Source organism: Boudabousia marimammalium (assembly GCF_001936115.1).
GTDB classification, from domain to species: domain Bacteria; phylum Actinomycetota; class Actinomycetes; order Actinomycetales; family Actinomycetaceae; genus Boudabousia; species Boudabousia marimammalium.
Map to the genome: position 1 here is coordinate 288,357 of NZ_MPDM01000001.1, position 55,961 is coordinate 344,317.

The window sequence follows — 55,961 nt, forward strand, 5'->3', positions numbered from 1 at the left end:
ACCTTGCAGGAACACTTGGGTTCGATCGAAGGCTTTGAAGATTTCAGCTTCCCAGCGGGGACCGGTCTCCACCCACAGCTGGTGGGCGGCAGGCCAGAAAGTGCCGAGGGCGACCCCAACACCGCCAGCTAGCAGAAGCAAACCAACAACGAAGTTCAAGATTCGATTCCATGCGCGTGGGTAGTGTTTCAATTGACTTCACCCCCAACTACAATAACTTTGGTTCTGACTGCGGGAGCTAAATCAAGCCCTGCCACATGATGCGCCAAATGAGTGTTCAAAAGGATTTCATCCACAACGCGGCCCGGGCTGGCGGTAACTGTAACCTCAATGGTGGTACGGTCAATCGCGGTGGTGACTTGTCCTTCTACGAAGTTACCGAAAGAACGCATTTCTTTTGAAATCGCCGCGGCCAGAACCGAATCATCAACGATGATGGCGGCGCGGGGAGATTTCATCTGGTGCCGGTTCAAAGAGCCCGGCATGATGGCTTTCAAGATTAGCCCCAGACCGATTAGCGCGGCAATAATTCCGCCGACCCCCAGCCACGGGAAAATTACCCGGTCCGGCAGGATTGCCAGGTTATGAATCATCTGTTCCACACTGAGACCGGAGAGGCTTTTCCCGAAGAAAGTGTTGTAGCCCAGCTCTAGCAGCAGAAAAACAGTGCCGGCCAGCAGCAGTAACGAAAGGATCACCGTGGTGATGGCGCGAGAGGAATGGGTGGCACGGCGAGCCATATAGGCGACATGTGGCCCCACGGTCGGATTCGAAGCCGGCTCAGTAGCCGCATCGACAGCTGGTGCGAGGGTCATATCTGCCGGTTCAGGGGCGGGGATTTCATCGATCAGGTCGCTCATATTACTCTCCTCCCCGTTTTCTTTGGTGCGTTATCGGTGCGTCGCGGCGGCAACTTTTCATGAATTGATTTGACCGACAGATCAATGGCGCCAACTTCGCAACCCAGCAGCGTAGTCAGGAAACTACGCAACTGCTGCTGAACGCCCCCCAGGGAGTCAACCAGACTCCCTGAGGTGCGATCAAGCATACGGCTTGAGATGGGTGAGCTAATGCGGATAACCAGCGGCGGCTCACTCTCTTCAAGACTTGCTGAAACCATTGAAAACGGTACTTCAAGATACTGCGCGGCAGCCCCTCTTATCGCGGAAATATATGCTTTCTTGGCGACATGAGTGGAACCGGGCAGAAGAGTAGCGTTAACTTGTTCGGTCATCAAATCAATCCGACTTGGTCTTCGTGTTTCCGGTCAACGCTTTGAATGCGGCCTGAATGTCGAGACTACCTTCACGGTGCGCCCCCCACAGGTAGCCGACTACTGCAAACAGGGCAATCAATAGTGCACCCCATTTGAAAACCAGAATGGCTACTGCAAAGAGGGCTGCAACGATAGTGTATTGGATTGAAAGTTTCACTTAACTCGGGGCTCCTCGGGAACTGCTGCGGGTGCTACCGTGGAGGTTTCAGCTTCCTCAACGGCGTCTTCTTCGCCGGCAACATGCACGTCAGTGACGTCAATGTTGACTTCGACAACTTCAAGGCCGACTAGGTCCTCAATGTTGTTCAGGACAACATCGCGAACTTCCTCGGCAACCTTATGTATAGGGTGAGGGTATTCCACAATCAGGGTCAAGTCCACAGCAGCCTGCTTGGTGCCCACCTCAACGGAGACGCCACGGGCAATATCCTTGCCGCCGCCTAGGGCTTCCTTCGCTGCGCCAAAAGCGCGGGAGAAGCCGCCACCGACAGCGTAGACGCCCTCGACCTTGGCCATTGCGAGGCCAGCAATCTTGGCGACAACCTGATCTGCGATAGTGGTGGTGCCGCGCTCGGAAGCGAGGGGGCCTTCTGCGACCTTCGTGACTTCAGTGGACTTCGGCTTGTTTTCGTTGTTTGCCATTATGGCTCCTTTATCTTGGTGGGTGTTGGCGGGTTGTGATAGCTGCTATGCCATCTGGCGGATCTCCTATCGTAGGAAGTCCGCCTCATCCGGATGTGGTCCGTGCCGGCCTGCCTCCCCTTGGTCCAAGGAGTCGAGGGCTTTGCGGGTTTCCGAATCTAGAGTGAAATCAAACAAACCCATGTTTTCTTTCATGCGTTCAGGGTTGACAGATTTAGGGAAGATAACGTCTCCCCGTTCAATCGCCCAGCGCAAAACAATCTGCGCTGCTGTCCGGCCTAGGCGGTTAGCCGCTGCGGTAACGGCCGGGTCGGATAAGACTTTGCCCCGGCTAATGGGGGACCATGCTTCCACCACAATCCCTAGGGATTTGCAGTATTCGCGCAGCTCATTGCTGGCCAGGTAGGGGTGGATTTGAATCTGGTTGGCGTGCGGGACGAAACCGGTCGCGTCAATAATCTTGTCCAAATGGTTTCGCTCAAAGTTGGAGACGCCAATCGCCTTGGCCTGCCCTGACTGGTAAATCTCAATCATGGCTTTCCAAGTTTCATCATATTTACCGTCGTAGAGTTTCGGCAGGGGCCAATGCACTAGGAACAGGTCGACGTAATCCAACTGCAGATCTGCAAGGGACTGCTTAAAGCTGCGGTGCACGTCCGCGGGCGCGTGGTTCTGATTATTCAGTTTCGTCGTGATAAACAGGTCTTCACGCGCCACGCCTTGCTCTTGCGTCTGGGTGAGAGCATGGCCGAGGGCGGCCTCATTCTGATACATTTGCGCCGTATCGAAATGGCGGTAGCCGAGGGAGATTGCCGCGGGAATCACCTGCGGAATCAGATCTTCGGTAACTTTATAGGTTCCAAAACCGAGCTGCGGAATGAGAGCTCCGGTACTGAGGGCAAGCCTCGGTATAGCATTGTCTGCGGCCGTCATCGGCTGGGGTGTTGTTTCCATCTGAACCCTCCCTCTGTTCACCAGAATACAGGAGATTACAGTTCGGTAAAGCCTGTTTGTCGGATAGTTTCGCCGGTGGCGTGAAGGCTTGGTTCTGTCGCGCCGGGCGTTGAGGGATTAAAATGGACGGCATGAAACAGCTATTTTCTCCTCTTACACTGCAGATTCCTGCCACTGTTGCACCCTCGTCCCCTCAGCCTGAGAAGCTAGACTTTTCCAGCCGCCTAATCATGCCACCCATGTGCATGTATCAGGCGGCGCCGACCGGAGTGGATCAAGGTAATCCGAACGATTTTCATCTTGCCCACTATGGGGCGCGGGCGCAGTCCGTCGCCGCAGTGATTGTGGAGGCGACCGGGGTCGTGCCGGAAGGTCGAATCTCGAACCAGTGCTTGAGCTTGGGCCGTGACGATCAGGTGCCGGCCTTCGCGCGACTGGCCCACGCCATTCATGCGGGCGGCGCGAAAGCTGGCATCCAGTTGAACCATTCGGGGCGAAAGGGTGCCGGGCGGCCAGGTGCTGAGCTGGTAGAGTCCGCGCGAGCATGGAATCCGAACTATCCGCAGCAGGTTAGTGAAGCGGAGCTGTCTTGGCCGCTGGTAGCGCCCTCGGCGGTGCGGTTTTCTGAAGATTATGCGGTGCCGCAGGAGCTGACCGAAGCGCAGATCGATGAGATTGTGGAGGCATTCGGCGCGGCAGCGCGGCGGGCGGCTGACGCTGGTTTCGATTTCGTCCAGGTGCATGGCGCTCACGGGTACCTGCTGTCGTCTTTCCTGTCGCCGGCCGCGAATCAGCGCACCGACCAGTACGGCGGCAGCTTGGAGAATCGAGCTCGGTTCCTGTTGCGCGTCGTGGAAAGAGTGGGTCAGTATCTGCCGGTAGCTGTTCGGATTTCTGCCGTGGATTGGCAGGCCGAGGGGCAGCCCGGATTTAATCTTGCCGACGCTCAAAAGGTGGCCGTGTGGCTGGCTGAGCATGGGGTTTTCATGGTCAACGTGTCTACCGGCGGGAATCTGGCGGATGCGCAGATTCCGGCGGGGCCGGGCTATCAGGTGTTCGCCGCGGCGGCGGTCCGGCAGGCTTTACAGGAGGCTGGTTTTGCGGGCGTGCCGGTGTCGGCTGTAGGAATTATTACCTCTGCCGCGCAGGCAGAAACTGTTTTGGTGTCAGGGCAGGCTGATCTGGTGGAGGTTGGTCGCCCGCTGCTGGTGGATCCGTTGCTGGGTGCGCGGTGGCGGCATGAGTTGGGGGCGCCGCCGGCTTTGCCGCCTAGTTACGTGCGGGCGCGGTTTTAGTCAGGGTGTAGTTCCTTGATTCGGCGAGTGTGCACTTTAGTGTTAATTGTGCACCTTGCACGGTGCACAATTGTTGTTTAGGTGCACACTCGGTGAAAGGCTGAAGGGGTGCCGAGGGGGTGCTGCGGCTTTAGCCGCGCAGCAGTACGCGGATACGCTTCTTAGTTATCAACGCCTGCGAAAATTTACCAAACTGACTAATAGACCAGATTATTTGGGACAGTTAAGGCTCACATTTTCTTGAAAACCAGAAGGGTCCCCCAACTTTGCACGCTTCAAGTAATCAGCAAAAAACCTGCGGGTTGCATCGTCTGAGTTTTGTGCACTCATGTGGTCCATTTCTGGCACCTTCTCCAGCTGTTCAATTGCTGTAGCTGCACGTGCCTTGTCGGTTGAGTAAGACTTCAGCCACTCTCTCTCCCAAGCGCATTCAAAATATCTTGAAGCTATCCCATCTCCATATCCAACTTGGAATGAATTGTCTTTGCCTTCCGTTTCCAAACTGGCGGGAGGAGTGTAGCCTGCAGGCCAGGAAAGCTTATTGACAGAATCTTGATACTCTTTGGTCATTTCATCGAAACTGACTAAAACAACTTTGGAGGTGTTGCTGGAGTTTCCCCCACCACACGCCGATAATCCAGTAATCAGGGCTGCTCCCAGCAGCAGAACAGCTACTTTTCTTTTAATAAACACTGTAGTAGGTCCTTTCTGTAGTTTTGATTGAGCTGGCATCATCTTAAAGCCAGGGCAGGCTCAAGCCTGGAAGCTTTAATGGCAGGGAGAATACTGCCTAAAATGGCTGTGATAGCGGCAGCAGATACCGCGTATGTGGTAGCAGAGTATGGGTAATGGGGCGGATCTACCGGCGATCCAACTGGTAAAAACAAGGGGACGCTGGCCACGATTGCAACTGAAATTATGATGGCAACAATAGAAACAAAAACAGCTAGAAGAATTGAAGATCCAAGTACCAGCCATGCAACTGAAGCTCTGCTTGCCCCGAGGGCACGCCGAATCAGCAACTCATGAGATCGTTGCTCCAGCGTCGATAAACCAATATTGATTAGACCCAAAACTGATACCAAAAGTAGCAAGATTGCGGTGGTTAAGAATGCGAGCTGTAGCGCGGATAATGCCCCTTCATATACTTCACTTGAATCTGCTCGACCAATATCTGTAACGGTGCCTCCTGTAGTGTCGGACAGCGAATCCGAAACGAAAGAGATTTTCTCTTGATCGCTGGTGAGGATTCCATTTTCATGCCAAAGCACACTGCCGCTCTGAGCGGATAGGAGGTGAGGGGCGAGGGCGCTGAGCCCAGCCACATTCAGATATAGGCTAGGTTCGCTGCGACCATCGTTCACAACACCTATTACCGGAATGGGGGTTAAATCTAAAGAGTTCCTAGTGCCTACATGAATATAGTGTCCCAGTGGGAAAGCTTCGGCTGCCTGTTGATTAACAACAGCTTCAAGTCGAGGATAATCAGTCTCCTCTTGCAACCACTGTCCCGAGAGTAAAGGAAGCCGAAACACGCGGTTATAGTTGGCGGTAGTGTAAACAACCTCGACACTTCTTAAGGAGCCGAGTAGTTGTCTTTTTTCCTCTGGGGTGAGTATAGGAGAGCTCGAAGTGCTGAAAGTCAAATCCGGGTCGTTAGGAACTAGCAAAGCTATATCTGCTTGATGAACTGTTAAACGCTTCAACAGTTTTTCGAACATCTGCGGGCTTGTGAAAGCAGCGGACTGGATACTGATTCTATAGGTAGGGGCCCTTCCTCCAAGCTGCTCGGTTGTTCCCACCATATAGGATTTCCCGATGGTGCCAACCAGAACAGATAAGATAATGGCGATGATGCCAATAGACATGGATAGTCCAGTCAAGAAGGTCCGCATGGGGGAGAGCTTCAAATCTTTAAGTAACATTTGTAGCATTGACAATCCTCCCTCGGCTCATCACAAACTTCTCGTCGCAAGTATCAGCAAGATCAGGGTCGTGCGTAACCAATAGCAGGGTGCTGCCATACTCGTTTACCAGTTGTTGCAAGATTGCCACAATCTGTTCACTGGTAACAGTGTCCAGTGCGCCAGTAGGTTCATCACAGATAATTAGTTGCGGCCTGGTTACTAGTGCGCGAGCGATAGCGACCCGTTGTTGTTCTCCTCCGGAAAGACGACCGGGGGATTCGTTCATTCTGTCTTCTAAACCGACCTGCGAAAGCGCATATTGGACTTGGCGTTTCCGAGCTTTACTGGAAGGTCGAGATGACATGTACATGAGGGCTAATTCCACATTTTCAAACACATTGAGATGTTTAATTAGCGAGTAGTTTTGAAACACGAAACCGATACTCTCGGCCCGCAAAGCAGATTTCCGGGAATCTCTCAAAGAGGCAACCTCAAGACCCTGATAAGTGAATTGTCCAGTGTAGGATGAATTGAGTAGCCCAATAATGGAAGCAAGACTGGTTTTCCCTGACCCGGATTTACCCACTAGTGAATAGGTGCGGCCAGCTTCCAAATTTAAACTCACATTATCTACGGTTCTAAGAGACTGCCCGTTTCCCAGTTTCACCTCTGCGGACACCTCATGTAATGACACTAGAGACATGGACTATTTCCCGCGAGGATCAAGATTTGGTGCCACAGAATTCACTTGATCGCCAGCCTTTAACCCAGAAGTAATCTCAATCAATGAGCCATCACTGATACCTAATCCAACTTCCACAGGCTGTGATTTGGTGTTTTGAACTAGTGTCACTTTCCCTTTGGCTTGGCGACCTGCAACTGCTGTGACAGGTAGGGCTAGCACTTGTGAACGTTTAATTCCATGCAGAACAATTGTGGCTTGTTGTCCTAACTGTACTGGGACGGATTTGTCAATCAGGCACAGTAGCCCGCCAGTGGTAAGACGCACCGAAGCTTCAGGGGTGAAAGCGTTAGTTTCACTATTTTCTGATAGTACTTGGTCAGGTGGGGAAGCTCCAGCTGCAGTTTCGTCGGCTACCAGGCTTTCAGTTCCTGACGCTATAGCGATTGCTTGACAGTCAGAGGGCCCTGGTCCTTTTTCAATTTGGAAAGCACCCTGCAGTTGCTCAACACTACCTAAACCTGATGGTGATTCGTCTTTCAGTTGTAGTGAAAAGCCTGAATATCTAAGAGCTATAACTGGATAGTTTTCAGGAAGATCAGGTTCTGATGCTTGAATGAACACAACTTTAGAATCAGCGGCAGCTACCAACTGTGCGTCACCACTCATTCCGAGGATGTCCCCCTTTTTAACCTGATCGCCAACTTTTACTTTCGGTTTGAAGGAGGCCCGAGCTGGCGTCAAAACTGCATAGGTGCCATCTTTTTGGACCACGGTATTGGTAGAATATGTTGCCACAATATCCCGTAGTTCAGCTGTTACGGTGCTCTCTTGTTGAGTGGCAGCTGGATTGCTGTGTTGTGGCTCCTTTGCTGAAGTGTCGGTGCTGCAGCCTGTTACTGCCAGCACCGACACCATCAGGACAGTCGCCAATGAGCTGTACCTAGTCTTTTTCACTTGTACTCTCGTTTGGTCAGTAGGTCAGATTTCCACCCCAAGTGGTGTAGCACCAGAACCAGCATGGTTTCATGTTTCCTTGGAACGCAATGCGAATAGTTTTCATTGTGTTACACCTCAAGGTATATGAGTTGATTATAGAGTGAGTTTCTACACTTACATTGTAGTTGAGCTCTCCCCAATCAAGGGTATTTTCACCCGTAGTTTCGCTGGCTTTGCCGCCTAGTTACGTGCGGGCGCGCTTTTAGTCAGGGTGTAGTTCCTTGATTCGGCGAGTGTGCACTTTAGTGTTAATTGTGCACCTTGCACGGTGCACAATTGTTGTTTAGGTGCACACTCGGTGAAAGGCTGAAGGGGTGCCGAGGGGGTGCTGCGGCTTTAGCCGCGCAGCAAGGCCCTAATGCGTTTTTCACTGACCCGCTCCGCCGTGCCGAGCTGCTGGGCGAATAGGGAGACGCGGTATTCTTCCAGCAGCCACAGCGCGTGAGCCGCCTGCGCAGCGGCAGTGGTTTTCGCCTCGCCCTCGGCCATTTCGGAAACCTGCGAGGCGAAAACCTGAACCTCATCAACCATGGACTGCAGCTGCCAAGCCAGCCGGTCATCACGGTGCAAATCGCGCGGCGCCGACTGTAAACGCAACAAATCAGCCTGCAGATAGCGGGCCAGATGCGGCAGCTGCGACCAGCCAGTACGCGAAATGAAACGCCCCTCCACCAGGCCGAGCGCGTGCGCCTTCACCTCAGAGGCGACCGCCGCCAGATTAATGGAACGAATCTGCCGCAGCTGCCGATCCACCTGCGAATACTGCTCCAAAGCGTCAGCAGCCGCCGCGGCGACCGCATAAACCCGATCCTCGAAACGCTCACGAACCATCTCCACTGCCCGGTCAAAAGCCTGCCGGTCACGGATTGCGGCCGCGCCACCCGGACGGCCAGCCGCCACCGAAGCGACCTCGGCCACCAAAGACCGTGCCGCCTCCCACTGGCAATCCGCAATCAGCGACTCCGTGGAACCATACTGAGAAACCGCCAAAGCCAAGGCCTGCCGCGCATTCCAGCGGGAAGAGATCCGCCCTTCCGCCAGCCGGACCGCCTGCAACACGAGGGCTGTCACCGCCGCCGCATGATCTTGATCGCGGAGCGTCGCGCTAGACGCAATCTGCACCTGCACCAGCGGGTAATCTGTCTGCGGATCAGTGGCCAGACCCGGATAGCCGGTCACTCTAATGCCCTGCGGCCCCGAGGTTTCCACCGTCGCCGGCAAGGCGTCATCCGCGGTCGCCAGTTGCGGCCAGGCGGTCAGATTCTCCAACTGCTGGCCCGCCCAATCCGACTGGCCACGGTTTGTAGCGGCGCCAGCGGTCGCGGCAGATTTCGCCAAGCGACTCTGCTTTCGGCTGCGCCGCTCCTGCTTTGTGGCCTCCGTCTTCGCGGCCAGCAGCGCCTCAGCGACCGCCCCCTTCACCGCGGTTTTCACGGCCGCCTGCCCGGCCTTCGCAAACTTCTTCTGCAAGAGCGCCAAATCATCACCCACGCCCAGCACGCGCCCGTCCGAGGCCATCACCTGATACCGCACCTTCACGTGCTCCGGCAGCCGCTGCGCACTGACTTTCCAGTCATCCGCTGTAATCTCCACGCCCGCCTCGCGCGCCGCCACATGCGTAAAAGCCTCACGGAAAGACACCGCCGGAATGCCCGCAGGCCGGTTTTCATCCGGTCGCACGCTCGGTTTCGTTCCAGTGGACTGCTGGGCAGGTGCTTGCTGAGTAGGGGGTTTAACCCGACTTTGCTTAGTGGGGGACGAGGGAGAGGTGTCGCCCGCCCCGCCAGCCGACGGTTTCCCCGGCGCCGCCACCCCAGCTCGCGTAGCCCACTGCGCCAAACGATCCAGGCTCTGCGCCAGCGCACTCTCCGCACTATCCTCCGCCGCGGACTCGGCTTGAACCGCAGACTCGGCGGGCGGCACACCCTCGTCCTCGGCCTCTAAACCATGCTCACGCAAGCCCTCCAACACGGGCACGAAACGCTTCGCCCACTGCGGGGCGGGAACCATCTGCCGGCGGATCGGCTTCGGCAGGGAACGGATCGTTTCCGCCACCAAATCCGGTAGCATCCCCGGCACCAGCCAATCAAACCCTTCCGAGCGTAGGCGCGCCAGCACCTCCACCGGGACCTTCACCGTCAAACCATCAGAAGGACGGCCCGGCCGGAACTGATATACAACCGGCAGCCGCAAATCACCCTGCACCCAAGTGTCCGGGAAACCGGCAGTATCCTGCCCGCCCGGCAGCAGCAACTCCCGCGTAAAATCCAGCAAAGTCGGTGTCTCCCGGCGGGCGTCCTTCCACCAGCGGTCAAAATGCGCGGCCGAAGTAATCCCCGCCGGCACGCGAGACTCATAGAAAGCGGCAATCACCGACTCATCCGCCACCAGGCCCGGCGTGCGGGTCCGCGCCTCAATCTCAGCAGCTTCAGCCAGCAAATCCTGATTATGCCGCCAGAACTTGTGGTGCGTGCGCCAATCACCCTCCACTAGGGCGTTCTGGATGAACATCTCCCGCGCCAGCTCCGCCGCCGTCACATCACCCAGCTTCACCTGATCTTTCAGCCGGCCCAAAGGCACTGAACGGTCCGCAATCAGCGTCATACCGTACAGCAGAACCTTCTCTTTAATCATGGCGGCCCCATGCCGGCGCGACCAGTACGGTTCAGAATAAACCCGCCGAATCAGATGCTTCGCCGCTGGCTCAATCCACTCCACCTTCACTGCCGCGACCGTGCGGGCAAACAGCCGGGAAGTCTCCACCAGCTCCGCCGCCATCACCCAATCCTGTCGGGTTTTCGCCAAACCAGAGCCCGGCCAGATCGTGAAATGCACGCCGCGCGCGCCCTCGTAATCCTTTGACTTCTCCGTCCAAGTGCCCAAATTTCCCAGCAAACCCACCAGCAGTGCCTGATGGATCGCGTCCGCATCAACCGTCGTCGCTGACTCCGTGAGCGCCACGCAGGCCCGCGCCGTCGCATTCGGAATCCCACCCTCCGCGGCCTCCTCCGCTACCTGCCGGGCGCTAGGTAGCTCCAGAGTGCCGAGGGTGATTCCCAAAGGCTTAGCCAACTGGCGCAACTGCGCGTAAACATCCTGCCACTCCCGGATCCGCAGGTAATGCAAAAACTCCGCCCGCACTGTGCGCCTAAACGCTGAACCGGACAAATCCCGCGAAAGCGTCCGCACATACCGCCACAGGTTCAAATAGGTGATGAAATCAGATTTCGGGTTCGTGAACCGATTATGCAGCTCATCCGCCGCCTGCTGATGGTCGAGGGGGCGCTCTCGAATATCTTGAATCGACAGGGCCGCCACAATCACGCCCACCTCAGTGACGCAACCCAGACGCTGCCCCTCCAGCAGGATGCGTCCCAGCCGTGGATCAATCGGTAGTGCCGCCAAAGTGCGGCCAATCTTCGTCAAAGCATGGGAGGCTGTGCCGCCTCTTTCGCTTTGTTTCGCGCCGGCCTTCAGTGCCCCAATCTCCACCAGCTGCTGCACGCCAGAGCGAATCGCCCGCGCATCCGGCGCCTCCACGAACGGGAAATCCTCCACCGCACCCAAACCCAGTGCCGCCATTTGCAAGATCACGCTGGCGAGGGAGGTCCGCACAATCTCCGGCTCCGTAAACTCCGGGCGGGACTCAAAATCAGCTTCAGAATATAGGCGGATGGCGATACCGTCCGCCACGCGGCCAGAACGGCCCGAACGCTGATTCGCGGAAGCCTGACTGATTGCTTCAATGGGAAGGCGCTGCACCTTAGTTTTCTGTGAATACCGTGAAATCCTAGCCAAACCCGGATCAATCACATAGCGAATCCCCGGCACCGTCAAAGAGGTTTCCGCCACGTTCGTAGCCAACACGATGCGGCGCATCTCATGCGGCTGGAAAACCCGCTGCTGCTCCGCACTGGAAAGCCGGGCGAACAACGGCAACACTTCCACACTGTCGGCGGGCCGGTTCTTCCGGGGCAGCTCATGCGCATTCACATAGCGGCGGCCCAAATGGTCACTAAGCGCCTGATTGGTGTCACGAATGTCCCGCTCACCGGGCAGGAACACCAAAATATCGCCCGGGCCTGCCTCCATCAGCTCATCGACCGCATCCAAAATGCCCTGCACCTGGTCGGCTTCCGCCTCCACTGAGACTTTCCCGTGGGAACGCTTCGCCTTACCGGCGGGTGGGGTAGAGGCGCCCTCGGCCCCCTCGTCCTCCCTGTCGGAGAGCTCAGGAACCAGCGGACGGTAGCGGATCTCAACTGGGTAGGTGCGGCCGGAGACCTCAATGATGGGGGCGGGCGTGCCGTCAGGGCGGGCGAAATGTTGCGCGAACCGCGCCGAATCAATGGTTGCGGAGGTGACAATGACTTTGAGTTCGGGGCGCATCGGCAGGAGCCGCGCCAAGTAGCCGAGGAGGAAATCAATGTTCAAAGAACGCTCGTGCGCCTCATCAATAATGATGGTGTCGTAGCGTTGCAGCAGGGGATCGCCCTGAATTTCAGCCAGCAAAATGCCGTCAGTCATCAGCTTGATGAGGGTTCTTTCACTGACCTCATCGGTGAAACGGACCTGGTAGCCGACCAGGTCGGAAACCTTCGTGCCCAGTTCGTAAGCGATCCGGTCCGCGACCGCCCGAGCCGCAATCCGGCGCGGCTGAGTGTGCCCAATCATGCCGGTGATGCCGCGCCCCAACTCCAAGCAAATTTTCGGCAGCTGAGTGGTTTTACCCGAACCGGTTTCACCGGACACAATCACAACCTGATGGTCACGAATCGCTGCCGCAATATCGTCGCGGCGGGCTGAAACGGGGAGCTCCTCCGGATAGTTGATGGCCGGTAAAGAAGCTTCCCGGGCGGCGATTTGCGCGGCAGTGAAACCTCGACCGGCAGACATAGCCCGAACTCCTAAGAGGTGTCAGCCTGCTAAGCCCGGCAGCAAAACCACCAGACCGGAAGCCATCATTTGTACGGAAATAGCGGCCAAAGTCATGCCCATCAGGCGGGTCATAATAGTGCGCAAAGTAAAAGACATCCGCTTGCCAATCACATTGCTCAAATACAAGACCACCGCTAAAGTCACCAGCACCAGCGCCAAAGCGCTCAAGGATCCCACATAGTCGGCCACAGATTTAGACTGCGCGCCAAACAAAATCAGGGCAGTAATCGTGCCCGGGCCCACCACAATCGGGAAAGTGAACGGGTAGAAAGCAATATCATCAACCTGCTCCTGCCGATTCTTCTCCGCCCGCGATCCCTCATGGCTGGAACTACCTTTACCGCCCAACATTCCCAGGGAAATAGTCAGCAACACAAGGCCGCCAGCAGTACGGAAATCAGCCATCGAAATACTGAAGAAAGACAGAATCGCCTGACCACTAAAGAACACAATCAGGCTCATAATTGAGGAAAACAAAATCACCCTAATGGCGGAATGTTTCCGCTCCTCAGGGCTCTGATGCCCAGTCAACGAAAGGAATACAGGCAGGTTCACGAACGGGTTCATAATGGCGAACAAGGTGCCCAAGGCTTTAATAAACAAGACTGTATTCACACACAGTATTCTGTCTTACTCTCAGGCTAAGAGCAATGTTAAGTGACTAGCGGCTCATGAGCGCTTGACGCGCTGCTTGGGAAGGGCCGGACTGACATGCCTCGTCGCCCATGCCAAAGACCTTTCCAGCAGAGACTGACATTCGTCAAGATTAGCGAAATGGCAGGCATGCTCCACATGAATAGTGGAACCATTAGGTAGCAGCGGGAAAGCCTCCTGCGCCTGACCGATACTATCCAAGCCCATATCGTCAGCGTCAAAAATGATGCTCACTGGTGCCTCCAAATCAGACAGCAGTTCACTGGTGTCATTCAAGGACAGGTCCTTAAGCGTGTCCCGAGTGATCACGAACCATTCACGTGGCCCTTCCGAATCGTCAGGAATCCGGGTAACGCGACGGCTTTCCAAATCATCCAACTGTTCGGGTGAGAAAATCTCATTCCAATCAAAGAAAATGGGGCCCACCACCGGGGAGGATAAAATCATGGTCCCCACCGGGGGCTTAGCTTTCAAAGCAATAACCGCGCCGAAAGAGTGGGCGTGAATAATCTGGTGCGCGTAGCCGCGGTCAGCTAACCATGAGCAGACGGAGCGTAAATCCTCCACCTGGTGTGCGGCGGTAATGGCGTCATCCTCGGACAAGCCGCAACCGGAAAAATCGAATAAAAGAGTGGCATACCCGGCACCCCGGTAGGCGGCAGCTAGCTTATCGAAATGCCCGCCACTATGCCGGTCACTCAAAAAAGAGTGCACAAAAACCACGACTGAGCCGCGCGCATCAACCGGTTCGGTCAACGTGGCGGATAGTCGGATTCCGCGGGGGGTCATGATATCGACTTCTGTCACGTCTCTACTTTACGGGCAAACAGGCGGAAACTCCAGACTGTGAATCACTTAAAGTTAGTTTTCGCTCATTGCTGAGGATTCCGTGCAGCAACACATCCTCGTCCCCCACTTTGTGACACAATAGTTAGGACCTTGGTACGCCCTTGCTGGGACGGTGCCAAGACTACCCCCAGAACCTATTTGCAGCGGAAAGGCCAAGAATGTACTTTGAGCATGAACCGATCCAGGCCATTAACTGGAACAAAATTATTGATGAAAAAGACGTCGAAGTTTGGGATCGTCTAACCGGTAACTTCTGGCTGCCTGAAAAAATTCCGTTGTCGAACGATATTCCTTCTTGGAAGACCCTCAATGAGGAAGAGAAACTGATGACCACCCGCGTGTTCACCGGTTTGACCCTGCTGGACACCCTGCAGGGCACGGTTGGCGCAATCAGTCTGATTCCTGATTCGCGTACCCCGCATGAGGAAGCCGTCTACACCAATATTGCGTTCATGGAGTCGGTGCACGCGAAGTCCTACTCCTCGATTTTCTCCACCCTGCTTTCCACTGAGGAAATCAATGAGGCCTTCCGCTGGTCTGAAGAGAATGAGGCACTGCAACGCAAGGCTGCTATCGTGCAGGGCTACTATGACGGCACTGATCCGTTGAAGCGTAAAGCAGCCTCCACCATGTTGGAGTCCTTCCTGTTCTACTCGGGCTTCTACGCTCCTATGTACTGGTCTTCGCATGCGAAGCTGACGAATACCGCTGATTTGATTCGTCTGATTATTCGTGACGAGGCCGTCCACGGCTACTACATTGGCTACAAGTATCAGCTGGCCTTGGCGGAGGAAACTCCGGAGCGTCAGGCTGAAATGAAAGAGTACGTTTTCAGCCTCATGTATGAGCTGTATGAGAATGAGGAGCAGTACACTGAGGATCTATACGATCCGCTAGGTTTGACTGAGGACGTCAAGAAGTTCCTGCGCTACAACGCTAATAAGGCCCTCATGAATCTGGGTTACGAGGCTTTGTTCCCGCCGGACGCTACCGACGTGTCTCCCGCCATTTTGGCTTCCCTGTCTCCGAACGCTGATGAGAATCACGACTTCTTCTCCGGTTCCGGCTCATCCTATGTGATGGGTGACGTGGAGGAGACTGAGGACGACGACTGGGATTTCTAGTCTGCTGACTTTGGTTTAGCTGGCTTGGCTTGGGTGGTTTGGGTTGCTTGAGTCAGGTTTGCTTTAGCTTGGGGCCGAGGGTGAGTGTGTGGCTTACCCTCGGCCCGCTTTATTTTTGCTGAGTTATCTGGGGTGGCGGCCGCCATGGTTGGTGTTGCGGTGGCTTGCGCGTGGGTTTGGTTGTCCACTTGCTATTGTAGTGTTTTGATACCGCATCCCCCTGAGTGTGAAGGTGCAATATGACTTTTCGGATTTTAACAGTGTGTACTGGCAATATTTGCCGTTCTGCGATGGCCAAAATGGTTTTCGAGCAGCGTTTTGCTGAAGATGGGCTGGATGTCCAAGTGGATTCTGCTGGGGTTTCTGCGGAGGAGCAGGGTAACCCGATCGATTATCGGGCTGCGCAGGTGTTGCGGGAAAATGGTTATGAAGTTACCGGCCATCGGGCCCGACAGGTTCAGCCGGGCGAGTTAGCAGATTATGATTTGGTGCTGGCGGCTACCGGTAATCATTTGGGGCGCTTGCGCGGGATGGCAGCAGCTGACGCTACTGCCGCCACTAATACTGGCGCTGCCTCCGCTGCCTCCGCTGCCTCCGCTTCTTCCGCCGATTTCGCTTCTGCGTCTACCACCGCTTCCTCCACTACTTCCGGCGCTGGTCCCGCGCAGAATCTCCACCTGATGCGAGATTTTGATACTGCCGGGGTGGGCGCGGACATGCCTGATCCTTGGTATGGCGATATGGATGACTTCGTGGAGACCTTAGCGACGATTGAGCGTATCTACCCGCAGATCGCTGCGGAAGTTCGCGCCGCTGGCGCCACTTCCTAGCGCAGCTGCGTGAATTTAGCGGAGTTGAGCAGAGTCTCCTGCCGCAAGAGGCAGGAATTGTGTGGAAGAATTCCACACAGTTTTGTTTGTGTGTGCGAAAAAGCCAAAAATTGGCCAAATTTGGGCTAAAAACGTGTTTTTTCCACACAATTTCGTTTGTGTGTGGGATTTTGCCACACAAAATAGGTAGAAACTGGTACTTCCCCACGCAGTTCCGGCGAGTGTGCACTTTAGTGTTAATTGTGCACCGTAGAAGGTGCACAATTGTTGGTAAGGGTCACAGTCGGTGAGGTGAGCCGCGCCGGCGGCGGGATGGGCCGCTGTTGGGATGGTTGTGGCCGCTGGGTTTAGGTAGGCCGGCGGCGGGCGGAACAGCTGGGCCGACCAACCCCACCGACGCAACAAACCGCCGGGTTGGTGGAAATCACTCCACACGGGCCCGGCGGTTTGCCCAAAAAGTGTTAGCTTAAATCCGCAGTGACTGCTTCAGACAGCTCAGAAATCTCACGCTCCAGCATCTCAAACACGCCAAGATAGCTGGCCAGCTGGGCGTCGGTGATTCCGGCGGACTGTCCCTCGGCCCCAGGCTGCCCAATGAACAGGCAAACGTCAGCGATTACCTGGTAGCCGTCATTATCTTGAATCGTGTAGAAAGTTGGGAAGTAGGTGGTGCGGTGACGCTGCGAAATATGCGAGTTCGCGATGGCCGCGTTCTGCTCCGAAAGGCTGGCATGCCACATGCCGCGGAACAGTACGAAAGCGCCGCCGGCCTCCAACTGGATCTGCATGGGGACGTCACCGAAGCCGGTCTGGATCTGGCCGTCAGTGACCTGATAGTTGAAACCCTGGCTGTCAAAAAGTTCTGTAATGCGCTCAATCGTTAAAGGACGGAGCTGAGTGTTGTCAGGAGTTGGATTGCTCATCAGTTCTGCTCCTTAGACTGTGCTGCCGGGCCGGACTTCTTTGCTTCATCAGCCCAGGTCACCAAATGCGGTAGGAGCTTTTCAATCTCGCTGACCACATGCAGTGAAGCGGTTAAACTAACCTGCAGGAACTGGACCAGCTGAACATCATTCAAACCGGCGGGCACCACAGTGTTCGACTCGGTGTGGAGTTTAACTTCTTCCTCATTGTCGGCCAAGTAAACTTTCGGTAGCAATGCGTTCGCGTTATGGGATTGCACAAAAGCAACCGCTTTGGCGCGGTCCGTCGGATCAGCCAAGTCGCCGCGCCAAACTCCCTGCACGGAAAAAGTTGAGCCAGCCAGCTGGCAGATAAAAATAATGTTCAAAAATGGGACCATTATGGCTTTGCCTGAAGGGTCAGCTTGGGTGCGTAGACCCTGCTCTTCCAGCAAACTACTAATGCGTTCCATTGTGACCTCTGTAGGTGCACTCATGAAGTTCCTTCCGGAGTCGAAAACTATGCCGGGCGGCCATCGCCCGCGTAGATATGTTCCTACCGGCTAGTCTACAAGCAGACCCTAAGGATAAAGCCGAATTTTGCCAATACCGAAACTGGACTCAGTTGCTGGTGTTTTCTGTAGTCACCGGCGGCAGCACTGACCAGGGGAAGTTAATCCACAGGTCGGTGTCTTTCCAAACGTAGTCGGGTTTAATGATGGAGCGCGACTTTTCGTAGATCACCATGGAGCGGGCGTCAACCTGCACGGAGGTTTCCCCGTCGAGGGAGAGGCCGCGTTCACGAATCAGTTGCATAACCATTTTCAAAGTTTTACCTGAGTCCGCTACGTCATCAACCACTAGGACGCGTTTGCCGTCGAGGGCGGAAACATCCATCAGCGGGGGTAGCAGCACCGGCTCCGGCAGGGTTTCTGCCACATCGGTGTAGAACTCAACATTCATGGTGCCCATCGCTTTCACCCCGAGGGCGTAGCTGACGGCGCCGGCCGGTAGCAGGCCACCACGGGCGACAGCCACAATCAGGTCGGGCATCCAGCCGGAATCACGGACCTGACGCGCCAATTCGCGCATTGCGTCGCCGAATCCTTGCCAGGACAGATTCTCACGGGGATCATTTTGTGTACTTGTTGCACCATCATCAAAAACCATAACTACACTTTACTAGGCTTGGTTAAGCTGTGCCACGTTGATTGTGTGTAAAAATACGTCTATGAGCGCGAATCGTCCAAATTGGCAGCCGGGTCAGCAACCACCGGCGGGTCGTCCGCGCCCGGCAGCTAGGCCGCAAAGTTCTGGCCCTACTGGGGGTGGGGACGAGGGAGTTGCCCGGCAGGCAAGACGCCCGCAAGGGCAGGGCCGACGGCAGCCGCAGCCTCGGTTTTCACCGGCGTCGCAAGCACAGCCGCGCCCTCGTCCTCGGCCCCAAAACGGGTCCCGCCCGGCGCACGGCCCGAAAGGAATCCGGAAAGTCCCTGTCATGATGATTGGAACCGTGCTGGTGGCCTTGCTGCTGTGGGGCATGATGAGCCTGATTTCCACAGTGGTGTCCGCATTTTCTGGGGATGAGCAGCAGTCCACGCAGATGTTGCCGGAACCGAAGACGCCGCCGCTCTCGCGGGAGGGTTTTGATCCGGGCCGCATCATTGATGACAAGCTGTTTTTCCGTCCGGGCGCGATGACTGAAGCGCAGATCAAGGAGTTTATTGAAACGGTCGGGAAGGGTTGCCGTCCCGGCCCGGAAGGTGTCCCTTGCCTGGCTGATTTCACGGAGGATTCCGGTAGTTTCCCGGCAGATGAGTTCTGTCCGGTCGGATTCCAGGGCGCGTCCGGTGACACTGCCGCCTCGATCGTTAAGAAAGCTGCAGATGCGTGCGGTCTTAACCCGGCGGTGCTGCTGGTGACTTTGCAGAAGGAGCAGGGCCTGTTGACGGCGTCTTCTGATAATCTGACGCCGCGCCGCTACCAGATTGCGATGGGTTACGCCTGCCCTGACGATCAGCCGTGCGATCCGCAGTTTGAGGGCTTCACTAATCAGGTTTACCATGCGGCCCGACAGCTGGCCCGGTACAGCATTGAGGAAGGCAAGTATCAGTTCTATGCGGGGAAGCGCTCTGAAGTGCCGTACAACGCTAACCCTTCCTGCGGTTCAGGGAAGGTGCGGATTAAGAATCGGGCTACCGCAGCGCTTTACAATTACACGCCGCATCAGCCGAACGCGGTGACTTTGGCGGGCGGTGAGGATGAGTGTACTTCTTGGGGTAATCTCAACTTTTACTCTTACTATTTGGCTTGGTTTGGGGACCCCACCCCGTAGTTTTCCACAGGGAAAGATATCCACAACCTGGGTGCTTGGGGCATGAAATCCGTCCCGGCAAGCTGCTAAGTTGAGCCTTCCAGAAGGGAGGAACAATGACTGCTGGGGAGTTGGAAAGCGCGGCCTGCCGTTTGGGTGCGCAAACTGAAATGCTGCAAGATGCCCTGCTTGCGTGGAATCTGCTTGGCGCCTGGGAGGGGCCTACCGCTGCGGGTTTTCAAGCAGAATGGACGAGGGTGTGCGCGCAGGCTAAACAGCTGTCGGCTGCCGCCGAAAAGTTGCAGTGGCTTCAGTTTTTGCAGGCGCAGGCCGCTGAGGTGGAGGCTCGGCACCGTCGCTTGGTCTGGGAAGAGGCGCAGTGGCGGGCTTTGGCGGCGGCCACCCCAACGCTCGGGGGTGCCTGGTGAAACTGTCAGATGAAGTAGTTTCCGGTGAGCAGCATGATGTGCTGGTGGTGGGTGGTCATAATCCGTGGCGGGCTGACCCTGAACTGATTGGGCAGCGGGCCCTGCAACTGCGGGCGGTGACGGGAAGGCAGCAGCAACTGGTGGTGGATGCTGATCAGCTGGTCCAGCAGTGCCGCAGTGAGGCCAGTGAGTTGCGTTGGCGGGCCAGTGTTTCCCCAGAGAGCTACCCCAGCTATGGCCGCCAGTTTGCGGCCCCACCCGCGGAGTTGACCCCAGCGATGGTGGCTTTGGCGCAGGCTCGGCGCGATCATGCCCGGGCCTTAGAGGTGTTGGCCGCTACGACGGAGGATTTTCAATGGCAGGCGGCGGCGCTGCTACAACAAGTGGAGGACCTAACTGACCGGTTGTTGCAAATCTCTAGCGTATTCGATGGGGCGGAGTTGCGGGCTCGCGGGCTGGGGGAGGTGCAGTGGCTTGAGCAGATTCCCTCCGCGGCCTGGTATTTCATGCCGTCAGCTCGGAGGCAGTGGATGTCTGGGCTATTTATCGGTAAGAGTGTCGCTACCGTGCTGGAGGGCTTTCAGACGGGCCGGCCTGAGGAAGTCTCAAAAGGTACTGATGACCTGGCGGGGTTCTTGCTTAACCACAGCTTGATTGGGGTGGCCGCCCTCGGGATTGGGCTGGTGAATGATGCGGGTGAGACTTTGGGCTGGCAGTTGGGGCGCACTAGCGCCCGGAAACTTATCAGTCAGCAGGCTCCCAGCATCTTCGGCGGTGAAGCCGCCCAGTCTAATACGCAAACTTTCGCTGTGCTGCTCAGTGATCTGCGGGGGATGTTGCCGCTGCTGTTGCCGCCTTTAGGGGAGGTGGCAGTTACTGAGGGGCGGTTCCGCGGCAGTAATGGGCAGCGGGTGAAGACGGATTATCAGCTTTCGCAGCTGATTACCCGGCTTGATGATCTGCCTCGGCCAGTTGGCGTGGACGCTTACACGGAGGGGCGTATCCATATTGTGAAACATGAGGGAGCGCAGGGGAATTCGTGGACAGTGATTGTGCAGGGCACGCAGAACTGGTCGCCGGTCAGTTTGAGCCCGCAGGGTTTCGACTCTGATTTGGAGAGCGTCGCTGGGGAAGCCACCACCCATACGGCGGCGGTGTTGTCCGCGATGAATCAGGCGGGCATCAGCCCGGATGACCCGGTTGAGCTGGTGGGTCATTCTTTGGGTGGGGCGACCGTCCAATTATTGGCCGCAGATTCGACCGTGCAGGAGAGGTTCAATATTGGCGTAGTCACCACTTTGGGGGCGCCGGCCTTGAGTGCCCCGTTACCTGGCCGGATCAAGGCTTTGAGTTTGCGCCATAGTACTGACCCGGTGACCGCCCTCGGCACGAAGCATCTGGCGCCCTCGGAAAGCCACGCCGTGGTGGTGAAGGGGCGTGATTCGAGGCTTACGGCCACGCAATCTCATGCCGCGAAAGAGTACGCGAAAACGATGCGGGAAGTGGAGGCTACGGGTTATCCCGTGGTGGAGGAGTTCGCGGACTATCGTAAGGATTTCCTCGGGCTGGGGGACGAGGGCGTGGCGGGCACGCGCAGCCGACTGTTCAGCTATGAGGCGACGCGGGACCTGGGCATACGGCAGCGTGAACTGCCGCCACAGGTACAAAAGTACGCGCCGCTAGAGGCTACGAAGGATTAGTTCTTCGGGTCGAAGGTGCGCAAAACAGTGATCACAAGGCTGCTGATAATGGCGGTAATTAGGCCGGCACCAACCGCAGGCCAGAAGCCGCTCACTGTCATGCCCCATTCCAGATGGGAGGTCACCCAGCCGGTCAAACCGATAATCATGGCGTTCACAACTAGGGAGAATAAGCCTAGTGTGAGCAGGTAGAGAGGCAGGGACACCAGCTTAATGACGGGGCGGACCAGCTTATTGAGCAGTGTAAAGATTGCCCCTAACAGCAGGAAGATCATCACCGTGGAGAGGGTGGAAGTGCCCTGCGTGACGTCAATGCCGGGAATTAGCCAGGCTGAAACCCATAGCCCAACAGCGCCACCGATAGTACTAATAACGAAACCCATGATGTTTCCTTCCTGAAGCGGTCTTTTACTGATTTCAGCCTATCAGGAGGGCTCAAGCGAGGACTGAAAATAACACTAGTAGCGAAGTTACTGTTTCGGTTGCCCCAATAATGGCGGGTTTGACGGGCTTGCCGGTGCGCCGCATCCAAAGCGGAAAGCCTGCAGCCCGGGCTAGCAGTAGCACCCACATGCCGGCGGCCAGCCAAGAAACCAACTGCTGGCTGGCAAGCACTGCCACGACAGCGGCCACTAGAGCATGATAGGTCAAGGAGCCTAGTAGCCACGTATTGGAGCGGCGCTGCCGGATCATAGTTTTCACGAAGGGGACGGTCCCAATAAAGTACAGGGCCAGCAGCAGCGTGCAGTACCAGACCCAGGGCCAGCCGCTGGGCTGATGGAGTGCGCCACTTGGCCACCACGACACGGGGTCACTTACCGCGGGGCGGGCAAAGCCGGTCCCCAAATCGTAGGCGATGGGGGTCAGTAGGCTGGCAACCAAAATAATGGAGACTCGCGCCAGCAAGGATCGCTCATCCCGCTGGTAGGCCCGCCAGATTGCAAGCAACCCCAACGGAGTCGCCACAAACCACCACAGGATTTGCGGCTGCCAAAACACTAGGGCCAGGGCAGAGAGTGTGAATAAACCAAGGTAGGTGAGCGAGGGTGTGCGAAAGCGCGGTTTTAATCTGGTTTTCCACCAGAGGCTGACCGCATGGAAAGCCAGAAAACCCAGCAGGGCAGTCAGTAGTAACAGTGGATGCGCTGGGCTGAGCCCGCTCAAATAAACGCCAACGATCAGGGGGATCAGTAGCATCCCCCAGGCGCCATGCTGGTCAGGGACCCAGGCTTTATTTCTCATCCAGGCCGGCCGAGGGTTACGTTTGGGCCGGTCGGCGGTGGCCTTAACGGAGTTGAGGCTGGTTCTGTCAGTGTTCATCATTGCTGAGTATATCCTAAGCGTCGCCGCTGACAATCCCCCTTGTCCCCCATGGACGCGGTGAAATCTGAGGAATCACGCGGACAAAGACGTACAACATCAAATCCCACAAGCGGACAAATGACGCGAAACATAAACCCCAAAAACAAAGAAAATCCCCCGACATATGCGGACATATGTCGGGAGACATCACATGGTCGGGGTAGCGGGATTTGAACCCACGGCCTCTTCGTCCCGAACGAAGCGCGCTACCAAGCTGCGCCATACCCCGTTGCTGACTTTTACAAGCAGACTGGATAAGTATAGCGAATCTGAAGCAATGAGCCAACTTAATCGTTGGTGGTAGCTGGCACAGTCTGGAAATAGCGCGCCAGGCCGCCAGAAACCACTGTGGTGTTGCGCGTAAACAAAGCACTGCCGCGGGGAAACCAGTGCGCCACTGGGCGGGAACTAAGCGTCGCCCACCTTGAGTGCGCTCAGCCGCGGGGGCCGGGATCCAGCTCCAGCAAGGTGGCGGTGGGCCGGCAAGCAAACCGGAAAGGTGCCTGATAGGTGGTGCCCAGGCCCGCACTGACATGCAGCCAAGACTGGCGCGAACCCGCCGGATCAGTGTCCTCCAGCTGCTCGCGCCCAGACTTTTTGGGAGGCCAGATTCCCAGCCCGGAAGCATAGCTACGCGGCAGATCGCAGTTCGTCACCAATGCCCCGTAGAAGGGCACGCACAGTTGCCCGCCATGCGTATGTCCCGCCACAATCAGGTCAGCTTCCGCCTGCGTGAAGGCGTTCAGCACCCGCTGGTAGGGGGCGTGTGTCAAAGCTAGTTTCAGCGTTCCCGCTGTCTGGGAGAGGGACGAGGGTGTGTCTGTGCCAGAGTCTTCAGCGGTCAGTGGCGGGTCAGGCCAAAGGCCAATATGTTCTAAGCTGTCCGCATTCTCATGTGCGTCACCGGTTCCAACTAGGCAGATTCCGGCTTTGCCTGCGGCTGTTTCCACCCAGACGCCCTCGGCCCGATTTTGGGCGTTCACCCAGCCGTTAGAGGTGAGCAGCTGCGTGAACTGTTCGGTTGGTAGATCCGGTATCCGGTGTCGTTTCCGGTCCCCAATTTTGCGAGAATCTTTCCGCAGGTATTTCGACCAAGAGGATGAGTACGGTGAATAAAAGTCGTGCGATCCCAGTACGAAAGCCCCGGGGAACTCAAGGAGTGGCTCGTAGGCGCGGGTGACTTGCTCCAGAGCGTCCCGAGAGTTGAAGTTGTCTCCGGTAGACACCACAAAGTCGGGCTTTAAGTCCGCTAGAGAGCGCACGAAATCCACAATCCAGTCCGTGCGGGTAGTTAAATGTAGATCCGAGATGTGCAGGATTTTCAATTCTGGCGCATCCGGATGCGCCGGCACGGTGATTCGGCTCAGCCGCATCCAATGGCGTTCGAAGGCTGCCCAGCCGAAACCCATTGCCGCGCCGGTAGCCAGCACGCTAGTGCCGGCAACCAGTTTGGGTGAAACAGACATTGGCTAGCTATTCGATTGGTGCTGTAGGGGCGACGGGGCCGTGTGTTGCTTCTGATTCTTCCGCTTCTGGTGCCTTCGGACGCTGACCGATGGAAACACTGTTGAAGCCCTGTACCGGGACGCCTTCCATTGCGCCACGCATGTATTGCGTCCAGGCGCGCCCGGAAATGTCGGAGCCGTAAACGCGCCGCCAGTAGCGGCCGTTAATGGTGACTCTTTCCATCGGGATTAGACCAGTGGAGTGTCCCATCCAAACGGCGGTGGATAGTTGCGGGGTGTAGCCGACCAGCCAACCGTTCCAGTGGTTCTGGGTGGTGCCGGTCTTGCTGGCGGCGGGACGTCCCAGCCCAGCAAATCCTTGTCCCTGGTAGAAGCGGTTGGTTTGTTCGAGGACGAGGGTGACCTGGTCCGCGACCTTCGGGTCAATGGTCTGCTCACACTTCGGCTGCGGGGAGTCAATAATGTCTCCGTTGCGGTCCAGGATTTGGACGATTGCTGACGGCTGGCAACGCTTGCCGTGTGCGGCGAAGGTCGCGTAGGCGTTAGCCATGTGTAGCGGTGGTACGGATCCGGTACCGAGGATGGAGGAGGGGCTGAAAGAGTCAATTCTTCCGTTGCCATCGACTGCGCCGGCACGGATAGCGAAGTCACGAATCTTGCACAGGTCTTTTATCTTCGAGGCCATATCGGCGTAGGAGGTGTTCAGTGAACGCTGGGTTGACCCAATCACGTCGCGGGGGGCCGGTGACATGCCAGCGGAGTTCCTGACCTTCCACTGGGTGCTGAGGGGATGACCTTCAGGGCAGGAGGCACTGAAGTCTTTCGGTCCGTACGAGGTGCGTCCGCCCACTACTTCATAGCCGCTGTGCTGGTCTGTGAACCAGGCGCCCAGGGTCATCGGTTTGAAAGATGAACCGGTCTGCTGGCCTTCCCCGCCGCGGTGGGCGGTGTCGGCATTGTAGGAGACGAAGTCGCGGGTCTTGTCTTTCTCTGTCGGCACACCGTAGTTGGTGTTTTGTGCCATTGCACGGATCCAGCCGGTGCCGGGTTCTACGGAGCTGAGTGCCATCTTGATATTGGAGGGGTCGCCGATAGGCACGTGATCGATGACGGCCTGGTGGGCGAGGTTTTGCATCCTCGGGTCGAGGGAGGTCTTGATGGTCAAACCGCCACGCATCAGCGCGGAACGACGGGCTCCCTTGGTTTTGCCCAGTGACTCATTCTGTAGCAGCTCCGCCATCACATATTCACAGTAGTAGGCGGCGTTGCCGGCGGTGGCACAGCCCGCTGCCCGAGTGGAGGGTTTCAACAGCTCCTCAATTGGGGTGGCCACAATCTCGTCGTGTTGCTTCTGGTCAATGTAGCCTTCGCTCAGCAGTAGTGAAGCTACTGTGTCGCGACGGTTCTTAGCGTTTTCGGGTTTCTTCAATGGATCGTAGGCGACCGGGGACTTCGTGATGCCAGCCAAAAGTGCCGCCTGCGCGAAGTTCAGGTCTTTTGCGTGGACGGAGAAGTAGCGTAGCGAAGCGGATTCGACACCGTAAATATTGGGTCCGAAGGGGGCGATGTTTAGGTAGCGGGTCAGGATCTGGTCTTTGGACCAGCGTTGTTCGAGGGCGAGCGCGTAGTTCATTTCCCTGACCTTGCGGCCGAGGGTGGGAACTTTAGCGCTCGCAATCGCTGACTGGTCGCCCTGCTGGATGCCAGCTTCAATTAGGGTGTTTTTAACCAGCTGCTGGGTGAGAGTGGAGGCACCTTGGCGGTCGTTAGAAAGCACTGTGGAGACGAAAGCGCGCAGGACACCTTGCCCGTCAACGCCATGGTGTTGGAAGAAACGGCGGTCTTCGGTGGCGACGATAGCTTTCTTCATGGCTTCAGAGATCTGGTCTTCGGCAACAATAATGCGGTCTTCCGCGTAGAAACGGGCCAGCAGGGATCCGTCTGCCGCTAAAATCACGGATTGTTCGGAAGGCTCAGTAATGGTGAACTCGTCAGGAAGTTCATCAAAAGTATTTAATCCTGCCTTTGCGACACTACCGAAAGCAGCGGTGGCTGGGAGTAGAAGACCAGCCCCAACTAAACCTAGTAGTAGTGAAAGCAGGATGAATGCAAAGAGGTATCCCGCCATGGAGGTGGGACTATTGGTGCCTGTTTGTCGACTCATAGCCTATACATTACTTTGCCGGTGGGTAATTGCGCTATCACACTGCCCAAAATTGGACATTTTGCTAGAATGTGGGTACGGTCACAGTAGTTAATATTTCAATTTGTGAACAAAATCGGGTGGTGGCGATGTGAGCATGACTGACAGAAGCTGGGTGGATAAGGCTTTGTGTGCTAACGGGGCCCCTGACTTATTGTTCGTTCAAGGGTCTGCGCAAAGAGATGTGCGCACTCGATGCTTTCAGTGCGAGGTTCGCATGCAATGTCTGGCGGAGGCTTTAGATACCGAAAATAATTTTTGGGGTTTGGGGTGGCCTAACTGAGCGTGAGCGTCGGGCATTACTGCGTTTTATGCCTGAGGTTGACGACTGGGCAGAGTGGCTGGAATCGTCTGATGAGCCGTTGGCGGAAGAGATTCGTCAGCCACGCGATCCACATCTGATGAGTTGGTTACGAAAATCAAAACAGCGTTTAGCCTAGCTGACAGATGGGGTAGAATCGTCACATGACTAAATGGGAATACATCACTGTGCCGCTACTGATTCACGCAACTAAGCAAATTCTAGATCAATGGGGCAAGCAAGGCTGGGAACTGGTGCAGGTGGTTCCTGGACCGCAGGGTACCGAAAACTTGGTTGCCTACATGAAACGTCCCCTAGTGGACTGATAAAACCGCCACCACATTCTGGATATTAAAACTTTGGTCCCTCACCGGCAGGTGAGGGACCAAAACTATGTTTGCGGCTGGATCAGCGGGCGCGGCGTTTGAGGCGCTCCACGTCCAGCAAGGTGACGGCGCGGCCTTCCAAGCGGATCCAGTTACGGGAAACAAACTCCGCTAAAGACTTGTTGACGGTTTCACGGGAAGCGCCAACCAGCTTGGCTAGTTCTTCCTGGGTGAGGTCGTGCGGCACGTGAATGCCGTCATCTACGCGTGAACCGAAACGCTCCGCCAAGTCCAGCAGTGCCTTGGCGACACGGCCGGGAACGTCAGAGAAGACCAGGTCGGCCAAAGTTTCATTGGTGCGACGTAAACGGATCGCAAGGGCGCGCAGCATATGCATTGCCATGCTGGGACGGTTCTCCAAGAAACGCACCATGTCGGCGTGCTCCAAGTACAGCAACTTGGAGGGGGAGATTGCGGTCGCGGTGGTGGAGCGGGCGCCCAGATCGAAGAGGGAAAGCTCGCCCAGAACTTCACCGGGGCCAATGATGGCGAGGAGGTTTTCGCGGCCGTCGCTGGCGGAGTGTCCCAGCTTCAGCTTGCCTTCCACCAGAATGTAGAAGCGTTTGCCTTCATCACCTTCGTGGAAGAGTACTTCTCCACGTCGCAGCGCAATAGTACCCATCATAGAGCGCAGGGTGACCTGTTCATCCTCGCTCAATCCCGCAAACAGCGGAACTTGTGAAATCACATTGTTTTCCACGTTATTCCTTCCTCGAAAAGCTCATTTCATACGTAACAATACACTTATATTATCCACAATTGTGACGGGATACACCAGAATACCTCACAAATCTCTATTTTTAAGCGCAGATTGGGGGTTTTGTGAATATTCGCAGGTACCCTAAAGGGATGGTGGATTCACAGAATGCGGAGCAGATTTTGCAGACCTTGGCGGAGCTTTACCCGCAGGCGTCCTGCGCCCTCGACTTTAGTAATCCCTTTGAGCTGGTGGTGGCCACGGTCCTGTCCGCGCAAACCACGGATGTGCGGGTCAACCAAATCACCCCGGAACTGTTCGGCACCTACCCGGATGCGCAGGCTCTAGCTGAGGCGGACCCGGAAATGGTGGAGCAGATTGTGCGACCTTTGGGCTTCCAACGTCGTCGCGCCGGCCAGCTGGTTTCCTTGGCGCAGAATTTGGTTTCTGAGTACGAGGGTGAGGTCCCCGCAACCCGCAGTGAACTGATGAGTCTGGCCGGGGTTGGCCGGAAAACAGCGAATGTGGTGTTGGGTAACGCTTTCGATCATCCGGCCATCACAGTGGATACGCATGTGGGGCGGCTGGCTCGGCGTTGGCGCTGGACGGAGGAGACTTCGCCTTTAGCGGCGGAGCGCGATATTGCGAAAGTGATTCCGCAGCCGGAGTGGACGATTGCCTGCCACCGGATTATTCTGCATGGCCGCCAGTTTTGCCATTCGCGCCGGCCCGATTGTGAAAACTGTGCGATGAAGACGTTTTGTCCTTCATCTTTGGCCTAATTACGGTTAAAAATTGAGGAATCCTCGGCGCGTAAGGGCGAAATATCCCGCCGGTAAGTTATGTTTGTGATTAAGTACGACTTTATAACTTTAGAAACCACGGAGGCATCATGAGCGAGCGTAACGAAGATTTCACGCCCGACGTTGAGTGGGAGAACGCGAACCACGAGGCGGAAGATGACGGGGCTGATGTTTACGGCGACGTTGAGGTAGAACTGCCTCCGGTGGAGGATACCCCCTATGTGCCTGAGGCCGAGGGTGAAGCGGCACCTGAGTCTGCGGAAGTAGCTGAACCTGGGGCGCCAGCTAATCCGGATCCGGCACCCGACGCTGTCGTAGAGCCCACGTCAGAGCCGCAGATTGTTGAGGAAGCACCCTCGGCACCCGAAACTGTTCATGAGCCTGCCCCAACTACTGCGGCTGCGGGCATCCCGCGCCGGCACGCGGAGGAGGCCGGCACCGGTGATGAAACCGCTTCGGATGTGATTCCGGAAGTCGAAACGACAGTGGTGACGCGCCGTTCTTTGCTAGGCGGTGCACAGTCGTCAATCCCGACGGCAACCCAGTCAGTTGAGGAAATCCCCGCGCCAGTGGATGCACCCGCCACCTCTGAGGTCCCAGCGCCTCCGGTTCCTGCGGCTGAAGAAACCGTGGCGCAGCCCGTGGTTCGTCGTTCCATCGGTTTGAGCCATTCAGCTGCACAAACTGAAGCTATGCCGGCCGCCGATCCGAATGCTGCCGTTGCCGCTGCTGCTGGCGCTGGTGCCGCGGTTGCCGCTGCGGAAACCCGCGTGCAACCCCATATTCCAACCCGTGAATCTGTCCGAGAGCAGCAAGTACCTTCCGTCCCGGTAGAGAATGTTGAGGAGCTTTTCGCTGATTCAACTCCCGCTAGCTTGCCCAGCCGCTTCGCTGCGCACGCCTGGACTTTCCTCCTTGCCCTGCTGGTGTTGCCATCGGCCTGGTACCTGATGTCGGATGGTATCGCCCATATTGCTCTTTCTGGAACCAACCCTTGGGAGAGCGGAACTCTGTCGTGGGTGGGGCTCAGCGAACTGCTGGGTGGAGCCCTGCTGGCTGGAGTGCTGATCTGGAGTGCCCGCTGGTCAACGGTTGGTGTCTTCGTTTCCTCGCTGGTGCTTTTGATTGTCGGCCTCCCCTTCCTGGTGGCTCCCGCTTGGACATATGATCTAGTTGAGCCCGCCACCTCCGCCCTCGCACAGTGGAATATCTTCGGTAAAGCCGTCGCCCACCACTTCCTGTGGACCGGATTCCACGGCCTGCTGGCAGTCGCCGGCATCATCGGCATTTTCGTCTGGCTGGCTGCGCATGGCGCCCGCAAACACGGGGCCAAACGTGAAGCCCTGTCGGTAGCGATTGCGGAACGTAATCTGCGCACTCAGTCCGCTTCAACCAAATAACAGTCGCGCCGGCACTGCTTTTTGATGCCATCCAATAGTTCCGCCAGCCCGGAAAACTCCCCGATTTCGGCGTCTCTCCAGGCTCTGGCCCGGGCAGAGCAACTGAGTGAACTCTGGCCGCAGGTAGTTGACGCAAACCGTGAGCTCCGGTTCTCCACCGGTCTGCGTCGGCATTGGGAACCAGCCCGCGCCGAAGCCGCAGTTTTAAGTGCCGTGCAGGTCGCCCGGGCGCAGGGCGCAATCGTCCCCGCGATGCGACTGCGCCACTTGCTGGCAGATGACGTCCAGCCGGAAACTGTGGCTGAGCGGGTCGCCCTCGGCGCTTGGCGGATGCAAGCCCAACTCCTCGAACTCATGACGCCACTGAACCCCGGACGGATGGCGCGCGCAGACGCCGGATCCTTGCTAGGGCCAGGCGCGGGCGGTTCTTTGAGCGGGCTTTCCCGGAAACGTAAAGCCGTCACTGCTCCCACCAATTTTGCGCAGCTACTGTCCGGTTTCAGCCGTGACTGGGTTGCGACGCACGGCGACCAGAGCGCCTTTGAATTCCGTCAAGATGTGGTGCCCGGCCTGGAACTGTCGGGGGATAATGCGCAACTGGCGGTCGATATTTGTGAAGCGAAAGCCCCCGCCTGGGTGCGGGCCGGGATTGTGCACGCGCACCTAGCGGTAACCGCCGGAAATAGTGGGGCGGGGCGGGCTGCCGGCTCAGCGCTTTCCCGGGCGGTCCTGATTTCCAGCCGGGTGGAGCAGACCGGTGTTTCTCTACCGGATTGGGCGGCCGCCTTAGATCCGGTCCGTTACCGTTCCGCCCTGGAAGCCTACGAAACCGGGACAGCGCGGGGCGTGCAGGCCTGGCTGGTCTGGTATTTGCGTTCCCTTTTGCAAGGGGCCGAGGGAGGGCAAAAAATCGCTCGCTCCCTGCTGGCCTCCGTCCCCTGGGATGGCCTCAGCTAAGCTACCTGGCTGGCTCCCAGGCCTTTTCCACAGCCGCTAAGGACTTTCTTCCAGCCGCACTTTGGTGGATAACTTTCCCCACTTTGCTTTAAGCGGCAAGGTTTTGGTTAATAATCAGAGCCATGATTAGGCAAGGAACCATTGGCAGCGCAGTGGACCTGTTGCGCCCAGAAGTGGTTTCAGAGGGGGACGAGGGTGAGCTCGGCTTCCTCAATGAGCTGTTAGCAGATAGCACTGTCACCGATGTTTTGATAAACCCGGACGGCCTGTGGGTGGATAACCGGCAGGGACTACACCGGGTAAAGCTACAGTTCTTGACTGAGGCGGGCCGGATTCGGCTAGCTAGGCGCCTAGCCATGGAAGCGAAAGTCAGGTTAGATGCGGCATCCCCCATCACTGACGGAGTTTTAGGCTACGCCGGAAAACAGCTACGCCTACAGGCTGTCATCCCTCCTGTCGCAGCCCGAGGGACACTGATTAGTTTGCGAGTCATGTCCGCCCGCCAACTGGAATGGAAGGACCTGTGCGCTCAAGGGATGATTCCCCCACCCGCGCAAGCAGTCCTGTTAGAAGCAGTCGAGTCCCGGCAAAACCTGCTGATCAGTGGCGGCACGGGCACCGGGAAAACCACCCTGCTGTCCGCCCTGCTGACTTTAGTGCCGACCAGTCAAAGAATCATCTGCGTGGAGCAGGTCAGTGAAATCACTTCCCCGCATCCGCATCTGGTTCGCTTGCAGGAACGGGCCGCGAATGTGTCAGGGAAGGGGCAGATTCCCCTCTCTGAACTGGTTACCGCCGCTATGCGGATGCGACCAGACCGGATTGTGTTAGGTGAATGTCGGGGTCAAGAGATTCAGGCAGTGTTGGCCGCACTCAACACCGGGCATGAAGGCTCCGCCGCTACGATTCATGCGAATCATCCTGACAGTGTGCCAGCCCGGTTGATCGCCCTCGGCGCCCTCGCCGGAATGACCCCAGAAGCGCTTGTTAGTCAAGCCGCTGCCGCCATTGATCTGATAGTGCATTTGGAAAGAAACCCGCACCGGCAGGTTGCCCAGATTGCGCGGCTGCGGCAGCGGGGCGGGCAACTGGCTGTGGAGCCGCAATGGTCACGCTGAAACAGCTTCGGGAACGGGTAGCGGTGACAGATCCGGCGAAAGAGCTGGAGGATTGTGCAAGGCACCTACGGGAAGTGAGCGCGGAAATCGCGGCGGGGGCCAGTCCCTTGGCGGCCTGGCAACAGCAGTACCGGCTCAGCCCAGGGCCAGGAATCTGTTGGCAACAGCAGGTAGCACGGCAGCTGGAAAACCAATATTCACTACTGCCCGCCGGCATGGTCAGCGGCATCAAGGCGGCTTTGCAACTGATTGAACATTACGGGATTGAAGCAGTTAGTGTCCATGATTTGCTGGCGGAAAACCTAGAGTCGCAAGCTGGCATGATGACGCAGCGCAGCAGCCTGATTGCCGGGCCGCAAGCCTCCGCTCGGCTGCTCGCCTGGCTGCCGGTCGCGGCGATTGCCGCTGGCGAGCTTGCCGGTCTGGGGGTAGTGCGGATACTGTTTGCCACCGTGATCGGGTGGATTTGCCTACTGCTGTCAGCCGGGCTGATTGCTTTTGGGCGCTGGTGGTCGGGCGCGCTGGTTAGGGAAGCGGAACGGGCCGGCCAAAACACCGGCCCGTTACCTGCACAGCTGGTTGCGGTGTTGCTGGCGGAGCTGGTCAGCTCTGGGCAGTCACCGGTGGCGGGGCTGGACGCCCTCGGCCAGTTTGGGGCGGACCGAAACTTGAGCCGGATAGCCGCCCAAATGAGAAGCAGAATGGAAGTGCCACCAGCGCAGCTTTTCGGGGCAGAGGTGGGACCGTTATTGGAGGCTTTGCGGAAGGTCTTTGAATCTGGGGCTGACCCGCAGGCTCTCCTTACCCATGCGGGGGAAGTGTCTCGGCGGGCGGCCCGGCAGCAGATTGTGGTGGCGGCTGGGCGGCTGAGTTCCCTGATTGTGCTGCCGCTGGCCCTCTGTTTCCTGCCGGCTTTCATGCTGGCGGGGGTGGTGCCAGCAGTGCTTTCCCTAGTGGGTGGTTTCGGGTGAAAATCCGGGCAAAACGAAACCTGGCGAGTCTTCAACAAAAGAAAACTCGCCAGGTGGAAAAACTTAAATCAGCCCCATGCGGCTGCAACTATTTGGGCCGGTATAAATCGCGGTTAAGCCGGATCTTGATCGTAGTTCAAAGCTGACTGCATGGGAGAGCCGACATGGCTGCTGCTGGACACATTCTGCGTGGTGGGGACAGTGTACTCATCCTCGCCCGTCGAATGCGTGTGCGTCTTATGACCGGTGCTTGAAACCGTGTGGCCACCATGAGCTCCCGGGCCGGTCGGCGGGGTATGCCCCACATGGTAGTTCGGGGCGGGATGGTCGGTGTAGTGCGCACTGGAGTCGCCGGCACCTGACCGGAAGCTTCCCAGCTTGTGGCTGAAGCTGTCGCGGAAAACGTAGGCGGCAACCGCGGCTCCCAAAACTACGAAGGACAAAGCGGCAGTCAGAGCATGGCCCTTGTGATGCGGGCACTTCGATTTTTTAAACAATAGAGTATCTCCAGTCGGTCAAAGGAATTCAAAGTCTTGAACCGGTTTGGATTCGTCGCTGGATTCCCGTGATTTCTTCCCATTCTAGCTTAGCTGTTCCCTTGCGCGGGCAGATTCTGTGTAAGCGACACGAAATTTTCGTCTGATTCCGCAGAGTTATCCCCAACCTGGGCTTTCCGGATTTGCCTTCCCGGTCGCTTTCTTCAAGGATAGTTTTTGGGGTCGGGGAGTACAGCATGAAGAAAGGGTTTTTGAGTACGTCACGTCCTGCCCGTATGGTGGGTGACGAGGGCGGCATGGTGAGCGTCGAAACGGCTGTCACCATGCCGGTCATTGTGCTGGTTTTGGCCCTCATTTTGGTGGCGTCACGCTATGGCGTGAATCAGGTGCAGGCCTGTAATCAAGCGCGAAATGAGGCCCGGCAGGTAGCTGCAGTCCAGTTCCCGGCAGGCTCCGCTGTGAGGTCGGGAGCTAGTTCCGGTGACGGCCGGGGTTTCATCGTCCGAAGGGACGGCCAGGTTTTCGTTACAGTCCAGCCGGAGCCGGTTAGTTTCCTGGGGATGGCTTTGCCGCAGACTGGTTGCACAGTCAGTTTCTGGGACGAGGGGGATTGGTGAGCGGGCCGCCGCTTTGATTATGCTCAACGGTGAACCGGTGTTTTATCCACAGAAAATCACACTTTTCTCTATCCAGAGCTGGCAGCTAAGCCGCTGGTTTCTGGGCTGCGTCACAGGCCAAAATAAGGGCGTGGGGTCAGAATGGAAAGAAAAATGAAACAGTGGAAGAACGCTTTAGATAACCAGATCTTGCAGACGCAGATGATGGCGCAGAGCCGGATGGAAACCTGGGTGAACGGGCTGTCTGCTGCCGGTCAGCAGGTCGGTGAATCAGACAGTGAGGACGGCATGACAACTACGGAGTACGCGGTAGGTACCCTGGCGGCCGCCGCTATTGCCGGAACTTTGCTGGCCATCGCTAAATCTGGGGCTTTCAAAACCATGCTGCTGGGAATTTTTAAAGACGCCTTGAATGTGTAGGGACGGGCTTTGAGCGGCACTATCAGAATGGCGGCTGTTGCCGGCTTGGGCTTGATTTTAACTGGTGGCGTACTGTCCGCAGGGCAGTACGCCGCAGCTACCAGCCAAGCCCAAGCCGCGGCCGACCTGGCCGCACTTTCCGCTGTGAAAGCGCAGGCGATGCGGTCTTTCGACGCGGCCGGGCAGTCCGGGCTGTTACAGGCTCAGCCGGCGGGGATTCAGGCAGGCCAGCAGCGCCAACCGCAGGCGGGCTACCGTTTAGAGCCCTGCCAGTTGGCGGACAAAATCATCTCCGGGCAGGGCGCTATCTTGACGCACTGTGAGAGCTACGGGTCGCTCAGCAGTCAAAGGCTCAACAGTCAGGGGAATGCGCCGAATAGTGCGGGCTCTCGGGTCGGAGTGAAACTGCACGTGGCGTGGCCACTACAGTTAGCTGGCTTTGCGGAGTTGAAGGTGCCTGCCCGTGCTCATGCTGTTATTGATTGAAGCCTTCCCTCATGTACGGGTTCCTTATCCCAATAGTGGATTAAGGGTGCTCGTTCCCCCAATCATTGACTCGGGTCAAACCGGTCCGGTCCGGGTGTGCGCGGCAGCAGGAAGCGCAACACCTTAATGGCCCCTTCCTTATTCAAGGGGTCATTATTGTTCCCGCATTTAGGTGATTGAATGCAGGCGGGGCACCCCATCTCGCAGGGGCATTCCTCCACGGTCCGTAAGGTTTTCTCCACCCAGCTGCGGGCCTGCTGGAGACCGCTGCGGCTAAAACCGGCGCCGCCGGCCACTGCGTCATGCACGAAAACGGTCGGCACTGCGGTTTGCGTGTGGCTCACGGTGGAAAGGCCACCCAGGTCGGCTCGGTCACAGATAGCCAGCAAGGGTAGCATCCCAATCATGGCGTGCTCCGCGGCATGCAAAGCACCGGGCAGGGAGGCCGCATCCAAACCTAAAGCCTCAGGCACTGACGGATCCAAAGTGAACCAGGTGGAGGCAGTATCCAGTGTGCGGGCCGGCAAATCCAGTTTTCGGTTCACCACGAACTGCAGCCGGGGAGTGCGCAGCACATCATAGTCAGTAACCTGGGTGAGCACATACGTGGCGCCCCAATGCCAGGTGACTAGGTCATCCTCGGACCTCCAAGTGGAAACCTCATCAGTGATCTCCACTGAGGTGCGCTCCGTGGGACGGGTCGTGAGGGCCTGCTTGAAGGGCCTCACCAGTGCCACGGAATCTGTCAGCGCCCGCACCTCAAAGGCTTTCGCCTGATGCGTGTAGATTGCGCCCGGATGCAGAAGCCGGTGAGCGGAAGCCTCATCCACGGAGCCAATCACCGTGCCGCTCTCCTCTTCCACCACCTGAATATTGCCGCCCAGGCCACGCAAATCTGCTAACTCATGGGCACGTAGCGATAAGGTCGCATTCCAATACCAGCCGGCCGGGCGTTTCGCCAGTAGTGTCCGCTCAGCTAACTGCCGCAAAATCTTGTCATCAGTTAAACCAAACAGTGGCAGGTCAGCCTCAGTGAGCGGTAACTCGGCTGCCGCTGCACACAAATGCGGACCTAGCACATAAGGATTCTGGGCATTAAAAGTGGACTGTTCGACCTCTTGGAAAATCGCGTCCGGATGGTGAATCAGGTAGCTGTCCAAAGGATTCTCCGACGCCACAAAAACTGAGACGCCGCCGCTTCCGGCGCGCCCCGCCCGGCCGGTCTGCTGCCATAAGGATGCCCGCGTCCCCGGCCAACCAGCCGTCACCGTCACATCCAAACCGGAAATATCAACGCCCAACTCCAAAGCATTCGTGGTCGCCAAAGCGTGCAGTTCACCCACCCGGATCTGGCGCTCCAACTCCCGCCGCTCCTCCGGTAAAAAACCACCCCGATAGGCGGCCACCGCATCAGCCAAAGCAGAATGGTTAATCCGTAACTCTCTGCGAGTCAGCTTCGCCACCTGCTCCGCCCCCACCCGAGAGCGCACAAACGTCAAGGTTTTCGCGCCCTCCAGCAAAGCAGTGGCGGACACCCAGGCCGCCTCCAGATTCAGTGACCGACGTTGAAACTCCATGCCGCGCGCCGGCGAAGCCGCATCTTCCTCGGCACTGGTAATCCCCAAAATCTCATCTAAATCATCATCCGGTGCTGAACCAGGCATCACCCCGGTCAGCGCCCAGGTGGCCTCATCCTCACGCTCACGCAGAAGCTGCTCCGCCGCAGCCAAGAAAGGCGGGGCGCCCTCGGCCCCAAACTCTCCGGACCCATCCCCGGCCCCGAAATCAATAATCTTCGGCTGCCACAAAACAAAATGCCGCGAACCCGCCGGGGAGCCATCCTCCGTCACGGCCTGAACCCGCTCCGGCGCAACCCCTAGGAAGCGGGCGAAAACCTGCTGCGCGTCCTTAATCGTCGCAGATAGCGCAATGACCGTCGGGTCCGCCCCATAATGGCGAGCCAGCCGCAACAGCCGGCGCGTCACCAAAGCCATATTCGCACCCATCACGCCCTTATATGAGTGAATCTCATCCACAATCACGTAACGCAAAGAACGCAGCAGCCGCACCCAGTAGGGGTGCCCCGCCAACAGCACATGATGCAGATAGTCCGGGTTCGTGATCACAATATCGGCCTGCGCCCGCGCCCACTGTTTCATCTCCCGGGAAGCATCCCCATCACAGATCCCCGCCAGCACCGGCAAAGGCTGCGGCGGCGCCGCAATCACCCCCAGCAGGGACTGCAACTGATCTGCCGCCAGCGCCTTCGTCGGCGACATGTACAGCGCCGTAGGCCGGTGGCGAACCGCGGAAATCCGGGTGCTCTGCTCCGACTGCGCCACAGTTAGCTCCGACAGGATAGGCAGCCACGCCGCCATTGATTTACCTGATCCCGTGCCGGTCGCCACCACTGTCGGCTGCCCCGCGTAGGCAAGGTCGGCCGCCTGCGCCTGATGCGACCACGGCTGCTCCACCCCCAACTGCAGGTAGGCTTCGCGAACTGCCCCTGGCACCCACTCTGGCCACGGAGAAAAGCGTGGGGGACGAGGGGGAATTTCGTATCGTTGGACCAGCCGGTCATCACCGGCGGATTCCGCCTCCAGCCGCTTCATGACGCGCGTCGCCAGATCATCACTGGCCGCAGAATTAGTGCCGCTCATGCGCGCCTCCTTTTGACTGGTAATCGTTAAACGCCCTCGGCCCCAGCCTAAACTTGAGCCAAAATTGTGCTTAATCACTCGCCTTTTATTGTAAATCAAGGGTGGTACATTAACGTCTTGCGGGATAGAATCGACGACGAGGTTAATGACATGCAGTGACGTGCCGCCCTCGGATTTTTTATGCGCAAAACGTGTGAAGTCTGTCCGGACGGCGATGCTGCCTGAAAGAGGAGAGACACAATGAGCACCTTCAAATGGACCCTTCACGGCGATGGAAAGAGCATTTCCCCAGGCTCTGTGGTTCTACCTTCAGAGCGTCTGACGTGGCCGCGCACCGTCGGTATCGGCATGCAGCATGTGGTCGCCATGTTCGGCGCCACCTTCCTGGTTCCAATCCTGACCGGATTCCCGCCCTCAACCACCCTATTCTTTACCGCAATCGGCACCATTTTGTTCTTGCTGATTACTTCCGGCCGCCTGCCCTCCTACTTGGGTTCATCTTTCGCGCTGATTGCTCCCATCACTGCAGTGAGTAGCAGCATGGGTGCCTCCTACGCGCTGGGTGGCATCGTTTCGGTCGGTGCGACCCTTGCTCTGGTCGGCGTTATTGTTCACTTCGCGGGTGTCGCCTGGATTGATAAGCTCATGCCGCCAATCGTTACGGGTGCCATTGTGTCCCTGATTGGTTTCAACCTGGCGCCCGCCGCCTGGCACAATGTGGAGCAGGCCCCGGTCACCGCTTTCGTCACCATCACTGCAGTGCTGCTGATTACTGTCCTGTTCAAAGGGATTATCGGCCGTCTGTCCATCCTTTTGGGTGTGCTGATCGGTTACGCTGTTGCGGTTTGGCGCAACGAAGTTGATTTCAGCGCGGTGCGTGACGCCGCCTGGTTCGGTCTGCCTGAGTTCCACACTCCGCAGTTCTCCGTGGCTACCCTGGGACTATTCCTGCCCGTCGTTTTCGTGCTGGTCGCTGAGAACATTGGTCACGTCAAGTCTGTTGCTGCGATGACCGGTGAGAACCTGGATGACGTCACTGGCCGTGCCCTCTTCGCTGACGGTATCTCCACCATGCTGGCTGGTTTCGGTGGCGGCTCCGGTACCACTACCTATGCTGAAAATATTGGCGTGATGGCCGCTACCCGCGTGTACTCCACTGTGGCTTACGTGATCGCTGCGGGCTTTGCCTTGTTCTTGTCCATGATGCCGAAGTTCGGCGCCATCATCGCTTCGATTCCCGCTGGCGTTTTGGGTGGCGCAGCGACCGTCCTGTACGGCATGATCGGCATGCTGGGTGTGCGTATCTGGGTGCAAAACCGCGTGAACTTCGCTGACCCGGTGAACTTGAATACCGCTGCGGTCGCCATGGTTGTTGCTATCGCCGACTTCACTTTGACGGTTGGCTCCAGCGGCGTGCGCTTTGGCGGTATCGCCTTGGGTTCGGCTGCCGCCCTCGTCATCTACCATGTGATGCGTTGGATTTCTCGGGTTCGCGGCACCACCGTGGAAGCCGCCAGCCCTGCCTCGGCACCGGCCGGCACCGATCTGGAAACTGAACCCTATAAGTCAAGGAAGCGGTAAAAGTCCCGCCGGTCTTGTACCGTTAGTCAGGTAACTGACTTCATCAGGTAAGGCGCGGTAGTGGTCGCTGAGAGTGATTATTGCCGTGCCTTTCCTCATTCGGGTAGGGCGTGACCGCTTCACCTGGGAACTGAAATCAATGCAGCACAGTAAGGAACCAGCATGAGTGCACAGTCAGCGAAGCAACCTGAGACGGCGGATTCTGTTCGGGGACGAGGGGGAGCGCCGGCTACGCCGTCGCAAAAACGCAACCTTTTCAAATGGGCGGTGCATGGGGACGGGAAGACCATTAACCCCGGCACTGTGGTGATGCCGCATGAGCGTTTGACGTGGCCGCGCACCATCGGTATCGGCATGCAGCATGTGGTCGCCATGTTCGGCGCCACTTTCTTGATTCCGCTGATGACGGGCTTCCCTCCATCTACCACGTTGTTGTTCAGTGGTTTAGGGACGCTCTTGTTTCTGATTCTGACGCGCGGCCGCGTGCCTTCCTACTTGGGTTCCTCGATTGCGGCGGTCGCCCCCATGCTGGTCCTGCGGGACACTTTAGGTCCCAGCTATGCGCTGGGTGGGCTAGTGATGGTCGGCGTGATGCTTTCGCTGGTTGGCCTGCTGGTTCATTTTGCGGGGGCCGGCTGGATTCACCGTTTGATGCCGCCCTTAATCACCGGCACGATTGTGGCTTTCATTGGTTTCAATCTGGCGCCTTTGGCCTGGCTATGGGTCAAAGAAGCTCCTTTCACTGCTTTCATTACGATTGTCACGGTTCTTTTCGTTTCCGTGTTTTTTCGGGGCCTGATTGGGCGACTGTCTATTCTGGTTGGCGTCGTGGTGGGTTCCCTGGTCGCCTACGGGCAGGGGGAAGTGGATCTGTCGGGCGTGTATGCGGCTGCCTGGTTCGGTCTGCCTGAGTTCATGGCCCCCAGTTTCGCCTGGTCCACGATGGGCATGTTCCTCCCTGCCGTGTTGGTGCTGGTGGCAGAGAACATTGGTCACGTGAAATCTGTCTCCGCAATGACCGGTGAGGATCTGGACGACATGGCGGGCCGGGCGCTTTTTGCTGATGGCGTTGCGACCGTGATTGCTGGCTCCGCCGGTGGTTCGGGAACTACGACCTATGCGGAGAATATTGGCGTCATGGCCACGACCCGCGTCTATTCGACCGCCGCATATTTTGTGGCTGCAGTTTTTGCGATGGCCCTTTCCTTGATGCCGAAGTTCGGTGCCCTGATTGGCGCGATTCCCCTAGGCGTGCTGGGCGGTGCAGGAACCATCCTGTATGGCATGATCGGCATGCTGGGTGTACGCATCTGGGTGGAAAATAAAGTAGATTTCGCTGACCCAGTGAACCTGAATACTGCCGCGGTCGCCATGATTATTGCCATCGCTGATTTCACTTTGAAGATCAGTCATATCAATCTTGGTTTCGTCTCTTTTAGCTTCACTGAAGTCCAGTTCGGTGGGGTCGCCCTCGGCACCATTGCCGCCCTCGTGACCTACCATGTGACGCGCTGGATTGTGAAGAAGCGGGGAACGGGGATTCCTGATCCCCTGATGTGACAGGGGAGTATGCCCGAAAGCTGCTTAGAAAATAAAAAAGACCCCGCAATCTTTACGACTGCGGGGTCTTATCTGCGGAGGATGGGGGATTCGAACCCCCGAGGGCTTGCACCCAACACGCTTTCCAAGCGTGCGCCATAGGCCACTAGGCGAATCCTCCTAAGACAAATCAGTACTATACCGGATAAGCGGCACCTCGTCGAACGAGAACGAAAAATTGTAACGTGAAACCGGCTACGTTTCCTCAGCTTCAGTAATGCGGACTCCCCGGATTGCCGTGTATAGTGGTCTTGGATCCTCGCGTGACGTTATCACCCGAACCTCCCCAGGGCCGGAAGGCAGCAAGGATAGGGTTGCTCTGACGGGTACGCGGGGATTCTTTTTCCCTTGAGCTGGCAATGAATCTGCAAGCAGCTTAAGTTTAGTCACTGTAAATGTCCCGCCGGACCGCTAAGGTTATGGGTATGAGCACAGCCCTTTATCGTCGTTACCGTCCGCAGACTTTTGATGAAGTTATTGGTCAAGAACATGTGACAGAGCCACTAAAAGCTGCTCTGCGTTCCGGCCGGGTCAATCACGCCTATTTGTTTTCTGGTCCGCGTGGCTGCGGTAAGACGACTTCTGCCCGGATTCTGGCGCGTTGTTTGAACTGTGTGCAGGGCCCGACTGATACGCCCTGCGGGGTTTGTGATTCCTGTCGTGAGTTGGCCACTGGTGGCCCCGGTTCGATTGATGTCGTAGAGATTGACGCGGCTTCGCATAATGGTGTCGAGGATGCCCGGAGTTTGCGTGAACGCGCGGCTTTCGCGCCTGCCCGCGATCGTTTCAAAGTTTTTATTCTGGATGAGGCCCACATGGTGACGCCGCAGGGCTTTAACGCTTTGTTGAAACTGGTGGAAGAGCCCCCGCCGCATGTGAAGTTCATTTTTGCTACCACTGAGCCGGATAAAGTGCTGGGTACCATCAAGTCCCGTACCCATCATTATCCTTTCCGCCTGGTGCCGCCCGAAGCCATGCAAAAGTACATGCTGCAGCTGAGCGAACTGGAGCACATTAAGGTCGGTGACGGGGTTTTGCCGTTGGTCGTGCGCGCCGGTGGCGGTTCTGTCCGTGACTCTTTGTCTGTGCTAGATCAGCTGATGGCTGGCGCTTCTGACGGAGAGATTAACTACAGTCGTGCAGTCGCTTTGTTGGGTTATACGGATGCCGCCCTATTGGATGAGATTGTGGGCGCTTTAGCTGGCCATGATGGGGCCGCCGCCTACGAAATCATTGAACGCATGGTGGAGTCCGGACATGACCCGCGTCGTTTCGTGGAGGATTTGCTGCAGCGTTTGCGTGACCTTGTCATCATTGCGGTTGCGGGTGATGCGACCGAGGGTGTTTTCGGTTCCCTCCCGTCAGATCAGGTGGAGCGAATGCTGGGTCAGGCCCGCACTTGGGGTGCGCGCGGACTGGCAAGGGCCGCGGATTTAACTGCGGAGGCTTTGACTTCAATGTCCGGCGCCACATCACCCAGGCTACTGCTGGAACTGTTGATTGCTCGCATCCTGGTGGCTCCCGTTCAGGCTGCAGCGCCGGCGGGGGATAACTCTGAGCCGGCTCGTACCGGCGGGGGTAGCGTCGGTGAGGCCAACGCTGGCGGCAGCGCAAAAGAACGACTGATGGCGCAACTGCGTGAGAAGCGGGCCGAAGCAGAGCCTTCCCAAGAGCAGCCGGAAGCAGCGAAGTCGGAGCCAGCTCCGCCCCAGGTGAAGCAGCCTGCTGGCGTGAAGCCCGCTGCGGAAGCGAAGCCAGAAGTTCCGGCAGAAAAGCCCGCAGAGGCAAAGACTGGGCCCGCCACAGTGCAAGCGCCAGCACCGCAACCCCAACCGGAGCCGGTCAAGACTGAAGAGAAGCCTGCCGATCCGGGGAAGAGTGCGCCGGCGGCAGAAAACCATCCGACCAGCCCCTCGGTAATGATCCGTGACCGCTGGAATGAGGTTGTAGCTGCGGTGAAACTCTCCAGCCGGGCAGCTTGGACTTTCATCTCCCAAAACACCCATCCGGGACCCGTCTACCAAGATGTTCTTTACTTGATTGTGCCGACTGAAGGCTTAGCGAATCCGGTAAAGCGTTATGAGCATGAAATCTCGCACTCCATCTTTGAAGCATTAGGGTTAAAGCTCAGGGTGGAAGGAGTCACCGAAAGCCGACTCCAACAAATCATGAGCGACCTGAAGGCAGCACCGGCACCTAGCGCCAGCGCAACGCCCGGCGCGCCGGCCGCCCCTAAGCAGCAAGCACCGGCACGGGCAGAACAGGTCAAACCTGCTCAATCGCGGCTGGCCCAGACTCAACCGGCCCAGTCTCAGGCAAGGCCAGCGCCGACCCCGCAGTCGGCTGCCCTTGCCCCGGTCACTCAACCGAGGCCCCTTCGGCCTCAGAATCCAGAGCCAAAGGAGGATCCGGCCCCTTTTGATGACGGGTGGGGACCCGTCGCAATTCCCGGAGGCCAGCAAGCAGCGCAGAGCGAACCCGCCGTCCCGGAGGTGAAACCGGCCGCCCCTCAACCAGAACTGGCCCCTCAGGCAGTAGTTAGACAGGTAGCGGTTAAACCGGTAACTGAAGCTGAGGTGGCGTCGCTCTCTGCGCCGCAGCCCGCACCGCAAGCCACGCCAATACCGTCCGCCGCTAAGGTAGTGGAGCTAGCCGTCAGTCCCGCCCCCGTCGCGCCGACAGCCCCGTCAGCCCAGGAAGATGAAGCAGAAGACGATATTGAGCTGGACAACTACAGTGCAGATGACTTCGTAGAATTTGATGACGATGAGCCCACACCGGCAGAAACGCACACCTTCGCAGACGACGAAGACATGCCCTCCATGTACGATCAAGATTATGAAGAACCAGTGCCCGTCGCTGGTGTTGAGGTGGCAGCCAGCATCCTCGGCGGCAGCATCGTAGACGAGTATATTGAAGATGCCAGCAGCCCTAACGGGATGCGAAAGATTCGTAGGCAAGGAGACACCGCCGGTGTTTGATGGAGCAATCCAAGACCTTATTGATGAGCTCAGCCTCCTCCCCGGGGTTGGCCCCAAATCAGCGCAACGCATCGCCTTCCACCTGCTGGAAGCCGACGCTGAAGACATCAACCGTCTCACCAGCGCACTCAACGCCGTGAAAACCAAAGTCACGCACTGCGAAATCTGCGGGAACCTAGCAGAAGCACAGCTGTGCAGCATCTGCCAGGATGAACGCAGAGACCGCACAGTCATCTGCGTAGTCGAACAGGCCCAAGACATTCAAGCAATTGAACGCACCCACGCCTACCGTGGCCTTTACCACGTCCTCGGCGGGGCAATCGACCCGATGCGCGGCATTGGACCAGACCAGCTGCGTATCCGCGGGCTACTCAGCCGCCTCACCGACGGCAGCGTGACTGAAGTTGTCATAGCTACCGACCCCAATATTGAAGGCGAAGCTACTGCCACCTATCTGGCCAGAATGCTTGAAAGTGTCAGCGTCCCAGCCTCACGTTTAGCCCTCGGTCTGCCCGTTGGCGGGGACCTCGAATACGCTGACGAAGTTACCCTCGGCAGGGCCTTCGAAGGCCGGCGTCGCGTGTAAAGCAAATTAAGGCACAGAGCGAACAAAGAGCAATCTGTAAAAACTGGGGAATAAAACCCGGTATAGTCGTGTTTAGTTGAATAGCTAGGCGGGAAACCGCAACCCCAACTTTATGGAGAAAACATGGCAACCGTTGAATTGACCAAAGAAAACCTTGACCAGACAATTAGTGAGAACGACATCGTAATGGTGGACTTCTGGGCAGCATGGTGCGGCCCGTGTCAGCAGTTCGGCCCCATCTACCAGGCCGCCTCAGAGAAGCACCCTGACGTAGTCTTCGGCAAGGTTGACACCGACGCGCAGCAGGAAATCGCTGCTATGGCCGGTATCTCCTCCATTCCGACCGTCATGATTTTCCGTGAGGGTGTCCCCGTGTTCCGTAACGCCGGCGTGCTCCCAGAAGCCGCCATTGGCGACTTGCTGAAGCAGGTTAAGGAACTGAACATGGATGAGGTTCGCGCCCAGATTGAAGAAGCTGAAAAGAAATAAGCTTCAGCCTCTCAATGATGCAAAGATTTGAACAGCAACCCCTCGCGGAAATTAATCCGCGAGGGTGTTCGCTTATAGTGCCCATTCAGGCGGCCACCAAGACCGGCCTCCTCGAACAAGCCAACCAGGCCCGCGGCATCGCTGACGTGGTCGAAGTGCGGTTAGACGCCCTCGGAAACCTCCCAGAAATTATTAAAAACAGTGACTGGGGTTTCCTCAATGAGGTCCGTGCCATCACTGCTACGCCTATCCTGGCGACCATCCGTACCACGGAGCAAGGCGGGAAAGCCCAGCTGGCTTTCATGGATTACGCCGAGGGAGTCGCGGAAGTCGCCCGGACCGCTGAATATGTGGACGTCGAATGGGATCTGGAAATCCCTGAACCCATCCTCGGGGGACTCATCGACGCTGTTCGTCAAGGCGGAGCGCAAAGCGTAGTGTCCCGGCACGACTACGAAAACATGCCGACCGTCGCGGAACTGGACGCATACTTCTCCGGTGCGAAGCGGCTAGGAGCACACGTTGCCAAACTAGCGGTCACCCCAGCAAACCGCACGCAGGTAGCGCAACTCATGCAGGTTATCTCCCGCCATGCTGAACAAAACCAGCGGGAAGCTAAAATTGTGGGCAGAGTCCACACCACTCCGAACACTGAAATACTGGGTATTGGGATGGGTGAAGTTGGGGCAATCTCTCGGCTTTCTGGACACCTCTACGGCAACTGTGCCACCTTCGCGGCGTTGCCCGGAAACAGCACTGCGCCGGGACAGCCTGACGCTAGGAGACTAGTTGAAACGCTAGACCAGATGGCTTCCGTAATACCGCCCCGCTAGAGCGGGCCGCGACGGAAAACTAGTGGATTACCGGGCAGACAGAGGTCACTTGCGGTTGCACTCTGCGCTGCGCCAAGTCCTGGGTGGCTAGCTCAACCATCTCTTCATACTCTTCCCGAGATGGCGGATCAACCTCCGCTCCCAATCCACTCAGAATAAACTGCTCAGTGGTCAAGATTGTGCCCGCATACTCATGCGGTTCGCGGGCGCGAATACCAGCAGCCAAAGCCGCATGGATCAAATGAATCAGCGGATTAGTGCGCTGCTCCCGAATCAACCCCTGACGCATGGCGTCACGCAGAATCGAATGAAGAATATCCTCCACAATCACGGCATGCGCTGAAAGCTCTGTAGCAGTTTCTTGGCTGACCGCATGACGTAACTCCACCGAGGTAGCCATCTGATAGTCAGAATTTAGGCGCAACTGCTGTCGTACGTAGATGCGAATCTTTTCAATCGGATCATCGACTGAAGCTAGAGCCTCTTGAATCTTCGCGGCATACTGGTGGGTCTGTTCCGTAATGAACGCCAGCAGTAAGGACTCTTTGTCTGGAAAATGATTGTAGACGGCGGTGCGTCCTACCTCAGCCTTCGCTGCAATCTCTGCCATTGTGATTGAATCAAAGCCTTTTTCACGCAGCAAGTCAGCGAGGGCGTCAAAAAGTCGCGAGCGCACCTGAGCGCGGTGCTCTGCCAGGTTATGGCCCATAATTTTCGGCACAATCTCACATCCCCAAAAAGTTCTGAACTGATGTCATAATAACTAGGAAAAGAACTCTGAGGCGATAATTTTCTATAAACCCCGCAAAATCCTTGAGAAATAGCGGAAACGCGGGAAAGCCCTCTTTGTTGAGGGTTATTACTATTTTACCGAATTAGACGCCGATAGTGTGACGTATTCCCTGCAAGATCGGGAAATCTGCGGGCAGCCAGTCTAGGTTAGAGGTTTCTGCCCACGGCACCCACAACAGCTGCTGATGGCCGCCATCGAGGGACTCTAGTAGCGGCATTCCACCTCCTTCCGCTAGTTCGCACACCCAAACCCGCATCCGCAGATTGGCAACTAAGGGCCAATCTGTTCCGCCGTCTGGCAGATTTGCTGCAACCTCGCCGTCCACCTGATCGGCGTAGCGGCCTCCTTTTGCGTACAGTTCACGCCAGCGTTGACGGGTAGGCTCGTCAATCGTGGGCGCGGTGGCGTGAATCCTCGGCCCGACGGTGACGCGGATTCCTAGTTCTTCTTGCAGTTCGCGGTGGAGGGCGGGCAGCGCTTCCTCCCCCGAATCTACTTTCCCGCCGGGCAGTTCCCATTTGCCACGTAGTTCAGCTGGGTAGGAACGTTGTGCGCAAAGTAGGTGGGTGGGGTGGGATAGTTGATTGACGATTGCGGCAGCAACCACGAGTTGAGCCGAGGGGGTGGCGATGTTCATAAAATCAGCATAAACCTGACTGTAAAATCCGCCAACCGTGAGGTAAGTGTCACGTACTACTTGTCAAAGCATGGGACTAAAGGCTACTAATGTATAGTTGGAATATCAGATGACAATGTCAGGAGACAAAATGACAGAATATCAAGCAAATGCTTCCGCTAATCAGCAACCTATGATGGGTGGACAGTCGCAAAAATCGCGTGTTGTTGCCGGTGTGCTCGGCATCCTCTTGGGCGGTCTCGGAATTCACAACTTCTACTTGGGCTACACCAAGCTAGGTGTGATTCAGCTGGTCCTCACCATCCTCAGCTTCGGCGTTGCCTCACTGTGGGGCTTCGTTGAAGGTATTTTGTACTTGGTGGGCAATACTCCCCGTTGGTCTCAGGATGCGCAGGGCCTGCCGCTTTCGTAGCGAGTCCTTTCGAGGCTTAAATTAGTTAGCTTCAGAAAAATCGAGGCGCACGTATGCGCCTCGATTTTTTATGCCCAAAACCCTATTCACATGGTTATCCACAGGTTTTTCGGCACTATGGCGAATTGCCCACAGGCCTGTGGATAAAAGCTGTGTACAAGTAGTCTGAATTTGTGGAATTATGCGGTGAAATATGCGTTGCGAACGAAAGCTTCAAGTATTGATTGAAGGTTTCAACTTTGTTGCGGCGGATTGAATTGACGGCTTTCGTTGCAATTGCAACGAAAAATCTAATATTTGTTCGAGAATTCAACAAAACTCGCAGTCTTTCACTCAATTTCTGCAAGTTTGCCTGTAACTAGCAAATGATTATCCACAAAAGGCCGATTCGCCTGTGGATAACTTCGTGTTTTGGGGGTGTTTTGGCGACCTTAGTCCCAGAGTTATCTACAGTTCGCTGTGCTAGGAATTTATTGAGCTAGCGAAGCAAACTGGTAAAGTAACAGTCGAATCTATCCAGAGAAAAAGACTGAGGGAACTATGACAGCGCATGCAGGATCTGCTGATTGGATGAAAGCTCTACAAGAGGAAACTATCCTCAGCTTGAACGATGCTGAAGACACCCAGAATGCGGAGCTCACTGATTTAGTTGCCGAAGCCTTGGACGACTACGGCCCCGCTGAAAGACCAAAACGCAGCGGTCTAGTGCATGCTCCAGTCGAATACCCGGAACTGCTTCCTCTGGAGCCCACGCAGATTGTCGACCAGGTGAAAGAACTCTTCTCCGCCTTGCAGACAGAGGAACACGCCGCTGGGAAACGTGCGGAAACTGACTCCCCGTCGGATCTCTCTGCTCCTGCAGCGACCGCAACGAACCCGCATTTCGCGGCGGTTGATCCTGTAGCTGCTGCTGAGCAGGCAGTCGCCCAAGCTTGTCGCGTTGCCTGCGCTGCCGGCATCCAGCCGAAAGTGGTGGGGATTGAACTCCAACACGGCGACCTGACCGACCCGCAGATGCGTTGGAAACTGGCCCGCGCAGCGAAAGCTGCCTCCCGTGCCGTGAAGAGCCTTGGACTGGACCTGACTGTGGCAAAGCTGCGTGCCACTTCGCAGAATCTGGTAAACACCGTGGCCGTGGTGGCAGGTGAACCATTGGGTAAACTGATTCCCGCCGGCTGGAATCGGGAGGGCCTAGCCATCATGCTGCTGGGGGACACGAACTCTGAACTGGGGGCCTCAGCATGGGCTCGACACTATAACGCTGAGCCGGAAGACGCCCTCGGCGTTAACCTCCCTGACGCGGACCTGCCGGCGGAAGGCGCCCTCGCCCGGGTGCTGCTGGCATTGGCTGGCAATGACCTGCTACCCTCCGCGACCGCAGTGCAAGAAGGCGGTCTCGCTGCCGCTATCCTGCAGTCGTGCCAAAAATTTGGAATCGGGGGATCTATCGACTTAGGGGGCGTCTGCTCCAACTGGCGCCTGAGCACTGCGGAAGCACTCTTTTCCGAGGCTCCTGCCCGCGCCCTAATTGCTGTCCCCGAGGGTGTCATCCCCGCAGTGGAAGCTGCCGCGGACGCAGAAGATGTCGCCAGAATACGGATTGGAACTACCGGGGGTGAGCTTATGGTGATGAACGGCGCAGCGAAACCGAACCCGACCGGAGCGGAACCCTTGGAGGGTGACCTGCTGGTTTTTCCGCTAGCTGACTTGGCGTAGGGTTTTCGCCCAGCTTTCCGGGAGCCGGCTCAGTAGATCAGAGGCGGGTAAGGACGAGGATGTGTCGGCCTCCCCAGACCACGGCATCACATAGTTGAAGCCCGCAATCTGTAGGTAGGCGGCCGCCAAAAGTGCGGTCGCATCCGCGTCATGTAGTGCCCGATGATGGTGTTTTAAGGGAATTCCTAGGAACTCGCAGCAGGCGGTCAGAGCCCGAGACGGTGTTTGAATAAAATGTTTCGCCTCCGTCAGAGTGCATAAAGCGGGGGCCTGTGACAGCCCCGGCCAAGGCCAAAACTCAGTCTGCGTAAAAGCGGCCTGCAGGAAAGAAGAATCGAAACGACTGCTGTGGGCAATCAGGATGCGGTCTTGTAAAAGCTCAGTCAGAGTCCCAGCTATCTGCGCAAAAGTCGGGGCGTCAGCAACATCAGCTTCCGTGATGTGGTGAATGTGGGTGGGACCGACATCGTGCCCGGCACCGGGGTTAAGTAGCTGATTCCAGGTCCCCTCAATCGTGAAGGAAGGAGACAGCAAGACCACACCGACTTCAAGAATCCGACCATCCTCCGCTGATAGGGATGTAGTCTCCAAATCCACTACCGCGAAACCTCGGTAGTGCCCATCCAGCAGCGCGGCAAGCTGACTGGCCACGCTTCCAGGTAGGAGCGGGCGAGGGGTAGTTTCCATCATGCGTATCAGTATAGTTTCTGCCTGAGACAAGTTGCCCTGCCCAGGTTCGGTAAAGCGTCTGGGCAGGGCAACTAATTTAGCTGAAAAAGAGAGGAATGCTCTACTTACAGGCCGGTCTTGGAAGAGTCAACACCAGCAGCGGCGCAGCCCTCACGTGCATCGATCACGTAGCCGGGGATTTTTTGGGCAACAGCAGGATCGATTGAGGTGCCCTTTTCAGTGAATTCGCCTAGCTTGGAGAAAGCCTCCTTCAACTTCGGGCTGGAAGCCAACTCTGCTGCCTTGTATGCGGGTGCCGAGAGAGGCTTGAGAGCCGCCATGTACTTCTCCGGGTCAGAAGAATCTGCGGCAGTGGGAGGAGTGAACCCCTTGATGCCTTCAGCAAAAGCTTCACAGGCTGCCTTATCGGCGGCCACCGTGTCACCAGATTTGGCGGCGCCGGAGTCTTCCACAGTGGACATAGTCTCAACAGTAGACATTGCCTCAACAGTAGCGGTCATAGCTTCGGGGGTCGGCTCGGCTGCTTTCTCCGTGGAGGCGCCGCAGGCGCTCAGGCTCAAGGTCAACAATAGTGCGGTAGCGCCAATAATCGTTTTCTTCATAGTTTCCTTCAAATCTGTTTTGTCTATCAGTGAGAGGCTGCTCTAACAGCATCTCAGCCCATCCACTCTATCGCAAAGGCATTGCCTGGTGTTATTCAGCAAAGGGGAAGTGGCCAGGGTCGCATCCTACTTTAGTGCGCTTGCGGCGGAGTCAATCACAGCTTTTGCAAGCGCTAAGTCCGTCCCCGTGCGTTCCTGGTAGGATTTCATTGCCCCAATCCGCTTCCCCTCCAGAATGAAGGAAATCTCTGCGTCAGTTAGCCCCAAATCAGTGGTGGCGGGATTATCTTGGCCGGCTTGTAAACGTAGCTTCAGTTGTGCGATAGTGGCGGCCTGATTCACTGCCTGCCGGCGAAGCGAAGCTAACTCCAGTGTTTGATTCTCAGTGGCAGCGGATTTACGTTGAAAAAACATCCCCAACCCTTCCTTTTGAATGGCTTATTTAATGGTGTCAATAGCGGCTTTGGATTCCGTCAGGGTGCGTCCAGTTCGCATCCGGTAGGCCTTGATTGCGCCAACCGGGTCACCCGCCCGTGCCATGGCGGCCTCCTCAGCATTCACCTCAAAATCGGGGTGATACACTGATTCTGCCGCCTCAGCTTGCATGTCCAGTTGGCTTTGCAAGTCCCGGATTGTTGCGGCTTGCTCTTGCACTAGCTGGCGTAAAGCCTCAATTTGGTGCTCAACTTCTTCGGCACTTTCAGAACGTCCAAACAGCATGGATTCTCCTTAAACTAATGAAGTGTTTAGTAGTCTAGCATGGCCACTGGTCCAGTTGTTTGACCGCCCACGGGCTGAAAGCGAAAGGTGCTGCCGAGGCGGCCGTCACGAAATCTGCGAACGGCACCCAGGTGGCTTCCATCACTTCAGCCGGGTTCAGGTCGAGCTTTGGACGCTGAGTCAAAGTGATCGCGTAAACCGGGCAAATCTCGTTTTCCACAATCCCGGAGGTATCTACCGCACGGTACCGGAACTGAGGCAAAATGGGGACGAGGGGGAGTGCTTCGTCAATCCGCAGGCCCAGCTCATCGGCGGCGCGGCGAATAATAGCGCACTGGTCAGACTCATCCACGCCAGGGTGTCCGCAGACGCTGTTTGTCCAAACGCCCGGCCAAGTCAGTTTACTCAGTGCCCGTCTAGTTACCAGAACATTGCCCTGTGGGTCAAAAATATGGCAAGAAAACGCCCGATGTAAAGGCGTCGAAGTAGTGTGAACCAGCGCCTTTTCGCGGGTTCCAAGCGGATTGCCTTGCTCATCGCAAAGCAGAACAAGTTCAGTGTTCATGTCGCCCAATTCCGTGTTTTTAGTTAAGGTTTTAGTGGTTGAGAAAGGTTAGTGATTAGTTCCAGCTCATCCGGATGGGAGTCGTAATATTTTATATGCTCCCGGTAGAGACGCTGAAACAGCTCCGTACGAATTTGATGAACCTGTTGATTGGTTGCTGGATCAAAAAAATCCAGTCCTGGAACCATCAACCATCGTACCCGCATTTCCCATAGCATACGTAGGTAAATCAGTCCTAAACCCCAGCCGTGAGTGGCGAAACGGAACTGGCTACCAGCCGTGTAGAACACGTATCCGCGATAGGTTTTCGACACCCTTGACACCTCACTGAACCGCATGGATTTGCGATAGAACGGCCCGAAACGGCTCCACATCTCATCCTCGTTGGCACCCACCCGCCACAGCAGACCGGAGATGAACAAAATTAGTCCCATGAGCAAAAATGCGGCAGGCGCAATGATAGAAGCAATGTCACCTTCAATGCCGCTACGATACTCCGAAACCGTAATCATCAACACCAGAGCAAAAGCCACCGATAACACTATGCCAGCATTCAAAATGATCCGGCTGCCCAGAATCTCACGTGGCATCTTCGGGCTGCGGGAACGTTTCGACAGTCGTTTTTCCTCTTTCTTGTCGGCTTTCACGGCGGGCCGCGGACCAAGATTAGGTCGCATGTACCGTTTCGCAGTCAGGTGGCTATTACCCTTCTGATACTGGATTTCCGAGGGAGAAGGGAAGTTCTTAGCATTGGGCGGTGCCAAGTTTATAGCGCGCGTAACAGGTAAAGTTTCCAAACTGAAAAGATAATCGTAAGCGCGGGCATGATTCATGTAGTAAGTGCGGTTATTAATAAATACCCACTGCGCCCAGGCGTGGGCGCGTCTTTGCGCTACTAAGTGCCAATCTGCACTGTCTGGAGCTACCCCATTAATCGTGAAACCGTGCGAATGTAGCTCCTCTGTGAGGCGCAATAATGCCAGCGAATAATCAGTCGTTTCAAAAGGCAAATTCAACTGGTTGACACCATCATTTATCTTCAAAAACATGGCACCGTATTGGACTTCTTTTACGTCAGAGAACTTCACTTCGGTGTACTTAAAACCCAAGGTGCGAATCCACACTTTCTCCGCATCCACCCCGGAACGTTGCCGCTGTAACAATGCGAACAGTACCAGCAGAAGCAACATTACTACTAAGAAAACAATTGCCCGCGTTAGTCGATCACTATCTCCGGCAAAATAGTCCCACCAGATTAAAGCATCCATTATTGCAGCAAAGAAAACTACTGAAATAGCAGCAAAATGTAACTCAGACGGTGCCCGGAAGGTTTGTGGCCGCGCCGGATTCGTTGGATCATCAGAAACCCTGCCAGTAGCCAGCCAACTCCCCTTCACCGAATCGGAACGGTGAAGGGGAGGTAGCGGCTTAGGATTAGAGCCTTCAGACATAGGTAACCGGGGAAACTACTGGTTCATGTATGCGGCCAAACGATCCGGGTCGGTGTCCAGATTCTCCCGATCCCAGCCGTCCAAATCAGCGGCCAAAGCGTAAGTGCTCTCCAAGAACTGGCGAACCATTTCCTCCGGATTATCGGACTTCCGGACCGCCTCATAAGGCAGCACATACTCGTATAGTTCTTCACTGTAGTAGGCTTCAGCCGGCTCAATCTTCTGCCGAGCATAACCGTCGGGTGTCGGATACGCGTAAGAGTAGAACAGGCCCTCACCCTCGCCTCCAGGCCAGAAACCCGCACTGGTCAGATGATGCGAATAGCCTTCCACCATCACCCAGTCCGCGCAGTTCGGGGCACCACCCGGATGGCGGGGAGCCGGCTTATCCACGAAACGAGTACAAGCCATATCGAAAGAACCCCAGAAGAAATGCACCGGGCTGACCTTACCGAGGAAGCCCGCACGGAACGCATCCATCGCAATATGGGCCTTCGACAGCTGCAACCAGAACCGGCGAACCGCGTCCTTATCGTAAGTCTTATGGACAGTGTCCTCCGGGAACGGGATAGCCGGATCAACCTCATTCGGGGTGACACTAATATCCATGGGGACCTCAATCTTCGCCATGGCGTCCTGCACCTTAGCGTAGAAGTCAGCGACCGTCATCTCCTCCAAAGCAAAGTCCGCATGCAAGCCATTGCTGCGGCGGAAACGAATCTCATGGTTCACAAAATCGAACTCAATATCGAAAACATCACCCTGGAAAGGGATCGAGGACGTCGTCAAACCAACCGGCGTCACATATAAAGTGACCTGCCACCAGTGGTTAATTAGCGGCGCATGCTGCATGCGGATCTTGCCAATAATCTGCGTCCACATGTGCAAAGTGTTGCGTGTGTCAGTCCAGTCATCAACCCGAAGTTCAGGCCATGCGGAAAAGGTGTTTGGGGTCGTCATAATAGGCTGTTCTCCAGTGAATCAGTGGTTTCAAATACACCCCCAGTATATCAACCCACGTCAACCCTAAAGCCGACTATTGATCCAGCGTAGCTTTCAGCGGAATCGACACCAAAGCCTGCAGCTTCGCTAACTCTTTCGGATGCTGCTGATAGTAAACGGCGAACCTTTCGGTCAAATCCTTGTACATTCGTTCGCGTTCCATCTCAGCCAAACGATGCCACGACTTATGCGTGGGATAACGCCCATCAATCCGGATGTCCCGGTACGGTAGGTGCTCCAAAATTTTCAGTATCGCCAAAGAATAATCACTTTTATAAGGCTTGAAACGGACCCTGGTGCGCCCGTAGCAGATGCGATAACGGGCGGGCGTATGATGGAACGCAGGCTGGAAATCCAACCTGTCAAACTGATCAAAACGGACCTCTTTATAGTAGATTCTGCCGAATCTCGTCCACACCTTATCCGGGTCAACGCCATGTGCGTAGAACCAGAAAAACAAACCGGCCAGCAGTATCAGGCTAGTCACCACTAAGATCGCCCAGTAGTCATCCAGCTCAATATCTACCCCGGGAGTGCGGGTAAAGAAAGTGTAGATACTGCCAATAATCGAAGGCAGCGCGAACGGTGTCAGGAAGTAACTAGCCCACCGGTACGTGTAGATACGGGGCTGACCGGGAACCGGGATTACTTGATTTGACGAGGAAGATTTCCGCATCTGAACTCCAGGGAATGCTATGCGTTTCTGTTCGTAATTTTGTGGAAAGCGACCCGGTCGCCGCCATCCTCCGCAGTAATAGTGCCGCACTCAACAAAGCCGAGCTTACCCAACAGGTGCCGCATAGGCGCATTATCGGCATGAGTGTCCACGCGCAGATTCGCGCACCGGGCAGCGCAAAACTCTACTGCTTGGCCGAGGATGCCGCGCCTTCGCCCATCGGAAGCGACCCGATGAATCGTCCCATAAAGCTCATCATTCAGCCAGTTTCCGTCACGGATCACCGCATAGGTGGGGTCCGGGCCAATCCGAAACATGAAGGTTGCGTGGACGCCCTCGTCCTCGTCCTCAATCACAAAACTAGCGCCCGCTGCAATGTCCGCGCGCAACATTTCCTCATCAGGATACCAGTCAGGCCACTGCGTCGGATTACCGGCCTCAGCCATGAAAGCGCGGGCAGCCGCGAAAATCTCCATCATACGTGGCAGGTCGGAAAGGCGGGACGGGCGAATCGGCATGAGCTGACTTTCTGATAGAAAAAGAGTCTCTCCAACCAATTATGGGAGGTCGGAGAGACTCCTGCAGAAGATAGTGAACGCTATGAAAGAGAAAGGAACAGCTTCTCCAAGGTCTTCGCGTCCATTTCGTCGCCGCCCTCAGAGAAGCACTGCTTCATACCGGAAGCCACAATCAGGTATCCGGCCCGGTCAATAGCTTTCGCGACCGCCGCCAACTGCATTACTGAAGTCTGGCAATCCTGCTCCGTTTCCAAAGCGCGAATCACCGCCTC

At 56.7% G+C, this 55,961-nt stretch carries 59 protein-coding genes, 2 tRNA genes, 1 other RNA gene and 1 pseudogene (2 of these 63 cut by a window edge); 25 read left to right on the forward strand and 38 right to left on the reverse strand.

Features of this window, described 5'->3' with window-relative positions:
* The 6 genes from BM477_RS01270 to BM477_RS01295 all read right to left on the reverse strand — a co-directional run.
* Positions 1-192, reverse strand: the beginning of a protein-coding gene (locus BM477_RS01270) for a hypothetical protein (RefSeq protein ID WP_143230161.1). 456 nt of this gene lie to the left of the window's left edge; the window shows 192 of its 648 coding nt (coding positions 1-192); it begins with the start codon at positions 190-192; its stop codon lies off the left edge, out of view.
* Positions 189-860, reverse strand: coding sequence for a hypothetical protein (locus BM477_RS01275; protein ID WP_075360850.1), 672 nt, complete (start codon positions 858-860; stop codon positions 189-191). Before BM477_RS01275 ends, BM477_RS01270 begins: the two co-directional genes overlap by 4 nt.
* Positions 857-1,234, reverse strand: a complete 378-nt coding sequence (locus tag BM477_RS01280) for a hypothetical protein (RefSeq protein WP_075360851.1) — start codon at positions 1,232-1,234, stop codon at positions 857-859. Before BM477_RS01280 ends, BM477_RS01275 begins: the two co-directional genes overlap by 4 nt.
* A gap of 4 nt (positions 1,235-1,238) precedes the next feature.
* Positions 1,239-1,433, reverse strand: coding sequence for a hypothetical protein (locus BM477_RS01285; protein WP_075360852.1), 195 nt, complete (start codon positions 1,431-1,433; stop codon positions 1,239-1,241).
* On the reverse strand, positions 1,430-1,918 hold the full coding sequence (locus BM477_RS01290; protein WP_075360853.1) for an Asp23/Gls24 family envelope stress response protein: 489 nt from the start codon (positions 1,916-1,918) through the stop codon (positions 1,430-1,432). Before BM477_RS01290 ends, BM477_RS01285 begins: the two co-directional genes overlap by 4 nt.
* 66 nt (positions 1,919-1,984) lie before the next feature.
* Positions 1,985-2,872 carry an aldo/keto reductase gene (locus BM477_RS01295; RefSeq protein ID WP_245792788.1) on the reverse strand — a complete coding sequence of 296 codons (888 nt, stop codon included), beginning with the start codon at positions 2,870-2,872 and terminating at the stop codon, positions 1,985-1,987.
* 122 nt (positions 2,873-2,994) lie between these two features.
* Here BM477_RS01295 and BM477_RS01300 point away from each other — a divergent pair, with 122 nt between their 5' ends.
* Positions 2,995-4,167, forward strand: a complete 1,173-nt coding sequence (locus tag BM477_RS01300) for an oxidoreductase (protein ID WP_222842262.1) — start codon at positions 2,995-2,997, stop codon at positions 4,165-4,167.
* 210 nt (positions 4,168-4,377) lie between these two features.
* On the opposite strand, the gene BM477_RS01305 is transcribed toward BM477_RS01300, so the two are convergent.
* The 7 genes from BM477_RS01305 to BM477_RS01335 all read right to left on the reverse strand — a co-directional run bounded on the left by BM477_RS01305 (position 4,378) and on the right by BM477_RS01335 (position 14,154).
* On the reverse strand, positions 4,378-4,860 hold the full coding sequence (locus BM477_RS01305) for a hypothetical protein (RefSeq protein ID WP_084543617.1): 483 nt from the start codon (positions 4,858-4,860) through the stop codon (positions 4,378-4,380).
* A 38-nt stretch (positions 4,861-4,898) separates the two neighbouring features.
* Positions 4,899-6,101, reverse strand: coding sequence for an ABC transporter permease (locus BM477_RS01310; RefSeq protein WP_084543618.1), 1,203 nt, complete (start codon positions 6,099-6,101; stop codon positions 4,899-4,901).
* Positions 6,082-6,699, reverse strand: coding sequence for an ABC transporter ATP-binding protein (locus tag BM477_RS01315; RefSeq protein WP_245792789.1), 618 nt, complete (start codon positions 6,697-6,699; stop codon positions 6,082-6,084). Before BM477_RS01315 ends, BM477_RS01310 begins: the two co-directional genes overlap by 20 nt.
* A gap of 81 nt (positions 6,700-6,780) precedes the next feature.
* Positions 6,781-7,689, reverse strand: a complete 909-nt coding sequence (locus BM477_RS01320; protein ID WP_075360855.1) for a permuted SH3 domain-containing protein — start codon at positions 7,687-7,689, stop codon at positions 6,781-6,783.
* 402 nt (positions 7,690-8,091) lie between these two features.
* Entirely contained in the window at positions 8,092-12,651 is a 4,560-nt protein-coding gene (hrpA, locus tag BM477_RS01325; RefSeq protein ID WP_075360856.1) for an ATP-dependent RNA helicase HrpA, read from the reverse strand.
* 21 nt (positions 12,652-12,672) lie between these two features.
* A complete protein-coding gene (locus tag BM477_RS01330; RefSeq protein WP_169823236.1) occupies positions 12,673-13,308 on the reverse strand; it encodes a MarC family protein in 636 nt (211 codons plus the stop codon).
* Between the two features lie 54 nt (positions 13,309-13,362).
* On the reverse strand, positions 13,363-14,154 hold the full coding sequence (locus tag BM477_RS01335; RefSeq protein WP_075360858.1) for an alpha/beta hydrolase: 792 nt from the start codon (positions 14,152-14,154) through the stop codon (positions 13,363-13,365).
* A gap of 200 nt (positions 14,155-14,354) precedes the next feature.
* On the opposite strand from BM477_RS01335, the gene nrdF reads away from it, so the two are divergent.
* Positions 14,355-15,320 (forward strand): class 1b ribonucleoside-diphosphate reductase subunit beta, encoded by a 966-nt coding sequence (gene nrdF / locus BM477_RS01340; RefSeq protein ID WP_075360859.1) that lies wholly within the window; start codon positions 14,355-14,357, stop codon positions 15,318-15,320.
* On the opposite strand, the gene BM477_RS08250 is transcribed toward nrdF, so the two are convergent.
* The gene (locus BM477_RS08250) at positions 15,317-15,508 is read right to left on the reverse strand and encodes a hypothetical protein (RefSeq protein ID WP_143230163.1); all 192 of its coding nucleotides are present in this window, start codon (positions 15,506-15,508) and stop codon (positions 15,317-15,319) included. The genes nrdF and BM477_RS08250 overlap by 4 nt on opposite strands.
* A gap of 51 nt (positions 15,509-15,559) precedes the next feature.
* Between BM477_RS08250 and BM477_RS01345 the strand changes: the two genes are divergently transcribed.
* Entirely contained in the window at positions 15,560-16,150 is a 591-nt protein-coding gene (locus tag BM477_RS01345; protein WP_075360860.1) for a low molecular weight protein-tyrosine-phosphatase, read from the forward strand.
* A gap of 461 nt (positions 16,151-16,611) precedes the next feature.
* Here BM477_RS01345 and BM477_RS01350 read toward each other — a convergent pair whose 3' ends face one another.
* The 3 genes from BM477_RS01350 to BM477_RS01360 all read right to left on the reverse strand — a co-directional run bounded on the left by BM477_RS01350 (position 16,612) and on the right by BM477_RS01360 (position 18,222).
* Positions 16,612-17,073: a YbjN domain-containing protein gene (locus tag BM477_RS01350; protein WP_075360861.1), complete on the reverse strand. Its 462-nt coding sequence runs from the start codon at positions 17,071-17,073 to the stop codon at positions 16,612-16,614.
* On the reverse strand, positions 17,073-17,549 hold the full coding sequence (locus BM477_RS01355) for a YbjN domain-containing protein (protein ID WP_084543619.1): 477 nt from the start codon (positions 17,547-17,549) through the stop codon (positions 17,073-17,075). The genes BM477_RS01350 and BM477_RS01355 overlap by 1 nt, the downstream gene beginning before the upstream one ends.
* A gap of 124 nt (positions 17,550-17,673) precedes the next feature.
* Positions 17,674-18,222 (reverse strand): phosphoribosyltransferase, encoded by a 549-nt coding sequence (locus BM477_RS01360; protein WP_075360863.1) that lies wholly within the window; start codon positions 18,220-18,222, stop codon positions 17,674-17,676.
* Between the two features lie 61 nt (positions 18,223-18,283).
* Between BM477_RS01360 and BM477_RS01365 the strand changes: the two genes are divergently transcribed.
* From BM477_RS01365 to BM477_RS01375, 3 genes are all read left to right on the forward strand, one after another.
* The gene (locus BM477_RS01365) at positions 18,284-19,387 is read left to right on the forward strand and encodes a hemagglutinin (RefSeq protein WP_143230164.1); all 1,104 of its coding nucleotides are present in this window, start codon (positions 18,284-18,286) and stop codon (positions 19,385-19,387) included.
* Between the two features lie 95 nt (positions 19,388-19,482).
* Positions 19,483-19,794 (forward strand): hypothetical protein, encoded by a 312-nt coding sequence (locus BM477_RS01370; protein WP_075360864.1) that lies wholly within the window; start codon positions 19,483-19,485, stop codon positions 19,792-19,794.
* Entirely contained in the window at positions 19,791-21,494 is a 1,704-nt protein-coding gene (locus BM477_RS01375; RefSeq protein ID WP_075360865.1) for an alpha/beta hydrolase family protein, read from the forward strand. Before BM477_RS01370 ends, BM477_RS01375 begins: the two co-directional genes overlap by 4 nt.
* Here the strand turns inward: BM477_RS01375 and BM477_RS01380 are convergent.
* The 5 genes from BM477_RS01380 to BM477_RS01400 all read right to left on the reverse strand — a co-directional run bounded on the left by BM477_RS01380 (position 21,491) and on the right by BM477_RS01400 (position 26,486).
* Positions 21,491-21,877: a phage holin family protein gene (locus BM477_RS01380; protein WP_075360866.1), complete on the reverse strand. Its 387-nt coding sequence runs from the start codon at positions 21,875-21,877 to the stop codon at positions 21,491-21,493. The two genes, BM477_RS01375 and BM477_RS01380, sit on opposite strands and share 4 nt — an antisense overlap.
* 52 nt (positions 21,878-21,929) lie before the next feature.
* The gene (locus BM477_RS01385; protein WP_075360867.1) at positions 21,930-22,817 is read right to left on the reverse strand and encodes a YwiC-like family protein; all 888 of its coding nucleotides are present in this window, start codon (positions 22,815-22,817) and stop codon (positions 21,930-21,932) included.
* Between the two features lie 191 nt (positions 22,818-23,008).
* Positions 23,009-23,085, reverse strand: a tRNA-Pro gene (locus tag BM477_RS01390).
* Between the two features lie 205 nt (positions 23,086-23,290).
* Positions 23,291-24,322: a metallophosphoesterase gene (locus tag BM477_RS01395; protein ID WP_075360868.1), complete on the reverse strand. Its 1,032-nt coding sequence runs from the start codon at positions 24,320-24,322 to the stop codon at positions 23,291-23,293.
* 7 nt (positions 24,323-24,329) lie between these two features.
* Positions 24,330-26,486 (reverse strand): transglycosylase domain-containing protein, encoded by a 2,157-nt coding sequence (locus BM477_RS01400; protein ID WP_075360869.1) that lies wholly within the window; start codon positions 26,484-26,486, stop codon positions 24,330-24,332.
* A gap of 136 nt (positions 26,487-26,622) precedes the next feature.
* Here BM477_RS01400 and BM477_RS08565 point away from each other — a divergent pair.
* Positions 26,623-26,965, forward strand: a pseudogene (locus BM477_RS08565) (WhiB family transcriptional regulator).
* Between the two features lie 25 nt (positions 26,966-26,990).
* Positions 26,991-27,152, forward strand: a complete 162-nt coding sequence (gene sp36 / locus BM477_RS01410) for a Sp36 family protein (protein ID WP_075360870.1) — start codon at positions 26,991-26,993, stop codon at positions 27,150-27,152.
* Between the two features lie 82 nt (positions 27,153-27,234).
* Here the strand turns inward: sp36 and BM477_RS01415 are convergent, their stop codons facing one another.
* Positions 27,235-27,912 carry a Crp/Fnr family transcriptional regulator gene (locus tag BM477_RS01415; RefSeq protein ID WP_075360871.1) on the reverse strand — a complete coding sequence of 226 codons (678 nt, stop codon included), beginning with the start codon at positions 27,910-27,912 and terminating at the stop codon, positions 27,235-27,237.
* 122 nt (positions 27,913-28,034) lie between these two features.
* Here BM477_RS01415 and nth point away from each other — a divergent pair, with 122 nt between their 5' ends.
* The 5 genes from nth (at position 28,035) to BM477_RS01440 (ending at position 33,158) form a co-directional block, all read left to right on the forward strand.
* Positions 28,035-28,691, forward strand: coding sequence for an endonuclease III (gene nth, locus BM477_RS01420; protein WP_245792791.1), 657 nt, complete (start codon positions 28,035-28,037; stop codon positions 28,689-28,691).
* A 110-nt stretch (positions 28,692-28,801) separates the two neighbouring features.
* Positions 28,802-30,112 (forward strand): hypothetical protein, encoded by a 1,311-nt coding sequence (locus BM477_RS01425; RefSeq protein ID WP_075360873.1) that lies wholly within the window; start codon positions 28,802-28,804, stop codon positions 30,110-30,112.
* 24 nt (positions 30,113-30,136) lie between these two features.
* Positions 30,137-31,069 (forward strand): hypothetical protein, encoded by a 933-nt coding sequence (locus BM477_RS01430; RefSeq protein ID WP_075360874.1) that lies wholly within the window; start codon positions 30,137-30,139, stop codon positions 31,067-31,069.
* 122 nt (positions 31,070-31,191) lie between these two features.
* Positions 31,192-32,187, forward strand: coding sequence for an ATPase, T2SS/T4P/T4SS family (locus tag BM477_RS01435; RefSeq protein ID WP_075360875.1), 996 nt, complete (start codon positions 31,192-31,194; stop codon positions 32,185-32,187).
* Positions 32,175-33,158, forward strand: coding sequence for a type II secretion system F family protein (locus tag BM477_RS01440; protein ID WP_075360876.1), 984 nt, complete (start codon positions 32,175-32,177; stop codon positions 33,156-33,158). The genes BM477_RS01435 and BM477_RS01440 overlap by 13 nt, the downstream gene beginning before the upstream one ends.
* Before the next feature lie 113 nt (positions 33,159-33,271).
* Here the strand turns inward: BM477_RS01440 and BM477_RS01445 are convergent, their stop codons facing one another.
* Complete coding sequence (locus BM477_RS01445) at positions 33,272-33,655, reverse strand: hypothetical protein (protein WP_075360877.1); 384 nt, start codon at positions 33,653-33,655, stop codon at positions 33,272-33,274.
* Between the two features lie 236 nt (positions 33,656-33,891).
* Here BM477_RS01445 and BM477_RS01450 point away from each other — a divergent pair, with 236 nt between their 5' ends.
* From BM477_RS01450 to BM477_RS01460, 3 genes are all read left to right on the forward strand, one after another.
* The gene (locus BM477_RS01450) at positions 33,892-34,272 is read left to right on the forward strand and encodes a TadE family protein (RefSeq protein WP_075360878.1); all 381 of its coding nucleotides are present in this window, start codon (positions 33,892-33,894) and stop codon (positions 34,270-34,272) included.
* A 153-nt stretch (positions 34,273-34,425) separates the two neighbouring features.
* Positions 34,426-34,692, forward strand: a complete 267-nt coding sequence (locus BM477_RS01455; protein WP_245792793.1) for a DUF4244 domain-containing protein — start codon at positions 34,426-34,428, stop codon at positions 34,690-34,692.
* Between the two features lie 9 nt (positions 34,693-34,701).
* Complete coding sequence (locus BM477_RS01460; RefSeq protein WP_143230165.1) at positions 34,702-35,178, forward strand: pilus assembly protein TadG-related protein; 477 nt, start codon at positions 34,702-34,704, stop codon at positions 35,176-35,178.
* 62 nt (positions 35,179-35,240) lie between these two features.
* Here the strand turns inward: BM477_RS01460 and BM477_RS01465 are convergent, their stop codons facing one another.
* Entirely contained in the window at positions 35,241-37,838 is a 2,598-nt protein-coding gene (locus BM477_RS01465) for a DEAD/DEAH box helicase (RefSeq protein WP_084543621.1), read from the reverse strand.
* A 240-nt stretch (positions 37,839-38,078) separates the two neighbouring features.
* Between BM477_RS01465 and BM477_RS01470 the strand changes: the two genes are divergently transcribed.
* Positions 38,079-39,419, forward strand: coding sequence for a uracil-xanthine permease family protein (locus BM477_RS01470; protein ID WP_075360880.1), 1,341 nt, complete (start codon positions 38,079-38,081; stop codon positions 39,417-39,419).
* A gap of 162 nt (positions 39,420-39,581) precedes the next feature.
* Positions 39,582-40,979 (forward strand): uracil-xanthine permease family protein, encoded by a 1,398-nt coding sequence (locus tag BM477_RS01475; protein ID WP_075360881.1) that lies wholly within the window; start codon positions 39,582-39,584, stop codon positions 40,977-40,979.
* 75 nt (positions 40,980-41,054) lie between these two features.
* Here BM477_RS01475 and BM477_RS01480 read toward each other — a convergent pair.
* Positions 41,055-41,139 (reverse strand) — tRNA-Ser (locus BM477_RS01480).
* A 129-nt stretch (positions 41,140-41,268) separates the two neighbouring features.
* On the opposite strand from BM477_RS01480, the gene ffs reads away from it, so the two are divergent.
* The 5 genes from ffs (at position 41,269) to BM477_RS01505 (ending at position 45,907) form a co-directional block, all read left to right on the forward strand.
* Positions 41,269-41,364, forward strand: an RNA gene (gene ffs / locus BM477_RS01485) — signal recognition particle sRNA small type.
* Positions 41,365-41,443: 79 nt separating this feature from the next.
* Entirely contained in the window at positions 41,444-43,999 is a 2,556-nt protein-coding gene (locus tag BM477_RS01490) for a DNA polymerase III subunit gamma and tau (RefSeq protein ID WP_075360936.1), read from the forward strand.
* Entirely contained in the window at positions 43,938-44,585 is a 648-nt protein-coding gene (recR, locus tag BM477_RS01495) for a recombination mediator RecR (protein ID WP_187337390.1), read from the forward strand. Before BM477_RS01490 ends, recR begins: the two co-directional genes overlap by 62 nt.
* A 123-nt stretch (positions 44,586-44,708) precedes the next feature.
* Positions 44,709-45,074, forward strand: coding sequence for a thioredoxin (trxA, locus tag BM477_RS01500; RefSeq protein WP_075360883.1), 366 nt, complete (start codon positions 44,709-44,711; stop codon positions 45,072-45,074).
* Between the two features lie 77 nt (positions 45,075-45,151).
* Positions 45,152-45,907: a type I 3-dehydroquinate dehydratase gene (locus BM477_RS01505; RefSeq protein WP_075360884.1), complete on the forward strand. Its 756-nt coding sequence runs from the start codon at positions 45,152-45,154 to the stop codon at positions 45,905-45,907.
* 19 nt (positions 45,908-45,926) lie between these two features.
* Here BM477_RS01505 and BM477_RS01510 read toward each other — a convergent pair whose 3' ends face one another.
* Positions 45,927-46,628: a TetR/AcrR family transcriptional regulator gene (locus BM477_RS01510; RefSeq protein ID WP_075360885.1), complete on the reverse strand. Its 702-nt coding sequence runs from the start codon at positions 46,626-46,628 to the stop codon at positions 45,927-45,929.
* 154 nt (positions 46,629-46,782) lie between these two features.
* Positions 46,783-47,337, reverse strand: coding sequence for a (deoxy)nucleoside triphosphate pyrophosphohydrolase (locus BM477_RS01515; protein ID WP_075360886.1), 555 nt, complete (start codon positions 47,335-47,337; stop codon positions 46,783-46,785).
* A gap of 130 nt (positions 47,338-47,467) precedes the next feature.
* Between BM477_RS01515 and BM477_RS01520 the strand changes: the two genes are divergently transcribed.
* Positions 47,468-47,749, forward strand: coding sequence for a TM2 domain-containing protein (locus BM477_RS01520; protein ID WP_245792795.1), 282 nt, complete (start codon positions 47,468-47,470; stop codon positions 47,747-47,749).
* A 540-nt stretch (positions 47,750-48,289) separates the two neighbouring features.
* Positions 48,290-49,465 carry an AIR synthase-related protein gene (locus tag BM477_RS01525; RefSeq protein WP_075360887.1) on the forward strand — a complete coding sequence of 392 codons (1,176 nt, stop codon included), beginning with the start codon at positions 48,290-48,292 and terminating at the stop codon, positions 49,463-49,465.
* On the opposite strand, the gene BM477_RS01530 is transcribed toward BM477_RS01525, so the two are convergent.
* The 10 genes from BM477_RS01530 to BM477_RS01575 all read right to left on the reverse strand — a co-directional run.
* Positions 49,448-50,155, reverse strand: coding sequence for a 3'-5' exonuclease (locus BM477_RS01530; RefSeq protein WP_084543623.1), 708 nt, complete (start codon positions 50,153-50,155; stop codon positions 49,448-49,450). The two genes, BM477_RS01525 and BM477_RS01530, sit on opposite strands and share 18 nt — an antisense overlap.
* A 104-nt stretch (positions 50,156-50,259) precedes the next feature.
* Positions 50,260-50,757 (reverse strand): hypothetical protein, encoded by a 498-nt coding sequence (locus tag BM477_RS01535; RefSeq protein ID WP_075360889.1) that lies wholly within the window; start codon positions 50,755-50,757, stop codon positions 50,260-50,262.
* A gap of 126 nt (positions 50,758-50,883) precedes the next feature.
* Complete coding sequence (locus tag BM477_RS01540; RefSeq protein WP_075360890.1) at positions 50,884-51,171, reverse strand: hypothetical protein; 288 nt, start codon at positions 51,169-51,171, stop codon at positions 50,884-50,886.
* 24 nt (positions 51,172-51,195) lie between these two features.
* Positions 51,196-51,477: a hypothetical protein gene (locus BM477_RS01545; RefSeq protein ID WP_075360891.1), complete on the reverse strand. Its 282-nt coding sequence runs from the start codon at positions 51,475-51,477 to the stop codon at positions 51,196-51,198.
* A gap of 34 nt (positions 51,478-51,511) precedes the next feature.
* A complete protein-coding gene (idi, locus tag BM477_RS01550) occupies positions 51,512-52,042 on the reverse strand; it encodes an isopentenyl-diphosphate Delta-isomerase (RefSeq protein ID WP_143230166.1) in 531 nt (176 codons plus the stop codon).
* A 23-nt stretch (positions 52,043-52,065) separates the two neighbouring features.
* Complete coding sequence (locus BM477_RS01555; RefSeq protein WP_075360893.1) at positions 52,066-53,493, reverse strand: hypothetical protein; 1,428 nt, start codon at positions 53,491-53,493, stop codon at positions 52,066-52,068.
* A 15-nt stretch (positions 53,494-53,508) separates the two neighbouring features.
* Positions 53,509-54,453, reverse strand: a complete 945-nt coding sequence (locus BM477_RS01560) for a DUF5996 family protein (protein ID WP_075360894.1) — start codon at positions 54,451-54,453, stop codon at positions 53,509-53,511.
* A 76-nt stretch (positions 54,454-54,529) separates the two neighbouring features.
* Entirely contained in the window at positions 54,530-55,171 is a 642-nt protein-coding gene (locus BM477_RS01565) for a hypothetical protein (RefSeq protein ID WP_075360895.1), read from the reverse strand.
* Positions 55,172-55,188: 17 nt separating this feature from the next.
* Positions 55,189-55,689 carry a GNAT family N-acetyltransferase gene (locus BM477_RS01570; RefSeq protein ID WP_075360896.1) on the reverse strand — a complete coding sequence of 167 codons (501 nt, stop codon included), beginning with the start codon at positions 55,687-55,689 and terminating at the stop codon, positions 55,189-55,191.
* 80 nt (positions 55,690-55,769) lie between these two features.
* A protein-coding gene (locus BM477_RS01575) for a metal-sensitive transcriptional regulator (RefSeq protein WP_245792797.1) crosses the window boundary here: on the reverse strand, positions 55,770-55,961 show its 3' portion. It continues 117 nt past the right edge of the window; the window shows 192 of its 309 coding nt (coding positions 118-309); its start codon lies beyond the right edge, outside the window — the gene reads right to left on this strand; the stop codon is at positions 55,770-55,772.

Coding starts and splice junctions, on each gene's coding strand:
- recR (WP_187337390.1), top strand. CDS start 43,938: ATGCCAGCAGCCCTAACGGGATGCGAAAGATTCGTAGGCAAGGAGACA.
- BM477_RS01350 (WP_075360861.1), bottom strand. CDS start 17,073: ATGAGCAATCCAACTCCTGACAACACTCAGCTCCGTCCTTTAACGATT.
- BM477_RS01275 (WP_075360850.1), bottom strand. CDS start 860: ATGAGCGACCTGATCGATGAAATCCCCGCCCCTGAACCGGCAGATATG.
- sp36 (WP_075360870.1), top strand. CDS start 26,991: ATGACTAAATGGGAATACATCACTGTGCCGCTACTGATTCACGCAACT.
- BM477_RS01380 (WP_075360866.1), bottom strand. CDS start 21,877: ATGGGTTTCGTTATTAGTACTATCGGTGGCGCTGTTGGGCTATGGGTT.
- BM477_RS01530 (WP_084543623.1), bottom strand. CDS start 50,155: ATGATGGAAACTACCCCTCGCCCGCTCCTACCTGGAAGCGTGGCCAGT.
- BM477_RS01450 (WP_075360878.1), top strand. CDS start 33,892: ATGAAGAAAGGGTTTTTGAGTACGTCACGTCCTGCCCGTATGGTGGGT.
- BM477_RS01295 (WP_245792788.1), bottom strand. CDS start 2,872: ATGGAAACAACACCCCAGCCGATGACGGCCGCAGACAATGCTATACCG.
- BM477_RS01440 (WP_075360876.1), top strand. CDS start 32,175: ATGGTCACGCTGAAACAGCTTCGGGAACGGGTAGCGGTGACAGATCCG.
- BM477_RS01455 (WP_245792793.1), top strand. CDS start 34,426: ATGAAACAGTGGAAGAACGCTTTAGATAACCAGATCTTGCAGACGCAG.
- BM477_RS01360 (WP_075360863.1), bottom strand. CDS start 18,222: ATGGTTTTTGATGATGGTGCAACAAGTACACAAAATGATCCCCGTGAG.
- BM477_RS01400 (WP_075360869.1), bottom strand. CDS start 26,486: ATGAGTCGACAAACAGGCACCAATAGTCCCACCTCCATGGCGGGATAC.
- BM477_RS01435 (WP_075360875.1), top strand. CDS start 31,192: ATGATTAGGCAAGGAACCATTGGCAGCGCAGTGGACCTGTTGCGCCCA.
- BM477_RS01540 (WP_075360890.1), bottom strand. CDS start 51,171: ATGTTTTTTCAACGTAAATCCGCTGCCACTGAGAATCAAACACTGGAG.
- BM477_RS01465 (WP_084543621.1), bottom strand. CDS start 37,838: ATGAGCGGCACTAATTCTGCGGCCAGTGATGATCTGGCGACGCGCGTC.
- BM477_RS01310 (WP_084543618.1), bottom strand. CDS start 6,101: ATGCTACAAATGTTACTTAAAGATTTGAAGCTCTCCCCCATGCGGACC.
- BM477_RS01520 (WP_245792795.1), top strand. CDS start 47,468: ATGACAGAATATCAAGCAAATGCTTCCGCTAATCAGCAACCTATGATG.
- idi (WP_143230166.1), bottom strand. CDS start 52,042: ATGAACACTGAACTTGTTCTGCTTTGCGATGAGCAAGGCAATCCGCTT.
- BM477_RS01355 (WP_084543619.1), bottom strand. CDS start 17,549: ATGAGTGCACCTACAGAGGTCACAATGGAACGCATTAGTAGTTTGCTG.
- BM477_RS01365 (WP_143230164.1), top strand. CDS start 18,284: ATGAGCGCGAATCGTCCAAATTGGCAGCCGGGTCAGCAACCACCGGCG.
- nrdF (WP_075360859.1), top strand. CDS start 14,355: ATGTACTTTGAGCATGAACCGATCCAGGCCATTAACTGGAACAAAATT.
- BM477_RS01560 (WP_075360894.1), bottom strand. CDS start 54,453: ATGACGACCCCAAACACCTTTTCCGCATGGCCTGAACTTCGGGTTGAT.
- BM477_RS01395 (WP_075360868.1), bottom strand. CDS start 24,322: ATGTCTGTTTCACCCAAACTGGTTGCCGGCACTAGCGTGCTGGCTACC.
- BM477_RS01430 (WP_075360874.1), top strand. CDS start 30,137: ATGCCATCCAATAGTTCCGCCAGCCCGGAAAACTCCCCGATTTCGGCG.
- BM477_RS01370 (WP_075360864.1), top strand. CDS start 19,483: ATGACTGCTGGGGAGTTGGAAAGCGCGGCCTGCCGTTTGGGTGCGCAA.
- BM477_RS01490 (WP_075360936.1), top strand. CDS start 41,444: ATGAGCACAGCCCTTTATCGTCGTTACCGTCCGCAGACTTTTGATGAA.
- hrpA (WP_075360856.1), bottom strand. CDS start 12,651: ATGTCTGCCGGTCGAGGTTTCACTGCCGCGCAAATCGCCGCCCGGGAA.
- BM477_RS01280 (WP_075360851.1), bottom strand. CDS start 1,234: ATGACCGAACAAGTTAACGCTACTCTTCTGCCCGGTTCCACTCATGTC.
- BM477_RS01290 (WP_075360853.1), bottom strand. CDS start 1,918: ATGGCAAACAACGAAAACAAGCCGAAGTCCACTGAAGTCACGAAGGTC.
- BM477_RS01470 (WP_075360880.1), top strand. CDS start 38,079: ATGAGCACCTTCAAATGGACCCTTCACGGCGATGGAAAGAGCATTTCC.
- BM477_RS01545 (WP_075360891.1), bottom strand. CDS start 51,477: ATGCTGTTTGGACGTTCTGAAAGTGCCGAAGAAGTTGAGCACCAAATT.
- BM477_RS01300 (WP_222842262.1), top strand. CDS start 2,995: ATGGACGGCATGAAACAGCTATTTTCTCCTCTTACACTGCAGATTCCT.
- BM477_RS01565 (WP_075360895.1), bottom strand. CDS start 55,171: ATGCGGAAATCTTCCTCGTCAAATCAAGTAATCCCGGTTCCCGGTCAG.
- BM477_RS01425 (WP_075360873.1), top strand. CDS start 28,802: ATGAGCGAGCGTAACGAAGATTTCACGCCCGACGTTGAGTGGGAGAAC.
- BM477_RS01515 (WP_075360886.1), bottom strand. CDS start 47,337: ATGAACATCGCCACCCCCTCGGCTCAACTCGTGGTTGCTGCCGCAATC.
- BM477_RS01555 (WP_075360893.1), bottom strand. CDS start 53,493: ATGTCTGAAGGCTCTAATCCTAAGCCGCTACCTCCCCTTCACCGTTCC.
- BM477_RS01525 (WP_075360887.1), top strand. CDS start 48,290: ATGACAGCGCATGCAGGATCTGCTGATTGGATGAAAGCTCTACAAGAG.
- trxA (WP_075360883.1), top strand. CDS start 44,709: ATGGCAACCGTTGAATTGACCAAAGAAAACCTTGACCAGACAATTAGT.
- BM477_RS01535 (WP_075360889.1), bottom strand. CDS start 50,757: ATGAAGAAAACGATTATTGGCGCTACCGCACTATTGTTGACCTTGAGC.
- BM477_RS01570 (WP_075360896.1), bottom strand. CDS start 55,689: ATGCCGATTCGCCCGTCCCGCCTTTCCGACCTGCCACGTATGATGGAG.
- BM477_RS01475 (WP_075360881.1), top strand. CDS start 39,582: ATGAGTGCACAGTCAGCGAAGCAACCTGAGACGGCGGATTCTGTTCGG.
- BM477_RS01345 (WP_075360860.1), top strand. CDS start 15,560: ATGACTTTTCGGATTTTAACAGTGTGTACTGGCAATATTTGCCGTTCT.
- BM477_RS01385 (WP_075360867.1), bottom strand. CDS start 22,817: ATGATGAACACTGACAGAACCAGCCTCAACTCCGTTAAGGCCACCGCC.